This is a genomic window from Chloroflexus sp. (genome assembly GCF_049970315.1).
Taxonomy (GTDB): domain Bacteria; phylum Chloroflexota; class Chloroflexia; order Chloroflexales; family Chloroflexaceae; genus Chloroflexus.
In genome coordinates this window covers 7,925-65,595 of sequence record NZ_JBMFNE010000005.1, presented here as the reverse complement: position 1 = coordinate 65,595, position 57,671 = coordinate 7,925, and the positions used below count along the sequence as shown (strand labels likewise).

Genomic DNA, 57,671 nt, shown 5'->3' with positions numbered 1-57,671 from the left:
GTATCATTACCGGTGCGCTGACGTTGGCCTTATTGGTCGTACCAATTATTATCGTTGCTTCCCGTGAGTCGATACGTGCAGTACCGTTAAGTTTGCGTCAGGCTAGTTATGCGCTTGGCGCAACGCGCTGGCAGACAGTGTGGCATGTGGTATTGCCGCAGTCAATTGGTGGGATTCTGACCGGCAGTATTCTTGCTGTATCACGCGCGATTGGCGAGACGGCGCCGCTGATTACGATCGGCGCTTTGACCTTCGTGCCCTTCCTGCCGCGTAATATCTTTGATATCTTTACCGTGCTGCCCATCCAGATCTTTAACTGGACGTCGCGCCCGAACGATGATTTCCGCGCGCTCGCGGCAGCCGGTATTTTGGTGTTGCTGACCATTTTGTTGGCGATCAACGCGCTCGCGATTTATCTACGTAATCGGTATCAGAAACGCTACTAATGTTGTGAAGGTATCCAATGACAGTCGTTCATGATATGGACCGAAACAATCCAAATGCACTTGAAGCACGGAATATGAACGTCTATTACGGTTCATTTCGTGCGGTCAAGAACGTCAATTTAGCGATTGAAAAGAACCGCATTACCGCTCTGATCGGGCCTTCGGGCTGCGGAAAGAGTACGGTATTGCGCTCGTTCAATCGGATGAACGATTTGGTGCCCTCGGCTCGGGTCGAGGGTGAGATCCTCTTCCACGGCGAAAATATCTACGCTCCGGGTGTTGACCCGGTGAACGTTCGTCGTCGGATTGGTATGGTTTTCCAAAAACCGAATCCCTTCCCCAAGAGTATCTACGATAATGTGGCGTATGGTCCACGTATCAACGGCTGGAAACTGTCTAAGCGTGAGATGGACGAACTTGTTGAACGAGCGCTGCGCGGCGCTGCACTGTGGGATGAAGTGAAGGACAAGCTTCACCAGAATGGCTTGTCACTTTCCGGTGGTCAGCAGCAGCGCCTTTGCATTGCCCGAGCGCTGGCGGTCGAGCCGGAAGTGATTTTGATGGACGAGCCGTGTTCGGCACTTGATCCTATCTCAACTCTCAAGATCGAAGAGTTGATGTTTGAGCTGCGCCAGAACTATACGATTATTATCGTGACGCACAATATGCAGCAGGCGTCACGCGCCTCTGATTACACGGCGTTTTTCTTGATGGATAGCGACCGTGCTGGCCAGCTTATCGAGTATGGGCCGACAGCGCAGATTTTCCAAAACCCGAAGGACGAACGCACCGAGCAGTATATTTCGGGCCGGTTCGGATGATGGCTGTCTAGATGGGAGCTGTATCGCCGGAAGGACTGCCTATCCGGCGATATTGTTTTGATCTACAATTGGGCAAGTAGGACGACGGATACGGTTATTCACGTCGCCTGATCCATCTTACCCGAAACCTGATGTACCTCCCGTGCTGTTTGCTCAACTTTGGACTTGTCCTTTGGGCTGATTGTTTGCGTATCGTCCTGGTCTGGGCTATAATGAGCGAAAGCGCAGAGGCCAGCGTCCCTGCCGGACACTGGCCTCTCCTAATGGATACGTGCGCATACTGTCCTAGCGCGTCTTCGCGAGTGTGCGCATGCATTGGGTACAGATGCGTACTTGTACCGGCTTACCACCGGGTGCCATTAACGTCGTCTTCTGAATATTGGGCTGCCAGACCCGATTGGTCCGGCGTTTGGAGAAGCTGACATTGTGACCAAACGAAGGTTTTTTACCGCAGAGTTCACATTTTGCCATAGGACTACACTCCGAATAGATACACCTTAATAGTCGCACTTTGCGAGACTATACCATATTGTATTCGCTTTGGCAAACCGCTCTGTATTGTAGGGCACACCATGGCACTGATGAAAGTTGTTACCGACGGCGCTGGCGATATTCCGTTTGACGTAGCGCGTGAGCTAGACATTGAAGTTGTTCCGCTGTCGGCGCGGATCGACGATCGGTTGTACCGCATTGGAATTGATATCAGTGAGGATCAGGTTTACGATCTCCTGTTCAACGACCACGACCGCGTCGAGATCGTCAAACCGACAGCGACCACTTTCGAGCAACTCTACCGTAGCTTGTTAGGTCGCTACGATTACGTGTATTCGATCCACCTCAGCCAGCGGTTAGGAACAATCCTAAACGAAGCACGGGCTGGGAGGTCACGCTTGCCGGCATCGAATACTCGGATCGAAATTATCGATAGTAAACTGGCTGGCATGGGGCTGGGGTCAATCGCCATTGCTGCGGCCCGTGCGATTCGCGATGGTCGTGCTCCGGCTGAGGTAAGTGAGGTAATTGGGCAGACGATTCGTCACACGCATACTGCCTTTTTCGTTGATACGATGGAGTATCTCGAACAAAGCGGCTTGCTCACCTTTAGCAGTTCGCTGATCGGGTCAATGCAGCGTATTAAGCCACTAATGATCCTCGATGAGGGAGAAATTGTACCCTACGAGCGCACACGTACACGCGCTAAGGCCATCGAGGGTCTCTTTACCTTTGTCGAAGATTTTCCGCATGTAGAAGATGTGATTATCCATTACGCCACTACTCCAGAAGATGTTGAAAAATTGCTCGAGAAGCTCGATCCAATTTTCCCACGTGATCGGGTGCAAGTCTCTCGGATGGGGCCAGCAATTGCCTCCCGTCTTGGCCCCGGTGCGATGGCCGTAACCGTCTTTGAAGGCTTTGATGAGGAATGACCGAGTCTGAGCGACAGCAGGTGACGGTGCTCGGTAAGACGTTGTCTGCCGAGCGCCGTGATGGATGCGCCGATCGCGTAGCTGACAGTGGTTTGAGTGCGTTTATTCGGCAGTGGTCGGCCACTGCCGGCAGTGCGGCGACCTTGCCGGCTGTGCAACGCGCAATTGGCTTGCTCGTTGGCTACGAACGTATGACGCATGCCGAACGTGATCAGGCGCTTGCCGCAGCCATCGAAGAGTTACGCTCACTGTTTCGTACCAACCACCACACTCCTGCGCTTGCCACCGCTGCACCGGTTACGCCACCGTCGCTTGCCCTTCGCCGAACTTCTTCGCGGCAGGGGCGTCAACGATTGGCGTCCGATAAGCATCCCTTAACCGATCTTGATCTCGATGCTAAACTCGACCAAATCGCCGGTATCGATTCACGCACAGTAGCCGGTTTTCGCCGGATCGGTGTCGTAACGATTCGCGATCTCCTGTACCACTTTCCCCGTCGCTACGATGATGTCAGCAGTCGTCGCGCGATTGATGAGTTGCAGGCAGGGGCTGAAGAGACAGTGATTGGCGAAGTGACCGACGTATGCACCATCGGCACTGGCTCCAAATTGCGCGTGCGGGTGGAAGTGAGTGATAAGACCGGCTCGATTGAAGCGATTTTCTTTAACCAGCGTTGGATTGCGCAGCAGATTCGGATTGGTCAGACGATTGTGCTCAGCGGTAAGGTGACGGTCTTCGGTGGGAAGCGGCAATTCACCAGCCCGCGTTGGGAACGTTATACTCCCGACCCCAACGCACTGTTGCACACCGGGCGGTTAGTACCTATTCATCCGCTGACACAGGGGTTGCACGAGAATCAGGCTCGCCGCTTGATCAAACAGGTGGTTGATACTGTAGCACCGCGTGTACCCGATCATCTACCGCCGGAGCGGTGTGCGCAGGCGGGCTTACTCCCACTCGGTGAAGCACTGGCTCAAATCCATTTTCCTACCAATCACGAATCATTGGCGGCTGCCCGTCGTCGGCTCGGTTTCGATGAGTTTCTCTTTATTCAGCTCGGCGTTTTGCAACGCAAGCGGCTCTGGCAACAAGAAATGGGTTTGCCATTTACAATTGATCCGCAGGTGCATGCCGAATTACTACGGCTGCTCCCGTTTCGATTGACGGCAGCCCAGCAGCGGGCGATCAACGAGATTTTTGCCGATGTGCAGCGCCCGTCGCCGATGGCGCGTCTGTTGCAAGGTGATGTCGGCAGTGGCAAGACGGTGGTAGCAGCAGCGGCACTGTTGCAAGCAGTGGCTAACGGTTTTCAAGGGGCGTTGATGGCGCCAACCGAGATTTTGGCCGAACAACACGCCAAAAATCTCAAGCAGTTGCTGAGCCGGGTGCCGGTGCCGCGTCGGTCAAGCGAGGCAATGAACGGTGAACAGTATCGGCAGATCGATTGGCGGGCGCAACTTGATCCTGAAGAGGCGGCACGACTGAACGAGATTGTCCAGATCATCGGTATGACGCCGGAAGAGGATATGGGTGGGCACGGTGTGCGCGTCGCCTTACTCACCGGTAGCCTGGGTACGCGCGAGCGACGGCGAGTACTGGATGGGATTGCCCGTGGCGAGATCGATGTCGTGGTCGGAACGCATGCCCTTATCACCGAGACCGTCCAATTTGCTCGGCTAGGACTGGTTGTGGTTGATGAACAGCATCGCTTTGGGGTCGAACAGCGATTGCGGCTGAAGGACAAAGGGTGTAACCCACACATGCTGGTAATGACGGCAACCCCTATCCCGCGCACGCTAACCCTTACCATCTACGGTGATCTCGATGTTTCAGTGCTCGATGAGCGGCCACCGGGACGGCAAGAGATTCGTACCCGTCGAATTAGCCGTTTTGAACGCGAAAAGGCTTATCGCCACATTCGTAAACAGGTCGCCGAGGGACGACAGGTGTACGTGATTTGTCCACTGGTTGAAGAGAGTGAGAAACTCGACCTGCCTTCCGCTGAAGAGATGTACGAAAAACTGCAACACGAGGTCTTTCCCGACTTGCGGGTAGCATTGTTACACGGTAAGATGTCGGCTCGCGAGAAAGATGAGGTGATGCGTGCATTCCGCGATCATCAGCATGATATCTTGGTCTCGACGGCAGTCATCGAAGTTGGGATTGATGTCCCTAATGCGACAACTATCGTGATCGAGGGGGCAGAACGGTTTGGGTTAGCCCAGTTGCACCAGTTTCGTGGTCGGGTTGGGCGTGGTAGTCATCAGAGTTACTGCATCTTGATCAGCGATAGTGATAATCAGCAGTCAAAAGAACGGTTGGCTGCTCTCGAACAGACCAACGATGGTTTTCAGCTCGCCGAGATCGATCTACAATTGCGTGGACCGGGTGAGTTTTTCGGTACACGCCAAAGTGGGACGCCCGATCTGAAAATGGCTCGACAGGGTGATACCCGCTTACTGAGCGAAGCACGGCGCATGGCCGAAGCCATTCTGTCTGATGATCCGGCCTTGGAACGCCCAGAACATGCGTTGTTGCGCCAGCGTGTCGATGCGTTTTGGACGGAGGCTATGCGCGCAGGGTAGACCGGAGAGAACATCGTTTCCTTTGTAGGTAAGCAATGAGGCTTAGCGATGCAAACCCAGACCATCACGTTGCCCGCTGCCCTCGGTGAGGCGACTTTACTGGAATGGTTGGCAACTGTTGGTGAGACGGTAACACCCACAACACCGCTAGTACGAGTGTTAACCGCCGATGCCGAATGGGCCGTCCCGGCACAGGTGGCCGGAGTGCTGGTTGAGCAGTTGGCGTCAGCAGGTGCGCGATTGTCTGGTGGTGCAGCTCTCGCCCACTACGCCCCGCCACGTCAAGTACGAGCAACGCCACTGGCTCGCCGGATCGCAGGTGCTTTGGGGATAGACCTTGCAACGTTGAACGGTAGTGGACCGGGTGGTCGTATCGGTCGAGCTGACGTGCTCGCCGCAGCTGGTATGCTCGTGGAGACGGCAGCAGCTCCTGCGGTTAACGTCTCTACCCTGACAGTTGCATCGGCGCCGGTTGTGCAGCCTGTTGCGTCTGACAACGGATCGGTGCAGATGCCGCCGATGCCAACGGAGACGGTAGCTACCTTATCGCAGGTGGTTATGTCAGACGGTGTGCCGCTTGCTAGCGTCACCATTGCTGTCAATCTTCAACCACTCATGCAACGTTGTGCAGCGCAGACGGCAGAGTTCGCCACGCGCGGTCTTCAAGCGACGCCGCTTAGCGCACTGGTCGCCGCCACAGCCGCTCTCTTTCCGCTACATCCTTTGCTCAATGCAGCGTGGGCTGAGACGGCCATTATGCTGCGACATCGCTATCACACTGCCGTCGGTTTATCCGATGGCCGATGGGTTCTGATCCGTGACGCCGGTGATCTGACCGAACGCGGTATCGCACGGATGTTAGCCCGCACCGATACTACCAACGATCTTGCCGAGGCCACGTTCAGTATCGTGGCAACAACCGGTTGGTGGCGGTTTGCATCACCGTTACCGGGAACGGCAGCGGCCCTGACGTTGAGTGAAGCGCAACGACAACCAATTGCCTTCAATGCGACGACATTGGTCGTTGGAGCAGTGGCTCAGCTTAGCCTGTGTTACGATGCCCGCATCCTCGACCATCTAGCCGCGATGGCCTTTTTACGCGATCTGTGTCGCCAGCTCGGTGTCGAGGCGCTGGCTGTAGCATCTTCATGCACCGATCCCAATCGTTGATTCAACACCACGAATATCTGCCATACATTCTCCGCCATGCTATAGTTGCGAGTAGTATAATTTGATTGTCTAGCCGGTAACTGTCTTAATCGCAATACACCCGAGGGAGTTAGCCATGGCGAGTAAGAAGCAGCGGATTGGCGTGCTCACGAGCGGTGGTGATGCGCCAGGACTTAATGCTGTCATCCGTGCGGTCGTCAAGTCGGCATCCAGTCTCGGTTGGGAAGTAATCGGGATCCACGACGGGTTTGAGGGATTGTTGGGGACGAAGAGCTATCGTGTGCTGACCAACGCTGATGTTCAGGGGTTGTTACCGCGCGGTGGTACGATTTTGCGTACCACGAATAAAGGTCATTTCGGCCCACGCCGCAGTGATGAGTTGTCAGAAGCCGATCCGTATGTTCGCGCCGTCAAAGCCATTGAAGAGATGGGGTTGCGTGCGCTGATTACCATTGGCGGTGAAGGTACGCAGCGGATTGCCTTGGAACTCCACAAGTTAGGCGCACCGGTCATTGGGGTACCGAAAACGATTGACAACGATCTCGCCGGTACCGATCGTACCTTCGGGTTTGATACTGCCTTACAAGTAGCGACCGATGCAATTGATCGTCTGCACACGACGGCAGCCAGTCACAATCGGGTGATGGTGCTTGAGGTGATGGGTCGGCATACCGGCTGGATTGCGTTGCACGCCGGTTTGGCCGGAGGGGCCGATGTAATCCTCATCCCTGAGATTCCGTTTACAATTGAACGGGTCACGGACAAGGTTCATGCCCGTGATGCCCAAGGCAGTGCCTTCAGTATTATTGTTGTCGCCGAAGGTGCGCGTCCACGCGGTGGAAGCGAAATGTACATTGCCGAGGGGCGTCTTGGTGGGATCGGGCATTGGGTTGGTGAGCAACTTGAGCGTCTAACCGGCAAAGATGTCCGGGTCGTTGTCTTGGGGCACTTGCAACGTGGCGGTTCGCCGTCACCATACGACCGCTTGCTCTCGACGCGCTACGGTGCTGCTGCCGTGCAAGCTGCGGCTCGTGGCATCTACGGTGAAATGGTGGCGTTGCGCGGGCAAGATATTGTGACCGTGCCGCTCGCCGAGGCGTGTGGCTATCTCAACCGGGTGCGTCCGCATAGCGATCTGGTGCTCTGCGCGCGTAGTTTGGGAATTGTGTTTGGTGATGAACTCTGATACCGCCCTCGTTGCCGGTGTCGGGGCAGAGGTGATGAAACGATGATCCGTTATGAGATTGCGGCGACGACGGTGACTACCGCGCCGCCAGAGCGGGTGTTTGCCGTTCTTGACGATTTTAGTAACTGGCCGCGTTGGATGCCTTCGCTCGAACGAGTACGGATTGAGTTGCCGCCGAACGACCATCCGCGCCAAGGCTATCGTTTCAAACTGCATGGGATGTTTGTCCATGCCGAGATGGAAGTGATCGACTATACGCCACTGAGTCGTGCAACACGCTTTCGGATCAGTTTTCCACCGTTTCAAGGAATTAACCGCTGTCGGTTGATCCCACTCGATGATGGACGTTACCGGATCGAGCGACTCGATCAGCTCGAGTTGCCCGATCTGGTAGCGCACGTAATCGATGCAACGCAACGCAAACGTTTTGAACAGCTTGCTCTAGAATTTCTGCATGCTCTTCGTCGGGTCGTTGAGCAGACACCACATGGAACCATCACCTCCGCTTCACCAACTGGCCGATCAGATTGAGCATGCCGGCGTTAGTGTGCCGGTGGCGATTGTGTTGCAGATTATTGCACCGCTCGATGTGATATGTAGTCAAGGCGCACAGGCTCTGCTGCCACTGGTGCGCGGTACCCGCTGGGCAGGTGTTGTTGAGCCGTTGACCATCCCCGAACATTGGCCGGCGCTGCGTGATCTCTTGTTAGCGCGCTTACAGGAACGAGGTTAATTGGGACTGTTTCCGGAAAGATGCTGAGAGTACGTGGGGAAGTGCGGCAGATACTGTGCCTCAGAAGTTTACTATTCAATATCGTTTTACCGCGTCCTAAACCGTTATTTCAGTTCAAACAATTGACAAAGCCGATCTGGTGGGTTACACTCAATATGATTGTAAGATTGTTCATCTCGAAGAAGGTTGCTTGTCGCGGGAAGAAAGGGAATACGTTATGACCCTGCCGGCAATCTTTTTGCTAGTTGCGCTTGGGATTGTCGTAGCATTTGTTTGGCTTCATCACGCGCGCGTTCTCGCCGGTCGTTTGCCGGTGAGTCGGTCGTTGCCGGCGCTAGATGTATTGCGGATGGCGCTCGCCCGTAGTGCCGAAACCGGTCGTGCGGTTCATCTTTCGCCCGGTGCAAGTACAATCGGTGCTGGTGAAGGTCAACGGGCGAGTACGTCAGAGCTGCTTGCCGGTTTACAGGTGGTTCGACAGGCCGGCGAACAGGCTGCGGCAAGTGGATCGGCTGCTGTGATTAGCTCGGCCGACGCCGTTGCCCATTTGTCTTTGCGTGGTGCAATACGACAAGTGTACCGTGGAGTTGGTCAGCCACAGGCGTTCGATCCGCGTCGGATCGAACTGTGGGCGCATGCCGATCCGTTGGCGTATGCGGCGGCTGTGGCAGTACAGTATCATCGTGAACCGTTGGAAGCGAGTATGATGGTTGGGGCATTCGGACCTGAGGTCTTACTGGCCGCTGAGATTGGCGCCCAACAGCAGATTCCGCAAGTATTAGGGAGTACCAATCCGGCATCGTTAGGTGTGATGTCTGTGGTTACGCCCCATGTGCTGATCGGCGAAGAGATCTTCGTCACGGAGGCCTATTTGACAACTGCGTCTGCACCACAGGCGCGTTTACTTACGCATGATACGTTGCGTGTAACGGTGATCGGGTTGATGGTGCTGGCGTTTGGTTATGGTGTGATCCGAGCTGTGTTCGGCTTGCCGGCTTTGCCGGGGTGGTAAGCGTATGGTATCGCTCTTGCGCAATCCCCGTCAGTTAATTGCAGTATTAATTGCCGGGGTGAGTGGATTAATTGTACTCCTTGATTTTGTCGGTGCTGGCCCGGTCGTGAACGCACTGGCGATGGTGCTGGTGCAGTGGGCGGCACTCATTACGGCCCTTGCGGTTGTTATTGGGGCGGTAAGCGTCTTCAGTTCTCACCTCCGTCGTCTGCATGCGCGTGCACCCGAAGCCGGTTATAGCCTTGTCTTGATCATCGGTATGGTGATCGTGATCGTGGCCGGTATCTTTTATCCAACTCGTACTGCCATGGGGTTGACCCTTCCGATGACGTTAGCCGCTCCGCCGATCCGTACCGTCTTTCGTCTGATCTATGAACCGCTGGCTGCCAGTTTGCTGGCATTACTCGCTTTTTTTGCCCTTAGTGCTATGTTACGTGCTCTGCGCAGTGGGCAGACTGAAGCGATTGTCGTTGTTAGCATAGCGTTGTTGGCTTTGGTGATCCAGTTGCCACCATTGACCTTCATTCCCATTATTGGCCAGATGGTACAGTGGCTGAATGACTATCTTGTAGCTGCCGGCGCACGTGGTCTGCTGTTGGGCTCGGCAATTGGTGCACTGATAGCCGGTGTGCGTCTGTTGATTGGCTTTGATATGCCGTATGCCGATCGTTAAGGGGATCGGCACCGGCGTTTGATGTGCCACTATGGAACACTTACCACCATGGCTTCGTAACGTACCGTTGCCACCAGCGCCGGATGAAGATGACGTAACTCCGGCATGGTTGCGTGGTATCGATAGCTTGACTCCCCCACCACCGCCGGCAGTGGCAGTACCACCGGATTGGCTGACCGCCGATGAACCGATGGCCGAAGCGACGAGTGTGCCGGACTGGTTGGCGGAGTTGCAGGCAGAGGTAAGCGATCCGCTAGCCGATGCTCAATCGGCGGCATGGCTTCGTGATGCCGATTCAGGTCCATCGGGAGAGGCTGTGCCACCGGTAGAGCCACCGCCGACAACGAGTTCGCGCCTCCGTATGCCGATGGGTCCAACCGATCTGCTGCGCAGTATCGGATACGAAGAAGCACTCGAACCGGCATCAGAACCATCGTTAGAGTCAGAAGTACCGGCAGATGTTGATACCGGTGTGCCTGATTGGTTGCGTGAATTGAGCAATGAAGAGATTACTGAGGCGTTTGCTACTGCGCCGTCTGAACCTTCCTTGCCGACAAGTGAGCCAGCAGCGAAAGCAGAGTCGATTTCTGAGCCGGCCCTTGATGACTGGCTGAAAGAGTTGGATCGGATCGTCCCTGAAACTAGCTCGACCGATTGGTCTGCCAATGTAGCTCCCGGTGACGAGACAGTCTTTGCCCCCGATGCACCGGCGTGGTTGGACCCGGATCAATCCGCAGCGAGTGACACATCTGCGTTTGATCTACCGCCATGGTTGCAAAATGTTGCCGGCGATGAGCCACCGGTTGCTGCCGGCTCGGTACGGCTCGATCTACCGACATGGCTACTCGATGACAATATTATTACTTCCGCTCCATCCACGACCACTCCACCAGTGGCACCGGATGCGCCTACCTTGTTTGCTGACAGCAATGCCGCATCACTTGATACTGGCGCCGCTGATGGCGGTAGTGCCTCGTGGTCGCCGGATGAAGGTGTAGCCGGTGCTGATGCTGTACCAGAGTGGTTGCTAGAAACCGAACGTCAATTAGGTGCCGCCGGTGAAGAGATGGTACTACCATCTGCCAATACTGACGAGGCACCGGCGTGGCTGCAAGCCGAGGAACCGCTCAGCGACGTGCCGGCCTGGTTGCGGGCCGAAGAGCCAACCGCACCGACCGACGACGTGCCGGCCTGGTTGCGGGCCGAAGAGCCAACCGCGCCGACCGACGACGTGCCGGCGTGGTTGCGGGCGGAGGAGCCAACCGCACCGACCGACGACGTGCCGGCGTGGTTACAAGAATCTGCCGCGAGCACTGCTGATACACCTGATTGGCTCATCGGGGTTAAGCAAACTGAAGACCTGCCGTGGTTACAGGCTGAACCGTCCGGGCTATCGGTTACTGCCGAACCGTCAACAACGACTAGTTCAAGCAGTGACGAATTCTTTAGTGGGGCCGAGTTACCGCCATGGCTACGTGCTTCTACGGAGCACATTGTAGAGCCGGTGGCTACTCCATCCCTAAGTTGGTTACAACGTTTGAGCAGTCGTGAAGCGGAGCTAGAAGAAGAAGCGAGTGCTCCTGAGGTTGTGGTGGTTAAACCACCGCTGCCGATGCCGGCTCTACGCACTCCTGATCAGGTAGCGGCAACGGCACTCCTCGAACGTTTGATCCAGTCGCCATTGCCACAAGCGGTATCGGTCGCGCAACCGACGGTTGTTCGTCGCCGATTGCCGAAACTCGAGCATTGGTTGGCGTGGGTCTTGTTGGTTGCCGTGCTCGTTAGTTTGCTGATCCCAAGCCTACCCAATCCGCTAATGGGTCAAGTGCAGCCTTCTCCGGCAGCAATTGCGTTGAGCGAGCGATTAACCGCGTTGGGTAGCGATGATGTGGTGTTGGTGGCCTACGAGTGGGGTGCCCAGCGAGTTGCTGAGTTGCGACCTCTTGAACAGGCGCTCTTCGAGCAACTAATGGTTGATCGTACAAAACTGATCATCGTTAGTACCGATCTTCAAGGAGCATTACTCGCCTTCGACCAAATTGGACCGTTGCGCGCTGCTGGCTATAACAACGAAAATGGTGTTACCTTTGGTGGACGCGATTACGTGCTTCTCGGCTATCGTCCCGGTGGTGAACTGGCGCTGCGCAGTATTGCCGGTGACTTGCGCGCCCAGTTGCGTCGTGATTATACCGGTCAAGATGCTACCGCCGGTCTATTGGCGACACGCCCCGATGGTTCGCCGCGGGTCGAGACCCTCGCCGACTTGGCAATGATCGTTGTTATGGCCGATCAAGTGCAAGATGTACAGGCGTGGATGGAGCAGATTCACAGTGCTGCTCCTCGAGTACCGATTGCCTTCTTGCTTCCTCAAGAGGTCTATCCTCAAGTGTTGCCCTATCTGCGCTTACCTAATGTGTATGCGGTGGCCGGCCAGCGTGGTGCGGTTGAGTTGCGTGCTGCGAGTGGAACTGATGGAGTGGTCGCCACGATGGTAGCTAATCAGACGTGGGCTACGATCATGTTCGTGATCGTGATGATGGTTGGTGGTGTGATTGTCATTATTGAGCGGTTGCGGCGCCCAGCCCGCGGGAGCGCGTGATGGATTTGGCAATCAATCTGATCCCGGTGTTGCTGACGCTGCTCGTGTTTAGCCGTCTGTTCGGCGATACACCGGCATTCCGGCTCGTACAGTATCTGTTTGTTGGTGTAGCGTTAGGTTACGCGGTGGTTGTCATCTACCATCAGGTGCTGCGCCCGGCAGTCGTTGAGCTTTGGTTAGCTAGTGGGCAGCCTGGTTTGGTGACGTTGCGCCTCGTCCCTTTTGTATTGGCCGCTCTCTTGCTTACGCGCGTCAGTGACCAACAAACGAACTCGTGGCTGGCTAATCTGCCGCTGGCGTTGGTTTTTGGGGTTGGAGCGGCGCTGGTGGTGGGTGGCGCATTGATTGGTACGATCATGCCACAAGTCCTCGATGCCACTCGGCTTGATCTGAGTGCTCCGTCTGCGATATTGGGTAGTCTTGTTCTGTTTGTCGGTTCTATCGTGACTCTGCTCTCGTTTTCCTTTACTCGGTCGGCCGATCCGCGTCGCCAACGCTGGCTCGATAGCACCGCACGAGTAGGTCGTTGGTTCCTCCTGATTGCATTTGGTTTCTTTTTGGCTGGGAATGTGAGTTCTTATCTTGCTGCATTGAACGAACGGTTATTGTTCGTTGTTGAGTGGGTTCGGGCGGTGCTGGGGGCGTAAGGGAGAGGTATGTCTACAGTGCGTGCTGTATTGGTAGTTGAGATCGGGAGTGTTACGACCCGTGTGTCGCTGATCGATCAGGTCGATGGCGAAAGCCGTTTGATCGGTCAAGCCGAGACACTTACAAGCTGTGAGTTGCCGTACCAAAACATCTTCTTCGCTATTCAAGAAGCAACAGCGCAGATTGCCGATCTCACCAGCCGTCAGCTCCTGCATGATGGCCGTTTATTGATGCCCCAGACGATTGCCGGTGATGGGATTGATGCTGTTGTGGTTGTTACATCAGCTCTTGAACCATTACGGGTGGTAGTGGCAGCGATTGCGGCTGATGTATCGGCCCGCAGCGCGTTGCACGCGGTACAGGGTGTGCCCAGCGTCGTGTTGGCGGTGACAACCCTCGATGATAGGTTGGGGCATCCACCGGCTGTCGAAGATCGGTCGTGGCTCGAACGCCAACTCGAGACGCTCTTGCCACTCTCACCTGATGTGATTGTCGTGACCGGGGGTGTGGAAGGTGGTGCGACGGATTCGGTCATACGGTTGGTGCAATTGGTGAATTTGGTATTGGCGTTCAAGCAGACGACCGATGAACCGTTGCCCACTATCGTTTATGCCGGGAATACTGCAGCCCAAGCGCAAGTGCAAGTGGCACTTGCCGAGTACAAGAACGATGTTCTAATGGTTGCCAATGTGCGCCCGGAACTTGAACGCGAAGTGCTCACGCCGCTCCGTCAAGCATTGCTTGCCCGCTATGCTCGTCAGTTAACCGATTTGCCCGGTCTGAACGCATTGCCTGCGGAGCATACGACGTTGCGTACCGTGGTTGAGGCTCAGTATCTGATGACCCGTTTCTGGGCTGAGCGACAACAGCAACCGGTGTTGTATGTGGATGTGGGGGCAACGACCACCACTCTGATCGCCGCAGCTCCCGATCAAGTTCATGCGGCGATCCACGGTGTGCGTGGTACAGCCTATGGCGCAGCTCACGTGCTCAGTGAAACAGGCCCTGCCGCCCTGGCGCGTTGGTTGCCATTCGCAATGACCGAACAGGAACTGACTGAGCGCGTGCTCAATCGAGTGCTGCGACCGCAGACGATACCTGCTACACGCGAAGAATGTTATCTTGATCTCGCGCTCACCCGTGCGGTGCTGTCGCTCGGAATGGCTGCTTTGCGTGATGAGGTACCGACGTTGGAGTATAGCCACGTGATCGCGAGTGGTGGGGCACTTATCCACGCACCGCATCCCGGTATGGCACTGTTGGCTTTGCTCGATGGGTTGCAGCCGGCTAATGAACTACCCGATTTGCTCTTGCACGTTCACCTCGATACGTTTGGTTTAATGTCGGTCTGCGGTGGTCTAGCCACGTTACATCCTGAAGCGGCCCTTTCCGTCTTCGATCACGATTTGCTGTTGAATACCCCGTTGGCGACGTGTATCGTGTTGCAAGGGAGTGGCCGGCCTGGTGAACTGGTCGCCGAGGTCGAACTAATTGCAGTAGGTGGTGACACCGAGTACGCACAGGTACGTTTGGGTGAGCTGGTTCGTTTGCCGCTACCGATTGGCCGGTATGCGCAAGTCAAAGTCAAACCGACTCGCGGTGTGCGGGTAGGCCGTGATGTTTCCGGTGAGCCGGTGGCGAGTGATCCGGCAGAAGTGCCCGGTAGCCTCCTCGGACTGATTATTGATGCCCGTGGCCGTCCGTTATCACTCCCCGAAGATGGTGCTGAGCGGCGACGGTTGCTGTGGTCGTGGTTACGAGCGTTGGACGCGGAACGGAGCGATAGTCCTTACCCTGAACCGGAAATAGCCTTGCCCGAACATCGAGGCGTTGGAGTATAAGTTTAGATTAGTGTGCCCCATGCCTATCCGCTGTATATTTTTGGTCAGAACACGGATAGAAGGGAATGCGACGGATAACCACGGAGGTGAAGCGTGGCGCGATCGGTGACCATCTGTCAGGTCCGTCTTAATCCGTGTATTCTTGGTCAGAACACGGATAGAAGGGAATGCGACGGATAATCACAGATGGTTCTTAGTGTCCCACTCGTCTCACTCCGTGTACCTTTACCTTTCGCCCATAAGATCTGCCATCACAGCGGCGAACGCCTCTCGGGTTGGACGTAGACGATCTTCTGGAAATGCCGCGATTGGTGTCGGGCCGATGCCTAACGTCTCGGCCAATGTCGGGCGTTGTTCATTTAGATAGATCAAACCGGTCACAAACTCGCCAGAAGCACGGGCCTGTTCCAGCAATTGTAGTGCCGCCATCCGATTGCTCGGATCGTGGTCGTGATTCAGTTTGCGCAATCGAATAACCGGGCCACCGTGGAGTTGGACATCGCGCACCTCGCCCGGTTCATAATCCACCGTCACCTCTTCGTAGTGCGGGATAAAGCTGATGTCGTGCAATGGCGACTCGTGCGTCTTCCCATAGGTATAACTCTTGGTCGAACGGTCGTGGTTGTTAAAGGTAACGCACGGACTAATGACATCGATCACGGCGGCACCGTGAAAATTGAAGGCAGCCTTGATCAATTCTCGTACCTGTTTGGCATCGCCGGCAAACGAGCGGGCAACGAAGCCACAGCCGGCCAAAATTGCTTCGGCACAGACATCAATCGGCGGTAAGTGATTAACACCGGCATGCTTCAGCTCTTGCCCCTCATCGGCTGTGGCCGAAAATTGACCTTTCGTGAGACCATACACCCCGTTATTTTCCACGATATACACAATCGGCACGTTACGCCGTAACAGATGGATAAACTGCCCCAAGCCAATACTGGCCGTATCGCCATCACCACTCACGGCGAGCGGACGTAAGGTATGGTTGGCGAGATGTGCGCCGGTGGTTACCGATGGCATCCGGCCATGGAGTGAATTAAAACCGTGTGAACGACCCAAGAAGTAAGCAGCCGACTTACTCGAACAACCAATGCCGCTCATGCGAATGACGGTATGCGGTTGGAGCGAAAGTTCAAACGCCGCGGTAATAATCTGGTTAGCAACGGAGTCGTGTCCGCATCCGGCACAGAGTGTCGATGGTGCGCCACGGTAATCTGCCTTGGTCAGACCAATTGCATTTATCGTTTGCTGGGTCATAACAGGTATCCTTATGGTAATATAGGTTCTATCTATACCGGTTTGTCGTTGCATACCCTTGGTGGCAATCATCTCCGCATCGACTGCAACTCTACATAATAAGTGTAGTTGCATGCATCTGCTCGAGCACATTCAATACCTGATCGCGCACAAATGGTGCGGTAAGTGGCAAGCCATCGCACCACGCTACCGAACCTAGCCTTGTCGCGTATGCCGGGCAGTGGAGTTGCAGTAATTGACGTAACTGACCATCGTGATTCTGTTCGATCACAACACAATACCGGTGATGGGCGATAAAATCGGTAACTTCCTGGCCGAGCGGTAAGGCCCGCACGCGCATACTACTGGTCACAATACCAGCAGCCGCCAACAAATCGCGGGCCTCAGCGATGGCCGGCGCCGTTGAACCAAATCCGATCAAACCGATGGTAGCCTCTGGATGCGCATCGATCACCGGGTGGGGTACGAGACGGCGAGCTGTCTCGTGTTTCCGCCAGAGTCGTGCCATATTACGCTGCCAGTCTTCAGGACGTTCACTATAGACATTACGCTCATTGTGCCCGGTACCACGGCTGAGCGTCGCCGCCAACGGGTGAGGATTACCGGGCAATGTGCGGTAGCCAATCCCATCACCATCAACATCAGCGAAGCGTGCATACGTAGTAAGCTTCGCTAAATCTTCAGCACTGAGCACCTTCCCGCGTTGCAGCGGTTGCTCAGGGTACGTAAAGGGTCGGCTCATCCAAATATTCATCCCCAGATCAAGATCGCTGAGAACAAAGACCGGGGTCTGGAGATACTCGGCCAGATCAAACGCCAGTTGGGCATCACTGTAACATTCTTCCATCGTGCCCGGCAGCAACACCACATGACGAGTATCGCCGTGGCCGAGGTAATAGACCGACAGAAGATCGCCTTGGGCGGTGCGGGTGGGCAAGCCGGTTGAAGGGCCAACCCGCTGCACATCCCAAATGACGGCAGGGATTTCAGCGAAAAAGCCTAATCCGGCGAACTCAGTCATGAGCGAGATACCCGGCCCCGAGGTCGCGGTCATTGCCCGCGCACCGGCCCAACCGGCTCCGATCACAATCCCCAACGCCGCGATTTCGTCTTCGGCTTGCACAATCGCGCAGGTCGCCCCTTGGTTATGTTCGCGTAAACGGGGCAAATAGCTCTCGAGCGACTCGATCAGGCTGGTTGACGGCGTAATCGGATACCACGCTACCACTCCAACCCCACCGGTAATCGCACCGATTGCAGCAGCAGTATTACCGTCGATCAACATCAGCTCGGTGGTGGCCGTAAGTGGCTCGACGCGAAACCGCCCATGCGCGGGCGTGTCGGTGTTGCTCATCCATTCCTTTGCTGCCCGAATTACAGCTAGATTCAGCTCGATAGTGGTTGCTTTACCACGAAACTGGTGCTGTACCGCCTTGACCAATGCGGTATCGGTAATTCCCAGGAGTGCAGCCAATGCCCCGACGTACACCATATTGGCCGCGTAGGTTCGTAAGCGCTGGCTAACACCGGTTTGTTCGAGAAGCTGGCGCACCGGTAGCGCGACCGAGATAATATCGGAACGTTGCGGTTGCCATGGGCCATCGGCGGGGTAGAGGCAGATGCCACTGGTAACGAGATTGGCGAGGTCGTCGTTAGCCGTGCGCGGATTAAACGCTACCAATAGCTGCGATTGGGCAGGTCGAGCTGTGTAACCGGCTTGGCTGACGCGCAAGGTATACCACGTCGGTTCACCTTGAATGTTCGAGGGGAAGAGGTTCTTACCTGAGACGGGAATACCCATCAAGAAAATGGCTCGCATCAGCACCATGTTTGCCGTTTGGCTGCCGGAGCCGTTGATGGTGGCCGCAGTAATCGCGAATTCATTGACGGTCGATTTGGGGAATTGCATAGCCTCCTCGCAATGCAAAGCTCGACACTGAGCAACATACCCGTCATTATACGCGACCAAAACCGATTATTGCAATGCAACATCCACAGCGTGGGTTACAGAGCTTGCCGCGCCGTGGCGATGTACCGGTGCGCAGCAACACCGGTCTTATCTTTTACCTATTCTTCGCTAATCGTAATGCCCAGAATCGTCTCACCTGGTGTTGCCAAATCGGCAGGATTGCTCGGATCGCGCAGCGGAATCCCATCCACAATCTCTTGTCCTTTGATCACGCGCCCAAAGATGGTGTACTGCTCGTTAAGCCACGGGGCCGGAGCAGTCGTGATGAAGAATTGTGAACCAGCGCTGTTGGGGTCGGTAGAGCGTGCCATTGCCACGATTCCGGGCTGGTCGAACAGAATTTTGTCGGTGAACTCGGCAGGGATGGTATAGCCCGGCCCACCGGTGCCATCGCCGTTCGGATCACCGCCTTGTGCCATAAAATTCGGCAGGACACGGTGCCATGTTAGCCCGTTGTAGAAATTCTGGCGGGCGAGAAAGACGAAGTTATTCACCGTTTGCGGCGCAATATCGGGCAACAGCTCAATCACAATCTCGCCGCGGGGCGTGTAGATAGTCGCTGTGTACTTCTTCGCCGGATCAATTGTCATTGGTGGTGGGCTGTTGTACCGGTAAGTCGTTGCGGTCGGCATGACCGGCATCGTACTCGCCGCCGGTGTTGAAGTAGCAACCGGTGCTGCCGTCGGTGGGGCCGGTGGAGTGGTAGGCGCCGGTGTTGCGGTTGGCGGTGCTGCGCGGCTAATCAGCAGGCCGGCAACAAGTCCAAGAATGAGGAGCAGAATAGCAATGGCTATCAGGCCAGTCATTGGATTAGGTGTGGAAGATGGACGTTGTGTACTCACATGACACCTCGATAATAACGCTGTACCGCAGGCATTATACCGGTGAGGATGCGATGGTGACAAGTGGATTAGTCGTACATTATTGCACACACGCTACCCACTCCGGTGCGTAGCGATGGAGGTCATGGCGTAAGCGGAGGAGAGCCAGATCACCGGCTTTAGCTTCGAGCATAAGATCGAACGGCGGTAAGCCACGACTTGCCGCGAGTAAGGCAAGCGCGTCTTGGGCAACGATAAAATCGGCGTGTTGGCCGGCGCGCGGTGGTAGAACGCGGGTCGTACCGTTGCGACCCGGCAGCAGATGGGCCTCGCTTCGCTGACTACTTAGATGTACTTCAGGTCGCACGTCGCGCGGCCACGTTGCCAGACTCAACCCGAGGGCAAGTGGCAAACTCCATCGTTCGGGATTGTGTAAATGAAAATGGAGGTAGTCGAAGACAATCGGTACCCCGATACGAGCGGTCAGCGTCAGCAGCATACGTAGTGATGGTCCACTACTGGTATGTTCGATGGCGGTGCGTCGGCGAGCGGGTACCGACAATGCCGACCAGCGTCTCGCGAGGCGGAGGAGCGCTTCGGCGTTGCCGGCTGCCGCATGGATGACCAGCGTGTGGGTGATCGTGTTTGGTTGATCGAGTGCGACGAGCAGATGAGTCGCCATTTCGATGGTGCTTATTGTTTCGGCGGCGACTCGATCATCAGGGTGACTCAAGTTGAGGTGTGGATCGAGATGGAGACCGAGGCGGATTTGCTGTGTGCTGAGGCGTTGGCGGAGTAGTGCGAGCTGGGTAGCGCAATCGGCCAGATCTGCCGGCGTCATGTGGCGGGGGGCGGCAAAACGGTAAAACCGAATTGCCCGCCGTTCAAGGTATGAAAGGAGATCACTGAGTTGCGTGAGTAAGACGCTTAGATGGGGTGATGCACCACCGGCAAGGCCGGGTTGTTGCACGGTGCGAACAGAAAAGCCTAGACGGATCATGCCCGTGCCACCTCTTCAGATATAGTCAAGTGAGCAGTGGATCGGTTTTATCATTCCACTGCTGTTGCTATAGATTGTAGTACATATGTTCGATTTTGTCAAAAGAAGCGGTCAAGTCTGCGTTTCAGAGCCGTGGTTTTGTCGTGAGTAGTAGACTGTTGATCGCCAACCGACGATGGCGGCGGGTATAGTAGCGAATCTGGCGAGGTAGATTCTCTTCAGCGGGTAAGTCTTGTACTTGGGCGATCAGCCGATCGGCGATACGCTGGATCACCGTCATCTGTTCGGCTGAAGACAGGCCGCGTAGTTCATCTCCCCACGGCACGGTACATACACCTTCGACCACCACACCTACCACTTCGGGCCACAAAGGACTGTATTTCATCCAATTAACGGCAAGGCAGAAGCCGGGACTGGATATGGGTAATCGTTCTCGGGCAATGGTGAAGAGGTCGGCTAAGTGACCAACCGCGATGACGAGCAAGATCGGCGCCGTGATGTTCGGGAGATGGTGTAAGTTCAACAGCGGTAGCTCGAGTAGCTGAGCCAGCGCAGCAGCGAGTGGTTTGCTGGTTAGATCAGGCGCAACAATCCCGCCTAACTGCCATTTGCTGCTGCGAGCAAGTGCGACAAAGCGTTGGATGGTACGCACGATATCGTGTTCACGCAGGTGATAATCGTGTAGCGGATGGATGGTGATGCCGTCATCCATCGCCGAACCGAGGCAGATGACACCTTCGTGTACGTAGAGGTCATCTTTGAGACCGGTGCATGTGTGGAACTCACGCCGCCGCTCAATACTCTGCAAACATGCCAGCAGCTCAAATTGGTCTTCTGCGTGGGGGGCGAGTGCCAAAGCGTGCTGCCAGGCTTGTTGTGCTTCATCAAACCGCTGCAATTGAAAAAGACAACGACCCAGGAGATGAAAGACCGCCCAGTCATCGTAGTAACGTTGGCGCGGCCCTTCGAGCATCGTCACCGCTTTGGCGTACTCACCACGTGCTGCGTAGATGTAGGCTAATTCGAGTTGCGCAGCCGTATCATTCGGATCAAGCTCAAGACAACGTTGGAACTCTCGTTCCGCTTCGTCGTACCGTTCAAGTTCGACCAAGACGAAGCCGAGGTTGAAACGGGCAAAGTAGTCGTCGGCGAGAGCAGCGACCGCAGCAAAGGCGTCGGCTGCTTTTGCCAACAAGCCTTGCTGCTGATAATGGAAGGCCAGCGCGTTATGGGCGTCACGCATTGTTGGGTCGGCGGCAATCGCTCGGCGAAACTGGTCGAGGGCCTCTAGCGGGCGTTGGGTGCGTTCGAAGGCCAAACCGTACCGTAAATGGCGACGACTGGCGACGCGCTTCATCTCATCGGTCATCCTAAGCCTCCTCGCCCAACCGGTGTGGGCGATGGTTGCGCGTTTTGTCGTAGGGGAGGACGCGCAACCGTAGTCACGGTGAAGCTGCGCTGCTCATGGCGTTGTTGGGCAAAACGGTGGCGAGCGCTGCAGCTTGGGTTGCTAGAATCTGTTGAATACCTCGTGCAGCAAGATCTAACAGCGCATCAAGTTGGGCACGTGCTACCGGTGTTCGTTCGGCTGTTGCCTGTACCTCGATAAACGCACCGTTGATGTTCATCACGACATTACAATCGAGATCGGCCTGACTATCTTCTTCATAGCAAAGATCAAGCAGGAGTGCGTCTCGAATCATACCTACACTGACTGCGGCCAGCGGGGTGAGGGTTGGGTATGTTTCAACTGCACCACTACGTACCAAATGATCGACGGCGAGTGCTAACGCGACGTACCCGCCGCTGATCGACGCGGTACGGGTGCCACCGTCAGCCTGTAGCACGTCGCAGTCGATGGTGATGGTTCGCTCACCGATCGCATGTAAATCTATCGCTGCTCGCAATGAACGCCCGATCAGGCGTTGAATCTCTTGGGTTCGCCCACTTGGGCCGTTACGTTCACGACGAGACCGTTGTAATGTCGCCCGCGGCAGCATCGCATATTCTGCCGTAACCCAACCACCCTGTTGACCGCGCATCCACGCCGGTACACCGTCTTCAATCGTTGCCGTACACAGGACGCGCGTATTGCCACACGCAATGAGTGCCGATCCTTCCGCGTAAGGAGCAGCACCGATCTCGATAGTGATAGGACGCAATTGATCTGGTGCCCGGCCATCACGTCGTACCATACCGATTTCTCACTCCTTCCTTTTGAATATCATACCATGTGTAACTACACCCAACAACGCACATTTACTCAACTTTTCGACATAATGTGCCGAATTTGCCAAAGATACCAGCAAGCGATACTACGGTACGGTCGCCAACGTTCACCTAAAGCACGTAGTTCACGCGGCGACGGTATCTGTGGTAATTGATAGACAAGGCGAGCGCCATCCCGCAGTCCAAGATCGTCGGCAGGTAACATGTCAAGCCGGTCGAGTGCAAACATGAGATAGATTTCAGCCGTCCATCGTCCAATCCCGCGCACGTTGGTTAGCGTTGCGATTGCCGTTTCATCGTCGAGCGTCGGGAGCAGTTCGAGGTTGAGCTGTCCATACACGATGCGCTCGGCTAGATCGCGTAGGTAACCGCTTTTCTGCATCGAGAGGCCGGCAGCGCGCAGCGCCGTCGTGTCGGCAGCCAGTATCCGTTCCGGAGTCAGTTCACCGAGGAGGGTCGTTAGACGATCACGGATTGCACGCGCGGCAGTCAAGGTGAGTTGTTGGCTGATAATCGCATAGGCGAGGGTGGCAAAGCTGTGCGGTTGGCGTTGGAGTTCGAACGGACCAATCTGGTCAATCCACGGTGCCAGCACCGGATCGACGGTGCGGAGATGGTTGAGAGCTTGTTCCATAGGAATACCAAATGATAGTCCACGACGATTATTGCGTAGCAGTGCCACAATAGTGTGATCATTGTACTCGACGTTCAGATGAAAGTGGCTATTGTGGTGATTGCTCGGGGGGATGAGTCGCTGATGCTGTAGACCCGCGAGCTATTGGCAATTCGCTATGGGATGCTGATACCAAGCAAAACCGATCTCGCTTAGCGCGATTGGCTCGTGCTGGGGCGTGATGCGATCCAGGTGTTGGGCAACGATGGAGTGATCGGGAGCTACCGGTTGCGCTAATCTGTATGCAACTTTAACTGCACTGTTGGCGTCGTACCATTACCGTTTTCCACTCCGGTAAGGGAGGCCGCGTGAGGAGATTCAGTAACGACTGGTTGGCGGGGAGAATTGGGCACGGCTAGGTAACAATGACACTGACGGAAAGTTTGCCGTGTGGTGATGGGATGACAGCACATTGGAATGTACCGTACCTACCATCGAAACGCAAGAGTTCATCACTGTCGTCCAACCGCACGACTGTTTCGGCCTCTCACAGCGTTGTTCGTCGCACTTCTAGCTTGGCACATTATGCACCGACAAGGTGACGTTCGTGTTCTAGTGTGATAGGTGCGACAATCCTACCGCGCGGTTGGACAAGCGTAGATCAACCATGCTAGACTGTGCAGAGGATGGCCAACATACGGAAAGGAGATAACCTTGGCCGGTAATCAGAATGAACTACGTCGCTTCGGCGCCGCTCTGTTGATCGGAATAGCGGCCGGTTTAGCGGCGCGCTACTATTTCGACTCTCGTGCTCGCAATGAAAGTCGGGTTCCCAGCGGCTTGATCGACTGGGAGCAGGCCCGTCAGGCGGCATTACGTTTGTCGCAGTGGGAACAAGCTCCGGTTGACGATCGCCATGTTCGCCGCCAACAGTACGCCCAGATGGTGGCGCAAAGTGAACCTCTCATCGCCGAGTATCTTGGCGTGCAATTACCCGAACCGGTCAATCGAATTTTTGTTTTCGACCGGCGGGAATGGCTCGAAGCGAATATTGTTTCATTTAGCCAGCTCTTCCGCCCCCTCGAAGAGGTGTATGAAAAGAATGGTGGCGGGCGTGGTGCGTTGGGGGTGATGGTCAACGGTGTCAGCAGTAAGTTGCTGGGGATGCAGATTGGTGGTCTCCTTGGGTATCTGGCTCAGCGTGTGCTCGGCCAGTACGACTTAAGCCTCCTCTCGGCAGAAGCGACCGGTGGTTCGCTGTACTTTGTCGAACCGAATATTGCCCGTGTCCAGCAGCAACTCGGCCTGAACGATACCGATTTTCGGCTCTGGATTACGCTGCACGAGATGACCCATGCCTTTGAGTTTGAAGCGTATCCGTGGGTGCGTCGCTATTTCCGTGAACTGATCGAGCAGAACTTTACGCTCATCAGCAGCCAAATGTTGGGTAACGGCAATAATCTGATCGATACCATGATGCGGCTGGTACAGGGGGTTGGGAGTGGCCAACATTGGATCGAATCGGTATTGACACCTGAGCAGCGGGTGGTGTTTGATCGGATTCAGGCACTGATGTCAATTATTGAAGGTTACGGCAACCATGTGATGAACGCGGTTGGTCGGCGATTGTTGCCGAGTTTCAGCCAGATCGAACATCAGATCGCGCAGCGGCAGCGGCAGCGAACGTTACTCGATCAGATGGTCTTTCGCTTGACCGGCCTCGATCTCAAGCTAGCCCAATATCAGCAAGGTGAAGCGTTTGTCAATGCGGTAGTGGCCGCGCGTGGGATCAGATTTGCCGGTCGCGTCTGGGAGCGGCCAGAACATCTGCCATCGATGGAAGAGATCCGCAATCCAGCGATGTGGATTGCCCGCATAGAACGTATGTAGGAACGTTCGCGGCGATAGGTTGGCACACTGCGATGACCGGCGTGCCAACCGCAGCTATCGTTCACCGCTCACCGATGAGCGCCAACAGAGCGGCTTCATCAAGCACCGGAATACCAAGTTGCTGGGCCTTCGCTAACTTGCTACCGGCATTTACCCCCGCTACGACATAATCCGTCTTCTTACTGACGCTATCGGTTACTTTACCACCGTGTGCGATGATCAGAGCGCTGGCCTGCTCGCGGGTCAGCGAAGGTAACGTACCGGTAAGGACAAACGTCTTTCCGGCGAGCACATCACTCTTCCGTTCACGCTGGGGGCCGGCGTTCATCTGTACTCCTGCCGCGCGCAACTTTTCGATCAACTGCCGATTTTCGGGGCGGGCAAAGAAATCAACAATACTTGCCGCAACCACCGGCCCAATTCCGGGAATCTGCTCGAGCTCTTCTTGGCGAGCATTCATTATCGCGTCGAGTGATCCTAAGGCGTTGACCAATGCTTGGGCTGCAACGGTACCAACATAGCGAATCCCTAAGCCAACGATCAAGCGGTCGAGTGGTCGTTGGCGCGCAGCGTCGATTGCGTTTAGCAAGTTCGCGATCCGCTTCGGACCAAACCCTTCTAACCCGGCAAGATCCTCTGCTTTCAGGTAGAACAGATCGGCTACATCACGCACCAAACCGCGTTGTACAAACAACTCAGCCTGTCGTTCACCCATTCCAACAATATCGAGTGCGGCACGGCTAGCAAAGTGTTCTAGCCGACGGACCAACTGCGCCGGACAAATTCCAAAATTGTTACAACGCCAGGCCGCCTCACCGGGTTCGCGTTCAAGTGGTGAACCGCAGGCCGGACAGTGTGTTGGAAACTGCCACGGTCGCTCGCTGCCATCACGGCGGGCCACAACCGGCCCAACTACATACGGAATCACGTCACCGGCCCGTTTCACAATAACGTAATCGCCGATCCGAATATCACGCTGAGCGATATAGTCGGCGTTATGCAGGCTCGCATTACGCACGATGACTCCACCGATCTGTACCGGCTCTAACTCGGCATTCGGCGTAACGACACCGGTTCGTCCGACATTTACCGTGATGTTGAGCAAACGAGTGATAGCCTCACGCGGTGGAAATTTAAAGGCAATGGCCCAACGCGGATCACGCCCAACCACGCCAAGTTCACGCTGCTGGGCAAAATCGTCAATCTTGATGACCATCCCGTCAGCTTCGTAGGGTAATTCATCGCGACGGGCCATCCATTGTTCGCAGTAGGCCAGTACCTCATTGAAATCGGTAAAACGACGGACATCTTGGTTGACCGGAAAACCGAGCATCCGTAGGTAACGTAATGTCTGCCATTGACCGGTCAGCTCGACCCCTTCGACCGGACCGACACCGTAGGCAAAAAAGCGCAGCGGACGAGCGGCAGTAATCGCCGGATCCTTTTGGCGAAGTGAACCGGCGGCGGCATTGCGTGGGTTGGCGAAGATCTTCTCACCGGTAACGGCCAGACGATCATTCAGCGCCTCGAAGTCAGCGGTACGCATATAGACCTCACCGCGCACCTCGATCAGTGAGGGTAACGCAGTGGGTAGATCTCGGTCGTGGCCGCCATCTGGTGGGTGCAACAGTAGTGGAATGCTACTAATCGTGCGCAGATTCGCGGTCACATCTTCACCGACCTCACCATCACCGCGCGTTGCACCTTGCACGAATTGGCCGTCACGGTATGTCAATGCTACTGCCAGCCCGTCGATCTTGGGTTCGACCACATAGGCTACCGCTGTATCCTGACCGAGTAAGCGCAGCACTCGATCACGCCAGGCCAGCAGATCGGTTGTGGTGAAAGCATTGCCAAGCGAGAGCATCGGCTGCAGATGTTGCACTTTCGCAAACTGACTGGCCGGTATGCCGCTGACCCGCTGGGTTGGTGAGTCGGGGGTGATCAATTCTGGATGCGCCGCTTCTAGTGCGCGTAGTTCGTTCATTAAGGCATCGTATTCGGCATCGCTCACAATGGGATCGTCGAGGACGTAGTAGTGGTAATCATAGCGACGAATAAGCGTCCGCAGCTCATTGATGCGTTGGGTCACGTCGATTTGATTCATGTGCAACTCCAATGTCAGGTAGAACTCCACCAAAGGTACTATCTAAAACCTTCTGAAAGTAGTACTGTTGGGGGGTTGCGAAGAGGTAAAGAAAACGTTACCATAGAAATACCCCCCCCACACGAGACCCGCTGGCAGTTGCCAGAGGGTTTCGTGTTTCTAATAACGAGATACTCGAACATTCGTGCATATTGTACCATAGGCTATGCCGATGAAATCTCTCGGCACATGCCGTCCTCTCCTCAGACTTCTTCCTTTCGGGATGAGATAGTGACATAGCTACCGCTATTGTATGCCGATACATAATCCATCGTTGTGGCAGAGATACGGGATTTTTGTATTCACGTCAAGTCATCAGACATACCTTCCTCGCATCATAGTGCAGCTTGTGATTACAGCCTGTAGAGGAGCAGTACGTAATCAATAGTTAATAGATCTCAACCGTAAATACTGCATTCCAACGCTGTAAAGTCTCGTTCGGTGTTGAAACGTCTATTGTTGGGCAACAGAGGTGCATGGTATAATTCCGTCAACATTAATTTTAGTGAAAGAATCCACGAACTATTGAGGGTAACCGATGGCTGCATGGTTCATCTTTTGGGTAGCGGCGATCATCGCGATTGGTGGTCAAATCCCGTTGATTGTTGCGGCGTGGCGGCTGTACCGTCAACCACCGACGGTGCCGGCTCATATACCGCGGAGTAATGGTCAGGCCGATCTCGCTTGGACACTGGTTACGGCGTTGGCGACGGTCGTGTTATTTGGATTCGCGTATCTGGCACTACCTTAGGCGCACCCTATCAGGATAGTTGCCGATGAGTTTTGCGGTACGTGCTGCACCTCGCTAGCGTTACCACAACGCATTGATTGTACGAAGTCGGAGATGCATATGGCCGTGCGCACTGTTGTTCGATTGCTCATCGTTGGATTGCTGTTAACGTTAGCAACCATCATCTCTGGTGCGCTGGTGACGGTATCGGCCAGCGCAACAGCTTGTTCGTCGTGGCCGTTATGTCTTGAAATCGTGAGCGACGGTGGTAATCCCCTCGTTTGGATTGCAATGTCTCACCGTCTGATTGTTGCTCTGGCGCTGTTGGTCGTCCTTGCCGGTACGTGGGCGGTATGGCGATCCACCGAAATAGAAGCTCCTCCGCGTTGGACGGCACTGGTTGCCGTGTTTCTCTTCTTATCGCAAGCATTAGCCGGAGCTTTACTCGTTTGGGGTGTACCGGCAATGGTGGCCGATATCTGGCACCTTTCGGGGGCACTGATGGCGTTCGGAGCACAGGTATTAACCTTATTACTTATTGTTGTTCCCGTTCCATCTGCGAACGAACGTTTGTCAGGGCGTACTGCACAAACGCAGCGCCGTTTACGCGGGTTAGCGGCATGGACAGCGGCGGCTGCCGGCGTGGCCGCTCTGGCGATTGGGGCGCGCAGTGTGGCTCCGGCAGTTGAAATGGCTGTTGGGTTGCCGGCAAACAGTGTTGGTGCATTGAGTTTTGCCGCATTGTTGTCGGGATTAATGGCAGTTGAGATTCGACGGCGATTGCCGGTAGCAGCGCAATCTTCGGTAGTAGCGATGGCGTTGCCGCGCTATAGCCCGCTCTTGCCGATCTTAGCTCTCATCGCTCTCGCCGGTCTGTGGCTTCCTGGCGGACATCTGCTCAGCCTATCGGCAGCGTCGTTGCTCTGGGCCGGTGCCTTAGCCGCCGCAGTCATCATCCACCGTACACCGCTCCACTTTATGACGGCGATAGCTCCGTCGCGGCCGGCATCTAAGTGGCGCACTGTGATCGCCGATTACATCAGTCTGACGAAGCCCAAAGTGATTTCACTGTTGTTGGTGACAACGTTGACCACGATGTTCATCACCGAGGCTGGCTTGCCATCGTGGTGGTTGGTCTTATGGACGATGATCGGTGGCTATTTGGCAGCCGGTGGCGCTGGCGCGATCAATTGCGCGTTTGATAGCGATCTTGACGTCAACATGGGGCGCACCAGTCGGCGACCGGTACCGAGTGGGCGCATCTCAGCTCGCGCGGCGTTCATCTTCGGCGTGATCCTGAGCGTGTTGTCGATCATTGTGCTTTGGGTCTTTACCACGCCATTAGCCGCCTTCTTTGCCTTCCTCGGCATTATCTACTACGCCTATTTCTACACGAGTCTGCTTAAGCGCAGCACATGGCAGAACATTATCATCGGGGGTGGTGCAGGGGCGATTCCGCCGCTCGTGGGATGGACGGCGGTGACCGGTTCGATCAGCCTGATGGCAGTGGTGCTGTTTGCGATTATCTTCTATTGGACGCCACCCCACTTTTGGGCTTTGGCGTTGGTCAAGCAGAAGGACTATGCCCGTGCCGGGGTACCGATGTTGCCGGTAGTGGCCGGCGAAGGTGAAACGCGCTGGCAGATTCTCGTCTACTCGGCTATCATGGTTGCGGTATCGCTGCTGCCGGTAGCAATCGGTGCGATGAGTTGGATCTATCTCGCCGGTGCGCTACTGTTTGGCCTGCGCTTCATGCGTGATGCCTGGGCAGTGTGGAAAATTGGCGATCAGGCGGCGATCTGGGGCCTGTATAAATATTCTCTGCTCTATCTGGCCCTGGTGTTTGCCGCCATGGTGGCCGATCGGTTGATCCTTGGATAACGGTTTGTTGATTTACGAAAGCTCCGACTAGCAATTTGGGTTGAGTTGGTGTATACTTCATCTATCGAAGCAGATAGCTACGCTGGTGGCTATGTAGTACCGGTAAGGAGTTTGTCCATGACGATGATCGGTGTCGACCAGATTGGTGTGCAATCAACAAACCCACAACCACTGCTGATGATTAGCGAAACGGCTGTTAACCGGTTGCTGAAGATGATGCAGGAGAAGCAACTGGAAGGATATGCCCTGCGCGTCTTTGTCGCCGGTGGTGGCTGTTCGGGTCTCCAATATGGCATGACCTTCGATGATGAAGTGCGCGAGGGGGATAACGAGTTTTACGCCGGTAACCTGCGCGTATTGGTTGATCCGATTAGCGCCAATTACTTGATCGGCGCGTCGATCGATTTCGTTGATACACTGATGGGTGGCGGCTTCAAGATTGATAATCCGAATGCCGTTTCGTCGTGTGGTTGTGGTCATTCATTCCGCGCCCGCGATACCGATTACAGCGAAGATGATGATGATGCGCCGGTTGGTGGTGGGTGCGGTACCTGCGGATATTGATGAACAGGTGACTGGTTGAAACGCACGGCCAACCGCTACGGTTGGTCGTGCGATCATTATTCCATGATCGTTTGATCGTCACGTATAATACCGCTCACCGGCACAAGTGCGGCATAACGTTTGTCCGTCGCGTAATATCTCGCGGGCGTTGATAATCTCTTCCCCACAACGATCACACATCGCGCGAATTCCGTTACGGCTAATGATCGCCTTCAGATCGACGGTTAACGTTACCGGTTGGGCAATCAGCAGATCCGTCACCGGCATCAGTTGGTACGCGATCAAGTAGGCGTGCCAACGACTACGGGCATCGGGTGCGTATTGACGGGCCAAGGTTCGCGTGTTCGGATGAGGGGCAATTCGCACGGCGTTGCCGGTCTGAGTATCGACAAACGTTGCGGCAACTTTGCCCTCATCGATGAGCCGCATCGTTCGCCGGCCGAGCCAACAGCCGGTAGCAACACCGATTCCGTCGGCAAAGCAGCCATCAGTTTCAACGAAGACATAGAGACGCTTGTTGGTCTGGGGTAACGGTAGATTGAGTAATTCACCCGCATACATCCCCATCCGTGCCCCTAGTACCTGTCGTGGACAGAGGTGACGGTGCATCGCCGATGAGCGGCGCAAGAACTCGGCGAGAGGTTCAGGGGCGACAAGCCATTGTAACGAAGCGGAATCGATGAGTTCGTCAATCGACACAATCCTTTCTCCTTTCTGGGGATGCAGTGCTTCGGTAGTGATATGATACCAGAACATTATGCTTCCTGACAACTAAAGCAAGCGGGAGGACGGGTCACGTCCTCCCGCAGTCGCTATAGCCGCACCGGTCTACGCTATCCAACTCGCTCTAGCTTCACCTTCGAGTCGTAGAAGACGGCACTCCCACCTACCAAGTCACTCAGCGTAACGTTGCCGAGTACCGGATCGACGCGCATTGCGGCATTGGCATGGACGCCGGCTGCACGCCGTGGGTCGGCGGGAATAGTGATGCCGTCGATCACGATCTCACATGCTCCACTCGCGAAGTGTCCCCAACCGAGCGGGAAGGCGATCACACCGGGACGAATGCCTTCGATCACCTTCACCTTCCCGATCATCGGCTTCCGTATCCCGTTTCGCAGATCCCATACCCCGTCGGGATTACTCGCCGAACTAATCCGTACTTGGTCGCCATCGCGTAGCCCCAGTCGTTCGGCATCGACTCGATTGATTAAGATGCGGTTTTCCGGCATCAACGCTAGCAGCCAGTAATTGGCAATCCCGCGCGCCTTAGCCATCATCACCTCTTTATAGGTAATCAGGTGGAGATCATAGCCCTCGTCGACGATGGGCGTTCCATCGACTGCCAGCCCAGGCGGGACATAGGTCGGGTAGCCGATCAGATGTTCACCGGTCATTGAGTTGATCGTACTCGCGGTTTTTTCTTGATAGAGGTTGATCTGTTTGGCGTAAGGATTGCCGGCCAGATCTCCTTTCCATCCCTGTTCATACGCCTGATAGCGACCACCGCGGTTAAGCACATAGACGGTCTGCCGCCAGAGTTGTTCATCGTTGCCGACGGCAGCCCGCCACTTTGCTTCGTCAAAGACACTCGATGGTAAGAAGCGTCGGGCTTGACGGAAGACCGCGAGTTCGGTATCGTCAGCCGGTGGTACTCCATCGCTACCATCTTCCTTTTCGCCAAACGCAATATTGGCCACCAACTTCAAGTAAAGGTGCTCTGGTCGCGTAAACGGTATCCCTTCACCAAAACCGTTGGGGCCAAAACCGGGTAAGTTGAGTCGTTCGGCGATGGCGAGGACGAGCGCCTCAAAGCTAAGCGGAATCTCTTCGCCGAAGACCTTGACGGTCGGCCAGTGAGGCAGACTCATTGCCGGCTGGCGAATGTTTTCTACCTTCCACGGCACGCTCGGATGCGATCCGTGGAATTCCCAGCGTTCGAGGAAGCTCAGGTCGGGAAAGATGTAATCGGCGTAGGTGCTGGTTTCACCGACCATAATATCACTCGTGATAATGAGCGGGATCTTCTTGGGATCGGCCAATATCTCGATCACCGTTTGTGCTGCCGGCAGTGCATAGTTGATCGCCGACATATAGAACATTGCGACCTTAATCTGGTATGGGTATGCGTCACCCATCGAGGGCACATCTTCCTGATAGACATCGGTTGCGAGCGGGAACCATGGCCGTCGTGCCGGATAACCGTTAAACAGCGTCGATTTCTCGTAAGCGGTGTTGGTGCGCAGCAGGTCAATGCCGAATGGCGCGTTGGCGCCATTGTTCATCTTTTCGATTAGGAATGGGCCTTTTGCCTTGCTCCCCAGTCGGTCATAGGTGGTAGGCTTGATCAGACCACCACGATGGTCAAAATTACCGATGAGTGCATTCAAGGTGTAGAAGGCGAAATTGGTGTAGAAGCCGTTGGTATGTTGCGATGCGCCGCGGTGGATATCGGCGACGGCACGGGTGCCGTGGCTAGTGAATTCACGCGCGACAATGATAATATCTTCCTCTGTTACATCGGCGATCGCTGCCCACTCTGCGATCGTATGCATGCTGGCCGCTTCATAGATAATCTGCAAGCCACTCTTGACCTGAATACCGTTGATCTCGGTATTCACCAGCAGATCACCCATCACCGGTGTAGCTTCGGGGTTGTTCGGGTCGATCGGGGTTGGAGCACCGTTGACTAGTGCGACGAAAGGATCAAAGGCGAAGTTGGTACCATCGGTAGTGACGTACTGTTTCGTCTTCTTCCCTTCGGCATCGGTCGTTTCGACGACGGTTGTCAAACCGATGTCACTCGCGCGGAGGAATTTGCCCGGTGTACCGTCTTTGATCTTGACCAACCACGTTGCGTTCGTCCAGCTCGGCTCGCCGATGGCAGCAGCGGCAGCTTTGTTAGCAGCGGCGAGAAAAGTGGCGTTATAGCGTTGTTGCTCGATGATCCAGCGGATCATCCCCATCGCGAAGGCTACGTCAGTACCCGGCTTGATCGGGATCCACTTCCACGCTTTGCTCGCCAACTTGCTCAGGCGTGGGTCAAGGACGACGTACCGCATGCGGTTGCTAATCACGCCTTGAGTAATACGGGGTGATTGCGGCGTCGGGCCATAATTGGCTTCAAAGTGATTCGTTCCGGCAAAGAGCACAAACTCAGCGTTCCCCAAATCGGCTTGCCAGTAGAACTTTTGACCACCGGTGAATTTACCGGTTGCCGGATCAAACTGTTCGCTCATGGCCTTACCGGTGAAGTAGAGCGAACCTTGGCAGATGGTAGTATGGCCGTTGGCATTGACCGAGCCAAAGCCACTCTTGACGAACCGCTGCACCAAGTCACCACGTCCGTTCTTCAAGCGTCCCCAAATGAAGGCAAATTGGTTATTCTTTGGCCCTAAATCAGGATGATCGGGGTCGATCAATACATCGAGATGCTCGGCAAAGTCACGCTTGAACTGCTCGACCAGTGCGGGCTTCTCTTCGGGCTTCGCGGCGAGAATATTGTTCACTGCGGCGGCCATCGCTTTGGCCAGATTTGCATCTTTGAGCGCATACAGTGCGCGTAACCCTTCGACCGGCCCTTCGCCAAACAGATCGCCGCCTTCGACGATCTCGGTGATTGCCTGCTCAAAGTCAATCGTAATCCATTGACCGGCTCCGCGTGGTGTTCCCGGTTTGCGCTTGAGAACGCGGGTCAACCGGTACGGATCGTAGGCGGTCTGGATACCGGCCTGTCCTTTCGGGCAGAGTGCGCCATCAACTGGCCCGATAGAGCTAATTGGGGTCGTGTAGGGCAAGGGCGGTTCCATTGTCCAAGGGCTATAGGGGTTACCTTCAAGTTTGGCGGCCACGCCATCGAGCAACTTGACCTTGAGGCCACAGCCGGTATTGCACTGCAAACAAACGGTTTGGATCGAGTTAGCGGCATCGACCAGTGGCAGATCGATCGGTTCGCCGCGTGAGAGGCTAGCGAGCGGACCACAGCCGGCCAAAGCTGCGCTGCCGCCGAGCAACGCCGAAACTTTGAGGAAATCGCGCCGGCTGATACCAGAGCCGGTAGGCGTTGGGGTGTCGTGTTGTCGTTTCATATCAACACTCCTGTCGTAGTCGCAGGTGTTCTACTGCAATGACCTAATCGGCTGTGCCGACAGATTCGACCGGACGGCTAAAGAGCGGTAAGCGATCGGCGCCTATAACGAAGCCAATAGTAGCGGCGCCGACAATGCCAGCGGTCACTGCCCATTCCATCAGGCTTGGGCTGTAGGTAAAGCTCAGGTGTGGGCCGTGGAAGGATTCACCTAGACCTCGTAGTTCGGGCAAGGTAAGTGCTGGGAAAATAATATTGGCGCGGGCGACGGCCAAGCCGAGCAAGACACAGACACCCATCAATCCGGCAGCAAAGCCGTTGTTCCTTATCGGTGTCGTAAGAACGATCAGTGGCAATAGCATACCAAGGCCAATTTGCAGCAACCAGAAGGCCCAACCATAGGGGCCAAACAGCACCAGATTGATTGCCTCGGCACCGTGACTGCTATTCTGGTAAAGCGCCTGCGAGACGTCAGTCCACAGATAGTACCCTTTAACCAGCAGCAGTATCACCAGCCCTAACCCCAAGACATGCAACTGTTGCGAACGGCGTGGATCGCGTACCGGGCCAAACCAGCCGATGGCGATCAGCATCAGGGCAACGCCAGAGGTGAGATTAAAGACAGGAAATTGGGCCGGCAAGTTGCTGACGTGCCAGCTTACCCGGTTCTGGTTGACACCAAGCAATGCTCCGATACCACCGCTGAGAAAAATTGCTAACACGAGACCAACGATCATGATCGGCTTCAGCCAGCGTGAGGGTTGGGGGCGGAAGCTGAGCCAGAGGCTGACGATTACGATGATGAGAAAGATGGTATACCCCCAGACCAGTTGCGCCATCACTGCCCCAAAGTTGGGCTGGAGGTAGACTTTCCAAATCCGTGTCATATGACCAAGATCGAGACCGATAGCAGCCAAGCCGGCCGGTAGCGTGACCAATGATCCCCACAGGGCCATCCGGCCACTACCACGGAACAATGGCAGTTCAAACAACAGATCGAGGGTTGCCAGCATAAAGCCGCCGGTGGCAATGCCGGCAAAAAACATATAGAGTGCCACCCACAGCCCCCATACCACATACGAGCCGTAGTTGGCGTTCATATGCCCGTAGACAAACCGGTCGTACAATCCCCACATGCCAATGAGCAGGCCAAGAAAGCCAGCTACATAGAGGAGCCGTTTTAGCATAGGTCTGCTCCTCATTGCAAATAATACACACGCGGCTCAGTACCAAGTTCCTCTTTCAATCGCATCACATTCGGCTTCGCGATCAATTCGCTAACAAGGCTTTCAGGATCGTTCGCGTCGCCAAAGAAGGTTGCCCGTCCAATGCAGGTCGTCACACAGGCCGGCAATTCGCCATTTAGCACGCGATGCATGCAGAAGTGGCATTTACGCACATTGCCAACCGGCGAGTCATGGGCGTCGTGACGAGGGTGCGATTTCCCATATTCAAACGTGCTCGCTTGCTCATAGCTCACTGCTTGCTCTGCCCCAAACATCACACCGGTGGTGGTCGTATTGGCAGTGTAGGTATAGCCAAAGTCGAAGGTACGAGCACCGTAGGGGCAAGCGGCGATACAGGCGCGACAGCCGATGCACTGCTCATAATCAACCGCAACGACGCCATGCTCGTTGGTGTATGTGGCCGAAACAGGGCAAACGCTCGTGCAGGGTGGATTATCACACTGCATGCATGGTCGAGGGACAAAACGGCGGCTTACATTAGGATACCGTCCGATCTCTTCTTCTAACACCGGACGATAGACCACACCGGGCGGCAGTTTGTTTTCAGCGACGCAGGCAATCGTGCAGCCGTGACAGCCAACGCAGGCGCGCAGGTCAATCACCATCACCCAGCGTCGTTCGTTGACCGGCTTGGTTAAGGCGCGCAACAGATCGGTGCGCATCCGTTCGAGGAGATCGACCGGCGTCCCGCTGAGGTTCGCAGCCCGTAAGCGGGCAATTTCGGCTTCATACGCCGCCAATGCCTCTTCAGGGGTTAAAATGTCGATCGATTCGTTCGATTTCCCGGTCGCGGCTGGTAAGCTCGCTTGCACCGAAGCCGCCGCAAGAGCGCCGGCGCCGGCCACTAGCGCGCCAAGCAAGCCACGCCGACTGACCGGGGTGAGCGGAATGGTGGGTTGTCGAGACATAGGCTACACTCCTCGTCACTCGCAGATTACCGCTAAGCGTACTGTACGGCGTTTCTTGTGCTGGCGATAGCAGGAAAAATGTGGTACTGTCGGTACCGTTGTCGGGATTTTCCTGACAAAGATGAGACATTGCGATTCGGCGTCAGCAGCACGCTTTAAAACATACCTATGCGCTCCGGATACTAATGCTTGTCGCACGTAGCCCTCGTCGTCTAGTACGAACTGTACCTACATTCTTTGTGACAAAAGGATCGTACCATGCGAGGTTGGGGCGCATTAAAAAGGTTTCGCAACTGATAGTGAAAGTTAGGATATGCCGCACGGTAAATCGCTCACATGCAGTTGCATCGTTGTCTACCCTGAAGCGTGGAGTATGCCATCGTGACAGTCTCTCGTCTTGAACGCTATCAAGCTACTATCTACCTCATTGCCATCGCCGCTGGGCTTGCTATTTGTCAACGTTGGCCTATCTTAGCTCCCATCGCAGACCAAGCCCTCTGGTCGTTGCTGGCTCTGTTGCTCACCGTCACCTTCCTCCAGATTCCGCTGCTGCATCTGCGCGAAGCGTTGGTTGACCGGCGATTGGTGATCCTATTATTTGTTGGCAATTTTGTGCTCATTCCGGGCATCGTCTGGTTACTCCTCCACTGGTTGCCACCTGATGCAGCATTACGGTTAGGAGTAGCGCTCGTCTTGTTAGTGCCCTGTACCGACTGGTTTATCGCCTTTTGCCATCTTGGCGGTGGTGATACCGCGCGGGCATTGGCGGTCACACCGCTGTTGCTGATTGGGCAAGGGGTTCTTTTACCGTTGTATCTCTGGCTCATGCTTGATCTGACGACACTCGATGTGATTGCCGGCTTAAATATTTGGCCGGCACTACTGATTATCTTGGTTCCGCTACTCGTTGCGATCAGTGATGAGCGCTGGCTCGAAGCCCGGCCAGAGCGATAGGTGTGGCGGCAAGAAGTGCTGGGCTGACTGTGCCCCTGCTAACATTGGTTGTGGGTGCAATTGCGGTATCGCAGGCTCAAGCGGCAATGGCGGCGCTCGCGGTTGTCCCGGTGGTGACACCGGTATTCGTTGTCTTTCTATGCATCGCGACGCTGCTAGCCTCCCTATTGCACCGGCTAGGCCGCTTACCGACCCGGTCAGGACGGGTGCTGCTATTCAGTTTCAGCACCCGCAACTCGTTTGTGGTGCTGCCGCTGGCGCTTAACTTACCGCCGGGGTGGGAGGAGCCGGCGCTGGTGATTGTGATGCAGTCGTTGGTCGAGTTGATCGGGATGGCGGTGATGGTGTGGGTCGGGTCACGATGGTGGTACTCCCACCGTAGGAGGCACAGTGCTGCTGTGCCCCTACCCACGACCAACAACCACGCTTGCTGCAACGCCAACACAATCAGTACCGCAGCAAAGATACGGGTCAACGTCAGGCTTTTGACCCGCTGTGCCATAAATGCAGCACCAGCTTGTGCTCCGAGTACAGCCGAGATTGAGGTCAGGATCAATAAAATAACAACCAGTCGAAGCGAGCGTCAAGCAGATGGCTTGCAAACGTCGAAAAGGAGGGTAGCGTGACAATCACCGCGTTGGTTGCCGCAGCAATGCGGGCAGTGTAGCCTAGTAGCACCAATGTTGGCATCAGCAGAAAACCGGGGCCGACCCCTAAGAAGCCGGCAAAAACACCAATGGCAGCACTGGCGAAGCCGGCCTTGACCCGTGTTGCGTCACTGATAACGGTGGGTTGGCTGTCGTCTTATGTCGGTGGAAAGGCCATGCGGTAGGCGAGGAACATTAGTACCCCGACATAGATCCACCAGATGGTGGTTGTCGGGACAAATTGTAAAAGCCATACCCCGATTGGTGCAACGATGGTGGTAATGATCAGTAACGGAAGAGCGGTGCGCCAATCGACCATCCCTTTGCGTGCCAAGGTAACTGCGCTGGCAATGGCAGTGATGCTGTTGAGCCACAGTGAGAGCGGCATAATCTCGTGCTTGAGTTCGAGACCAAAGAGGCCAAGTACCGGTATGGTAACAAATGCAACACCGAGACCCATCATTCCTGATAGAAACGACAATCCAAACAACAGTATGGTCAGGATGAGCATAGAACATCGCCAGCCTCACTATGCTATACAAGTGGCTCAGGGATCGTTGTAACATCTTATCGGAGATAGCACCTCGTCGCTGTCCGTAGCTGAGTGCTCATTGTGCGAGTCGGGGCAATACCCATCACTGCACCTTTCTTCGCCTTCTTCAGCGTAGTGTCTAAGAGCCAGATCGTTGCGTGCGAGTCGTTAAGCGCACTGTACGTATCATTCCGTGACAAGCAGATGCCCTTCCCCGTAAGGAGAAGGGCAATAGTACTGCTAGTTCGCCATCACCACATTAAACAAATACCCTACCACTACAATCCCGCTCGCCACAATGCCGACAAACACGGCAATCAATTGCGGCTTCAGCACGCGCCGTAAAATAATCATTTCCGGCAAGCTGAGCGCTACCACCGCCATCATAAACGCAAGCACCGTCCCTAGAGCGGCCCCTTTTGCCATCAGAGCCTGTACTACCGGAATGATACCGGCAGCGTTCGAGTACAGCGGTACACCTAAGATTACACCTGCCGGTACCGACCACCACGCATCGCGGCCTAGAATACCGGCCAATGCGTCTTCAGGCACGTAACCGTGAATTCCGGCACCGATGGCAATGCCAATGACCACATAGAGCCATACCTTGCCGACAATATCGCGTGTATTCTCCCAAGCGAGCCTGAACCGTTCAGTCCACGTCGGGTTTTCGATGGCAATCTCACCGGTACCACCACGAATCTGCCAGACAAAATCTTCTACGAATCGCTCCATTCTCAGCCGTCCGATCACTAGACCGGCCACGATCGCTACAGTCATTCCGGCTACGAGATAGAGCATTGCTATTTGCCACCCGAACATCCCGAATAGCATGATCAGTGCTACTTCGTTGACCATTGGCGCAGCGATCAAGAACGAAAAGGTTACACCAAGCGGAATGCCCGCTTCGACAAAGCCGATGAAGAGGGGTACTGCCGAACACGAACAGAAAGGGGTAAGTACGCCTAGTCCGGCAGCCAGCAGATTGCCGATCCCTTCGCGTTTTCCGCCCAACCACGCCCGTGTGCGTTCAGGACTAAAAAACGAACGCAGGGTACTAATGACGAAGATCATCCCACTCAAAAGTAAGAGAATCTTCGGGACATCGTAGAGAAAAAAGGCCACCGACTCACCCAAATGTGAGCCTTCTGCTAAACCGAATAGATGATACGTTAGCCAGTTGGCTAAAGGCTGGATCACGTTGTACGCGATGAGCCACATGACTGCTGCCCCAACGACGATCAGCCACGCGCGGCTGTCAGATTGACGAGAAGGTTTGGTAAGAGTCTGTTCCATTGCTGTTGTCCTCATCGGTAGGGTCTAACCGGATATGCAATTTTTTGCATATCCGGTCGAAAGAAATTGGGCGTAACCGCCCACTCGTTGTACCTGCAAAGCCAATCCTAACTGCGGATACTACTGCTTCAACCAGTCGGCAATCTCCTCTTCTGAGGGGATGCGTCCTGATGCAACCAATACGTTATTCACCACCAACCCCGGAGTACGCATCACATTCCAGCGCATAATTTGCGCGTAGTCGGTAACCTTCTCGACAGAAGCTTCCAGTTGGTAGCGCTGGATCACGTTGCGAACACGCGCTTCCAGCTTTTGGCAGTTGGGACAACCGGGACCAAGTACCTTCACATCGACCATGGTTTCACTCCTTGTTCTAAGATGATAGAATGAGATATACATTGCGGACACGAACACACCGCCGAATTTGGTTGCCACGGCTCGGCTTCGCCGACGAGGTTGCGCGCCATATCGAGGAGTTCGAGCACCTCACGGTGGATGATCCGATAGTAGATATGCGGTCCATCGCGCCGGTCGCTGATCAGGCCGGCTTTACGTAAGACGGCTAACTGCTGCGATACATACGCTTGGCGTAGGCCGAGCACTGCTTCGATATGGCATACGCACGCCTCACCCTGCCGGAGGATCTCGAGGATCTGTATCCGAACGGGATGCATCAGCGCTTTGAACAGGTGAGCCTGTTTGGCGGCGATTGTGTTCTTCATAGTTGCTATGATATGCGATTTTCTGAATATGTTCGTTAAGAGATCATAACAGTAATCGTTGCGATGTGATAACGCTTTGGGGTTGTGATAAAATGAGCTAATTAGAACGGTGAGGTTGTTTTCGTGAAGTCCTTACATGGACGATAAGGAATATGGTATGCATATTCGTGATCTAGCTCGTCAGACTGGCGTATCGCCTAAGACCATCCGTTACTATGAGCAGATCGGTTTGCTACCACCACCGCAGCGCGCTGAAAATAACTACCGTTGCTATACCCACGCTGATGTCGAACGGCTGCGCTTTATCGTTGGTGCACGTAGCCTTGATCTCTCATTACGTGAAATTGCCGCCATCCTCGCTCTCAGCGATCACGGTGAAGCACCTTGTACCGAGATGATAGATACGCTCGATCAACATATCACCGCGATTGATCAACGTATCGCCAATTTGCACGCATTACGCAATTTGCTGATCACGCTTCGTCAACAGGGTGACCGGAGTGCAACGCTGTGGGAAGATTGTGTCTGTGCGCTGGTGCGTGATCGGGTGCTTACCACCGGGCATAACACCGGCTCAGGCAGAGGATAAAACCCTCTGTATCGCTGTATGCTCGTTCGTCATATTTCCACCAAACCTACACCCTCTCAACGCCTACCTATTCACCTGCAACCTTCCACTCACCGGTCACAACGCGCACCGGTGCTGGCAACCGGATCGAAAGTAGGCCGGCCATCAGCACAAACCCTGCTGAAGCCCAGAGACACGCTATGAGACCGCCGTACAGACCGTTCTGCATCCCCCATTGGTACAGCGCACCCGACAAGACAGTACCGACCAGCCGCCCTAGTGCATTCGCCATATAGTAGAAACCGACATTCATCGCCACTTTCGTATCATCGGCGTAGGCCAAAATGAGATAACTATGCACTGCCGAATTGAGTGCAAAGATGACACCAAATGCGAGCAACCCGATCACCACCGCAGCAGTCGGCGCAAAACCAACGCCAAGCGCCAGAGCAATTGCCGCTGGAAATGCAGCCAGGGCAAATGCCAACCACATTGCAGTGCGTCCATCAGGCGCACGCGCATCAGTTACACGCCGTCGGATAAGTGCTGGCGTGGAGGCTTGTATAAAGCCGTAGCCAATCGTCCATGCTGCCATAAACCCACCGGCCAGCCAAAAGTCCCAACCGAGCACGGTGATAAAAAAGACCGGTAACCCGACCACAAACCAGACATCGCGCGCACCGAATAGAAAGATCCGTGCTGCGGCAAGGAGATTAACCGCTCGGTTGGGTGAAAACATCTGCTTAAACTTGGCCTTTTTATCGGTGCTGCCTAGATCGCCGCTGATCGCACCGACCGCACCGATCAGTGCTACCAACACCAACGCCGCTAACAGCAGCAACGCGGTCTGAAAGCCAAACAGCGTCAGCAAGAGCGCACCGACAAAGAAGCCTAGTCCCTTAATCGCGTTCTTCGAGCCGGTGAGCACACTCACCCAGCGGTAAAGTTGACCCTCACCCTCACCGGCCACCAGCTTTACCGCACTCTTCGATGACATCTTGGTCAAATCTTTGGCAATACCCGACAACGCTTGCGCAGCCATCACGTAGGGAACCACTAATAACGATGGTGGAGCAAAGGCAAGCATGCTGAGCGCAACCAGTTGTACGGTGAGACCGGCAAATAAGGTTATCTTCAGACCGAATCGCGCACCAAGATAACCACCAAACAGATTAGTGATCACACCAAAAATCTCGTAGAACAAGAAGAGCGAAGCCACAGCAAATGGCGAATACCCGAGCTGAGCAAAATAAAAGAGGACTAACATCCGAATCGCGCCATCGGTGAGCGTATCCGCCCAATACGCGACCGTAACCAAGAGGTAATTCCGGCGATCGGCTTGTCGCTGGGTAGACGTTGTCGTTGTACCGGTCGATTGGAGTGGTTTCATCGCGCCATTGCCACCTTTCGCGCTAATTCTACATACCGGTTTGCGTAGCCCCACTCGTTATCGTACCACGCATAAATTTTCACCTGTGTGCCATCGGTGACCATGGTACACAATGAGTCGATAATCGCAGAGTGCGGATTTGTCAGAAAATCGATTGATACCAGCGGGCGCGTCTCGTAGGCTAAAATACCCTTCAGCGAGCCTTCGGCAGCCACCCGCAACAATTCATTCACTTCGGTGACGGTGGTTGGTCGTGTGACTTCAAACACACAGTCGGTCAGCGAAGCGTTAAGTAGGGGTACCCGCACCGCTTGCCCATCGAGCTTTCCTTGCAATTCTGGGAAGATAAGACCAATTGCCGTTGCCGAGCCGGTAGTTGTGGGTATAAGCGACAAGCTCGACGCCCGTGCCCGTCGCAAATCTTTGTGCGGTTGGTCATGCACACTCTGGGTGTTGGTTGAGCTGTGGATGGTGGTGATCATACCGTGGCGAATGCCAATACCTTCGTGAATGACTTTCACAATCGGCGCCAGACAGTTGGTCGTACAAGAGGCAGCAGTCAGCAGATGATGGCGTGTCGGATCATACTGGTGATCATTCACCCCCATCACTACATTAAGCGCCTCGCCCTTCACCGGTGCAGCCACAATCACCTTCTTCACACCGACAGCGAAGTAAGCTGCTAACTGTTCAGAGGTGCGAAACTTCCCCGTCGCCTCCAGCACGATCTCAACTCCGACGGCTGCCCACGGTACCACTGCCGGGTCCTTGATCTGGCTATAGCCAATTGCATGACCATCGATAACCAACCGATCACCCTCATCGTGAACCTCATGCGGCCAGCGTCCATGCGCCGAGTCAAACGTCAAGAGATGCGCCGCCACCGATGCATCGCCACCGATCTCGTTGATGTGGGCAAACTCGAGTTCTGGCCAGCCCCACGCGGCCCGGAGCGCCAACCGCCCGATCCGACCAAAGCCGTTGATCCCAACCCGCACCACTATTGTGCCCTCCTACTTTATATCATTTCGTATTGATACAATTTTATGAGATACACGGTGTTTTGGCAAGCGGAAAACCGTGCGTGGTTCAGCCGGGGCGGTACCGGCTAGTCAAGATGAGTCGGTGCGATAATCCGATACACCGAATGACCGGCACGTTTCTTGATCTCTTTGAGGCGTAACTGATGGCGTGGACCAAGGCGAGGTATCAGATGGTTAAGACCGCTCACCACAACGAACCAGTACTCACCACCGGGGCGCAGATGGCGGAGTGGTGCAAGGATGAATTCATGCTCAATCGCGTAGTCACCAATCTTAGCCGGAATATTGGAGACGATCAGGTCATAGGGGCCGGGAGGTGCATCACTCAGCCCAACACTGCCGAGCACGGTCACATTCGGGGTAGCGTTGAGGATGGCATTATGGCGGGCATAACGCACGGCAAGCAAATCTTTATCGACGAGGGTTACATTGGCGTTAGGGAAGCGGCGGGCGAGACAAATACCGATCACCCCACAACCACAGCCAAGATCGAGGATATGCTGTGGTGTGGTCATTGCCGGTTCGATCAATCGCAAGAGCAGATCGGTACCTTCGTCGATTTGAAATGACGAAAAGATTGTATGCCCAACATCAAAAGCGAATTGCTGACCGCGCAACGTATAGGTAATCCGCTTTTTGTAGTAGGGATCGAAAGGAATGTTCTCACTGTTCATCATCGATGCGCGGAGGATTTACCATCCGTTCGTGCTGAATTTGGCGAATAACGTCATTAATATGCAGGCTATAATCAATCGATGTATCTTCGATCAAGTGCAATTCTGGAATAAAGCGCATATGACGCATCTCTTCTGCGACTCGTTTGCGCAGAAAGCCGCGTGCTCGTTGCAAAGCCGCCATCGTTGTTGCCCGTTCTTCTGGAGTACCCATGATCGAAATATACACTTTGGCGTGTTGTAGATCGGCGCTCACCTCGACATTCGTGACCGAAGCGAACCCAACCCGTGGATCCTTCAACTCTGTCTGGATCACTTCGCCGAGAATCCGCTGCATCGTATCAGCGACTTGTTGTAATCGTTGTTTAGCCATAGTTTGCACCCTTCGCGCAGTGGACAGAAACACTCTCGAACCAGATCGGTCTACCGAACAATGGGAAGGTAAATGGTTGTGTATGATGATCTGGTTTCATGACATAGCCGGCAGAAGCGTTAGCGTGTGCGCTTCTGCCGGTAGATAGATCATCGAATGGCGATCACAGGGTGGCTGCTACCTGCTCTTGGCGATAGAACTCGAGCGCATCACCGATTTCAATATCGTTAAAGCCCTCGACGATCAAACCGCACTCATAACCGGCCGTCACCTCGCGCACATCATCTTTAAATCGCTTGAGCGACGAGATCTTGCCGTCGTGGATCACCACGCCGCGCCGCAACACGCGGACATTTTGGCCGGTGCGTGTAATCTTACCGTCGGTGACATACACACCGGCGACTACCTCACGGGTAGGTAAGCGGAAGATATTGCGGACCTCGGCATAGCCCTCGACCACCTCTTTGAAGGTTGGCGCGAGCATACCGGCCATTGCCTTCTTCAAATCATCTTGCAACTGATAGATGATGTTGTAGAAGCGAATATCAATCCCGTGCTGTTCGGCGTGACGGCGGGCTGCCGGGTCTGGCCGAGCGTTAAAGCCGATAATAATCGCATGGCTGGCGAGGGCAAGGTTCACATCACCTTCGGTAATGGCACCGACACCACGGTGAATGATGCGGGTTTGCACCTCGCTCTGCGATTGGTTCAACTGCTCGATCAGATGGGCAATTGCATCGAGTGAGCCTTGGACATCGGCTTTCAAGATCAGGTTCAACTCCTTCACCTGACCCTGTTTCACCTTGCCAAACAGCTCTTCGAGGCTGGTACCGCGCGCGCTCGCTGCCATCGCTTCGGCCCGCTGCTGGCGTTGGCGTTGCAATGCAATCTCGCGTGCCACAACCAGATCGTCCATCACCTGCAAGATGTCACCGGCCTGGGGCACACCTTCCAACCCGATAATTTCCACCGGGGTTGACGGCTCGGCGTGGCGAAGGCGCTTCCCGCTGTCGCTAAACATTGATTTGATCTTGCCGGCGACACAGCCGACCAACACGTTATCTTCGAGGTGGAGGGTACCATTTTGGATCAACACCGTTGCTACTGGGCCACGACTCTTATCGAGTTTGGCCTCGATAATCGTACCAACGGCCGGTGCATTGGGATTTGCGCGCAGATCCTCAAGGTCGGCCACCAACAAGATCATTTCCAGCAACCCGTCAATATTAATTTTCTGTCGAGCTGAAACATGCACACACGGTACGTTACCACCGTACTCTTCGACAATCACGTCCAGTGCGGCCAACTGCTGCTTGATCCGATCGGGATTTGCCGTTGGCAAATCAATCTTATTAATTGCCACGATCATCGGCACACCGGCCGCTTTGACGTGAGCAATGGCTTCTTCGGTTTGCGGCTTGACACCATCATCGGCGGCGACCACCAAGACAACAATATCGGTAACTTGGGCACCGCGCGCGCGCATGGCGGTAAACGCCTCGTGGCCGGGTGTATCGAGGAAGGTAATCTTCCGGTGATTCACCTCGACCTGATACGCACCGATATGCTGGGTGATCCCACCGGCCTCGCCTTCTGCTACCCGTGTCGAGCGAATTGCATCGAGCAACTTTGTCTTTCCGTGGTCAACGTGACCCATAATCGTAACGACGGGTGGACGAGGGCGCATCTCTTCCGGTGGTTGGGATCGGAGCACCTCTTTAATGTCTTCGACGATCCCAACCATTTGTTCAGGCATATTTTCGACCGTTTCAATCCCGAAATCGGTCATGATAAGGGCAGCCGTCTCATAATCGATTTGCTGATTGATATTGGCAATCATGCCCGCTTTGAGCATGGTCTTCAAAATATCGGCAGCGCCAATACCGGTCGCTTCCGACAACTCGCGCACCGTCATGACCGGGGGTAATGCAACCGGTCCGCGCGGACGCACCACCGGGCGGGTAGTCGTCGGGGTGGGCGGACGGCGCAACACGGCTTCGCGTTCGCGTTCACGTTCTTCAGGTTGAGGACGGCCACGGGATTGTTGTGAGCGAGCATTACGGGTATTCGTGCCGCGAGCCGGGGCCGGTGTAGCACCACCGCCGCGCACCGGAGCCGGCGTACTGCCGCCACTTCGCGACGCAGCCGGCGCATTATTACCACGAGCTGGTTGGCCGCCACTCCGGGCATTTGCCGGTGCTGCCGGTCGCGCATTTCCTTGGTTGGTCGGTGTATTGCGTCCACCGGTGGACGACGAACGTCCACCACCGGTTGATTGATTGGCCGGCTGCCGATGAGCACCGGTAGCAGTTGAAGTACGCCCCGTTCCTGTCTGTTGATTGCTTGTGCGATTCGTCGATTGGCCGGTGCTACGCCCGCTACCCGTTCCCGTACCGCCTGTATCTCGTCGTGGCTTGTCACTCATCTTCATCTTCCTTTCTGGAGAGCAGCCCGGCTCAGGGAAGCTCTCGCGTTATCAGGCGCACATACGTCAACGGTGCGTTGCGTAGAATCCACCGGAATCGGCTATTCAGATACCGCTGACGTTGTCGCCTGCAACAATTGTCGAGCCATTTGTTCTATTGCCGCCCGATCATCGAGATGCAGCGTTGAAATCTTCAAAGCCCGTTCAATCGTATGGCGGCGTAAGGCTTGTGTCCAACATTCCGGGTTGTGGCATAAGTAAGCGCCACGGCCGGATCGTTTGCCGGTTGGATCAATCGTTACGCGCCCGTGTGCATCGCGTACCAATCGGATCAGCGCACGTTTCGCATCACTGTGTCGGCACACGATACACGTGCGTTGTGGGATGTGCCGTGGTCGCGGCGTACCGGTTTGAGCTTTGGCCGCCATCGCCTTACTCCTCATCAGGCGCAGTCTGCCCGCCTTCCAACAAGATATAGGAGGCGAACAGGCGGTTATTATAGTAAATAAAGATCTTTTGCGATGTTGCCCGTACCTGTACCATCTGCCCAACCAGATCGTTACCGAGTGGGCCGTAGCGATGACCGCGGTAGCGGATAGTGCCGTCAGCCTGTACGATGCGCTGTTCAACCGGGGCATTGGCCAATTCGGCGGCAATCGCCATCTGTTCGGCCTCGGCTTCAGCGCGGGCCTCAGCCGCGGCCCGTTCCTCTTCGAGCAACGCCGACGCACTCTTAATATCGATCCGCCAACCGGTGAGCTTCGCTGCCAGCCGGACGTTCTGCCCTTCCTTACCGATTGCCAGCGAAAGTTGCTTGTCGGGGACAATCACCAGCGCGGTATGGTCGTGATCGTGGAGATGCACCTCAACCACTTGTGCCGGCGAGAGGGCATTGGCAATGTACTCACGTGGATCCGACGACCACTGCACCACATCGATCTTCTCGCCGTTTAGCTCATTAACAATATTCTGAATGCGGATACCACGCATTCCGACGCACGACCCGACTGGATCGATCCCCTCTTGGCGGGCCGCAACAGCGACTTTCGTGCGCAGGCCAGGTTCACGGGCCACCGACTTAATCTCAACCGACCCGTTGTAGATTTCGGGAACTTCCATCTCGAACAGGCGGTTGATCAGATTCTTGTGCGCGCGCGACGCAATCAGGCGAGGGCCGCGATCATCCTTCTTGACCTCGAGCAGCAATACCTTGAGCCGCTGGCCGTGGTAATAGCGATCGTTTGCTACTTGCTCTTTTGGCGGGATAATGGCCTCGGCCTTACCTATCTCAAGGATCACGTTGCCGCGTGGCCCGTTGTTACGCTGTACCGTCGCCGTCACCAACTCGCCTTCGCGATCTTCAAATTCGTTATAGATATAGCTACGTTCGATCTCTTTAATCCCTTGCAACACCACTTGCTTCGCAGTTTGGGCGGCGATCCGGCCAAAATCACGCGGTGTGCTCTCGACCAGCACCGTCTCGCCGATCTGAACGTCGGGCTTGATTTGGCGCGCACTGTTGAGATCGATCTCAAACCGCTCGTCGTACACTTCATCGACCACTTGCTTCTCAGCGTAGACCCGCGCCATACCGCTGACGGGATCGAGCTTGACCGTCACTTCTACCGCCGGTGGATTGGGGCCGAGTAAGCGCTTGTATGCGCTCACCAATGCCCGTTCCATCACGTCAATGATGGCCTCTTTTGGAATACCGCGTTCGGACGCAATCTGAGTAATTGCCGCGTAAAAATCGCTTTTCATTGCTGTAACTCGCCTGACAATAAGAAAAGTGGGTTTGACCCACTTTCCACCCGAACCACGCAGACTGCTGCGCTAGACCACTGCTCTGGCAGCGGAAGCGGCTTGCTAGCGGTACTCACAGACGGTTCATCGCGCTTCCCTGAACGGCCTGATGAGACTGTCGCCTATTTCGACAGCAGCGAGTGTCAAGCAGGTGGTTGCACCTTCCCACTAGTTGTGCAACCTTACGCCACACGTCAAGTATATCACCTCCAACCGGCTTTTGCAAACCGTTTTTGAACGGATTTTCGAGAAGCCATTCGTTTATCGGTAGTTGTCTATCCGAGCCATCGTTTCATCGTTGCTGATGGTGGGGCGGTGGGTTGAGCCTTGTTGAGTTTCTCGAACATGTGTGCAAAGATTGGCAATGGAGGGCGTTGATCTGTGGTATAATACAGGCTGATGAAACGAGCAAACGAGTGGGCAAAACGCATGCGCCAACCGGTATCGCCGATCGATGCGCTGACGGACGGATTTGCGACTATCCACCGTCAGCCGTTTATTCTGCTGTTCTCGATAGGGTTGAGCGCGTATGTATGGCTAGGTAGCGCGATTACTCTCGCTCTGCCGCCGTACACGGATCAAGGTCTGATCGGTTCGTTCCTTGGGACCTTACACGCCATTGATGCTCGCACATTCTTGGTGCCGACCAACCTGATCCCGATCCTCACGCCTGGCGTTGAGACGATCATACCACCACCGTTGGTGTTATCTGTCGAACAGTATATACTTGCGTTGATCGGCCTGAATCTAGTGGCGCTGGTTGTGAGTAGTGTATTTTTGGCGAGCTTGTATCGTCTGATCCTGATGCGGCCAAGGCCGGTGGCGCAACCGACACTTTTTCATCACAGCCTCGCGATTGCCGTCCGGCTCGCCGGGGTTCTTGGCCTGATCGGGAGTGTGGTCGTACCCCTGCTGATCTGTTCTGGTGTCATTATCTGGTTGATGCCAAGTACATTCTCGCTTGTATATACTGTCTGGATCGGGTTAGGGCTGCTTGGGTTGGTTGTGTTTGGCTTTGCGCCGGAAATGATCGTCTTCCATAATTACGGGCCACTGATGGCGTTACAGGCGAGTTGGCGCTTTGCTCGCCAACGGTGGTTCTCGATTGCAACATTTCTTGCGCTCTGTGCCATTATTGAAATTGGCTTCGCCGGTCTCTGGCACGCCGTTGCCGCTCAACCGGGCTGGCTGGCTCCGGCAATTGTCGGTCAGGCTTACATCGGTAGCGGCCTACGCACTGCACGCCTACAGTTCTATCGGCGATATGCCAACGTGACGGTTAGCTAAACTGGCATACTTTTTGCGTTGCCGATAAAGGAATAGTCCTCATGACAAACGAAACACCGACAACCTACGACGAAAGTCAGATTCAAGTGCTGGAAGGCATGGAAGCCGTCCGCAAGCGCCCCGGTATGTATATTGGTCCTACCGATATTAACGGCCTCCACACGATGGTGCGCGAGGTGGTTGATAACTCGGTCGATGAGGTGATGGCCGGACGGGCGACGAGTGTCAGTGTGACTATTCACCGCGACGGTTCGGTGACGGTGAGTGATGATGGTTCCGGGATTCCGGTTGGTATCCATCCGAAAGAGGGTATCAGCACCCTCACACTAGTCATGACGCGCTTGCACGCCGGCGGTAAATTCGGTAGCGGCGGCTATAAGGTCTCTTCCGGCCTGCACGGCGTTGGTGTTTCGGCAGTCAATGCGCTTTCGTCGTATATGCGGGTCGATGTATATCGTAATGGTCGTCATTACTACCAGGAGTATCGGGCCGGTGTGCCGGTGACGGATGTGATTGATCTGGAACCAACCGATCGCCACGGTACGACGACGCGCTTTTTACCCGATACCTCGATTATTCAGACGCTCGACTACAATTTCGATACGCTCGCCCAACGTTTCCGCGAGATGAGCTATCTCAACAAGGGGTTGCGGTTTAAGTTTGTTGATGAGCGTACCAATCGCGAACTGAACTTTTACTTCGAGGGCGGGATTGTGTCGTATGTCCGCCATCTCAATAAAGATAAGGTTGTGCTCCATCGCCAGCCCTTCTATGTCGAGCGGGTGGTTGATGAGGTGATGGTGGAAGTGGCGTTACAGTATACTGATACGTTTGATACGGATAATGTTTATACTTTTGCAAATAATATCAATAACTCTGACGGTGGTTCGCATTTGTCAGGGTTTCGCACTGCACTAACCCGCGTGATCAATAGTTATGCGCGAGCCAAAGGGCTGTTGAAGGAGAATGAGAGTAATCTTACCGGCGATGATGTGCGTGAGGGATTGACGGCGGTGATCAGTGTGAAGCTGAAAGACCCGCAGTTTTCCTCACAGACCAAAGAGAAGTTGGTTAGCCCGGAAGCAGCCAGTGCAGTGGCGACGGTGTTTGGCGATGCGTTTAGTGCCTGGCTCGATGAGAACCCGGCTGATGCGCGGCGGATTATCGAGAAGGCGATCGCGGCGGCGCGCACTCGTCTCGCCGTACAGAAAGTACGTGAGACGGCGCGCAAGAGCGCGATGGAAGGTTTTTCACTGCCCGGCAAGTTGGCCGATTGTTCAGACCCTAACCCAGCTCGTTGCGAGCTGTATATTGTCGAGGGTGATAGCGCCGGTGGAACGGCTAAGCAGGGTCGTGACCGCCGTTTTCAAGCCATTCTGCCGCTGCGCGGTAAGATTCTGAATGTCGAGAAAAGCCGGCTTGACCGTATGCTGTCAAACGCCGAAGTGCGTGCGCTGATTACTGCTATCGGTACCTCCATCGGTGACCAGTTTGATCTGAGTAAGCTGCGCTATCACCGCATCTTTCTCATGACCGACGCTGATGTTGATGGGAGCCATATTCGTACCCTGTTACTTACCTTTTTCTTCCGCCACATGCGGCCTCTGATTACCAATGGTCATCTCTTTATCGCGCAACCCCCGCTCTATCGGATTAAACACGGGCGTGAGCAGGTCTACACCTATTCCGACGCCGAGCGTGATGCGTATCTCAGCAAATTGCCACCCGGAACCAAAGTTGAGATTCAGCGCTACAAAGGGTTAGGTGAAATGAATGCCGAACAACTGTGGGAGACAACCATGAACCCACAGAACCGAGTGATCTTGCAGGTGACGCTGGAAGATGCCGCGCGCGCTGATGAGACGTTCACGATGTTGATGGGTGATTTGGTGCCACCACGCCGCCGGTTTATCCAGACCCACGCGAATGAGGTGGTGGAGTTGGATATTTAACGGTAGCGTGTAATTCGCAAGGAGTGAGAAGGGGCAGAACCAACGATCTGCCCCTTGTTGTGTGCTATGAGCTATTTCTCCTCTGGCGTTACCGGTGTTGTGATGGGTTGCCGGCTGGAGATACCTTTTCCTTGATGCGCGCCATATAGGGCTGGATGCCATCTTCGCCAGAGCCAGATGAGCAGCCCGACCGGAATGATCCACACTGGTGACCAAATAGCGAGGATCAGCACGATGGTCAAGATGCTCTCGCCAAATGCGCGCAGCAGACCGAACTGTTCAATGACTATCTTCCACGGATCCCAGGTTGGTGTCGGCTCCGGCTTTTCTTCGACCACCGGTACTGGTCTCATGATCACGCTAATTGTTGAGAAATTCGTGTTCTGTTCAAGATAGCGCATGCGACCTTTGATCTGTTCGATCTGCCCTTGAATCTCGGCGAGGCGCTGGTAGAGGAGAAGCGTATCCTCAAGATTTTGTGCGGTTGCGAGGAGCGCTTTGATGCGGTCATGGGTAGCTTCGAGATTGCGAAGTCGTGATTGGAGATCGACGTATTGTTCGGTAACATCTTCACCGTCAACGGTCCGGCTCACAATCTCTTTCGCTAAACCTTCGATCTCGGTGAGTGCCCGTTCAAAGTTCTCAAACGGGACGCGAAACGTGATGTACGACTCACGGGTTTGCTCGCGCCCTTGCGCACGGACGTGCAGGATATATCCGCCAAGGCGATCGGCGATGTCACGCACACGATCCTCTGCTTGATCAACCGATTCGACACGGATATCCAAGGTGGCATTGAGAATAACCATTCTCGAGGCATACAGCAGCGGATTAGTCTCGCCGGTAGGGTTGTCTCTCTCACCAGAAGTACTGTCTGCCACGATCGATCCTGCTTCACCTACTGGCATGCCCGCCACGGCCGATGTTGCTTCACCTGCTGGTACGCCTGCCATTGCTGGTGCGACTCTACCTGCTTGCGCGCTCACTACCTCTTCACTCGTTCGCTGCGTATTGCCGTTAAAGTCAGCCTTCCGCGGCGGCTCCGGACTGCACCCCACCAGTAACAGCATAGCTGTCACCACAACGGTGAATAACCGAACCATACGATGACCTCCTGTAAACCTGAGAATCTGATGAAACAGTGTTATGCACTTGATAAACGCCAGCGGTAAGGAATGAGTTCCCGGTCTGTGGATGCAACTTTCCACGAGAGTGAATGTACATTCTTTTGTCTTGGTAATGGGCCGGATGCATGCCGACGTCTATGAATGTAACTTTTCACGACAGTGAACGTATATAACAACGACAGCATCGGTTGTATGTTGTGATACGTGGAAGGGACACTACATGACAACACCCGATCCGTTCTCGTTACCACCTGTTTCGTCTGCCGAATCACGACGCAGTCCATTGCTCCTGATCATCGGTGGTTTAGTCATTGGTGGACTACTGATCATCATCGGTAGTAGTGTGTTGGTATGGAGTGTGATCAACCAGCGTGGTAGTGCCATTCCTGAACTATTACCGGCTGAAACCCAAATCTACGCTGCGATCACGCCCAACCTGAGCGATCTGCCGAATATTGACCGGATACGACGAGCCTTTCCCGAAACCTTCGACTACCAGAACACCGACCAAACGACCGATTTTTTGCAAGAGCGCTTTGGCGTAACGTTTGCCGATGATATCGCGCCATGGATCGGGGCTGAAGCGGCAATCGCCGTCTATGGCTTGCCCATCGAACGGATCGGCGCAGTAGCCGCTGAGACGGCCAACCCGCTCAATCCGCTAGCTACCCTTAATCCGTTTGAGGACGTCGACTTACGCGACGCCAGTGTACTGTTGATCGCGACAGTTCGTGATGAGCGAGCCGCCCAGGCGTTTCTCGACAAACAGCGCATGTTTCGAGAGGCGCAAGGTGAGCGTTTTACGAACAGCACAACGAATGGGGTGACGATCTACGAAAGTGAGCGTGATGAAACGGCGTTTGCTGCCTTCGCACTGGCCCGCAATATGGTCGTCTTTGCCAACAATGCCACGAGCATCTCGACGCTGATCGAGCAACGTAGCGAGTCTGCTCTGGCCCGTAGCGCACAATTTCAAGCCGTGATCCAGAATTTGCCGACTGACCGGATTGGCACGATCTATCTTGCCGGAGATGGATTGGCTCGTTTTATTGACAGCCTCTTTACATCAGGCTCACTCGATGAGAGTGTGCCAACACTGGCCGATATGCGATCGGCAGCCCAAGCTATGCAAGGGGTCGGCTTCACAATGGCCGTTATCGAGAGCGGGCTGCGCTTCGATGCAGTGACCGTCTTCGATCGCAACCGGCTGAGTGATGCACTGCGCGAGCAACTCGGCAGCCTGCGTCCAACCGTCTCGCCCGAACGAGCCGGTGATGTCAGCAGCACCGCGATCGGTGTATTCAGTTTTGGCATACCGGCTGATTGGGGGCAGCGTCTCCGTAAGCAATTGGAGGCCGAACCTGGAACTGCCAATGCGCTGCGTGATCTCGAAGACAGTCTCAACATCAATCTCGACCGCGACTTGTTTAGCTGGTTTCACGGTGAAGGGGTGATCGCGCTGTTGCCTATCGATAGTGTCGAATTGCCGGTAGGAGGCTACTTCGCGCTGAAGGTTGCCGATCAGTCGGCTGCCAAGCGAGGTATGCAACGGCTTATGGAATTAGCCGAAGATCTTACCGGTATCCGTCTAGGTGCAACCTCGCTGGGGCGCACGCAAGTGCAAGCGTTTGAAGAGGGCGATCTCTTCTTTGGGTACGGCTTTAACGGCAACGATCTGGTGATTGCAGTGGGTCGACCGGCGATGGAAGCTGCCTTTAACGCCGAACAAAAACTGACGAGTGTGACGACCTATGCGAATGGTTTGAAGGCGATGCCCTCTCCCAATGGTGGTGTCCTGTACATTAACCTTACCGCCGCCCGCAGGTGGTTTAACCAGATGCGTAATGTTCCGATTGATTTCGAACTTGAGCAGCGGTTGGCTCCATTCACTGCTATCACGAGCAGTGGCACGGTCGGGATCGATGATCGTGGGTTAATACGTGGTACACTGCTGTTAAGTATTGAACCGCAGTGAGGCAGACAGCGTAAGCGCATGCGCGCTTGTGCTCACGCTGCCTGCTTGTAGACCCCATACCACCGAGTCGGGATAAATCCACATGATCGGTAGAGCCGGTATGCCGGCATGTTACCCTCTTCGACCTCAATCTGAATGCGCTGGTATCCGGCCTCACACAGACGATGAAGTGTAGTCAGCAAGAGTAGCCGACCGTACCCTTGCCCTTGGAGCGCACGGCGCACGCCAAAAGTGGTGATCATAATCCCCTGCTCGCTCCGCAGCAGACGCAGCACTGCTACCGGTGTCCCGGCGACTTCGCCAATGACAAAGCGATGCATCGGATTAGCGATGCGGTCGGTGACAAACGCTGCTACCTCTTCAGCGGGGTCACCGAAAGCATCGGCGATGATCGTAGTGATCGCATTGGAATCACTGGGTTCGGCGAGGCGAGTCTGCCACGTCGCTGGCAGTGGCGGCAATGGCGGAAGCTGGGCGGGGTCGAGTTCGAGTAAGGTTTCGACCAGCACCCGGCGCAACTGTAACGCAGTGGCAAACGGTGCAACCGCTGGCCCGGCTTCATCGGCGATCATCTGCCAACTCCCGTTACGTGCATTAGCCCAGTGCGCAATTTGTGTAACCAGTTGGCGACCGATACCGCGCCGACGCCATGCCGGGTCGACTGCGATGACCGCCTCGATAGCGAAGTAGCCGTACATAACTGCACCGCCAACCACCGTCTCCCCGATCCGCGCTGCGACCAAAGTCGGCGGTGGATCGCCATCGAGCCACACCGGTAAGACAATGCCGTCACTCTGGTTACAACGGTCAAACACGGCAAGGACGGTGGGCCATTCAGTGGCAGTGATGATGGTGATGGTAGCGGTCATGGTGGTTACAGGTGACCCTTTCAGTGGTGGCAATATTTCCTTCCCGATGTAGAACAGCGTGCGTCGGTTGTGATCACAGAGTATACGCTATCTCGGCCCGCATGTAGTCAATGTGCGGCCAACATCTGCAACCGACGAGCGAGCTGCCGATCGGTATGGTACGCGGCGCAATGGGCCAACCACGTCGGTAGTAGGTCGCGCTCGATCCACGAATATCAAGAACGCTAACGCAAAGGCGCAAAAACGCAAAGGCGCAAAGAATATCAAGAACGCTAACGCAAAGGCGCAAAAACGCAAAGGCGCAAAAACGCAAAGGCGCAAAGAATATCAAGAACGCTAACGCAAAGGCGCAAAAACGCAAAGGAACGCAAAGGATGGTTAGATTACGATATCCCCTCAGCTTCCTTCGCGCCTTTGCGTGAGAACCCTCAGCGCCTCTGCGCCTTTGCGTTAAACACTTTCACACTACCAACTGCACCGCTCGTGGTAACACTTCGACCTCAACCCGCTGCGCTGCCGTCGCAATCACCTCACCGTCGGTCGCAACCGGGATCGGCGTTGGGCAGGTCACCTCGATCCGGCGGGCGCGGGCCATCGTGACTTCTGGCTCGTTGGTATGAACGCCACGCATCAAGAGCGGAATTTTACGCAGCGCACGTGAGATCGGCATTGTGTCGACGATACACAGATCGAGCAAACCATCGTCCAATTTCGCGTCCGGTGTCATCCAAAAACCACCGCCCTGACACCGGCCATTGCCAACACTGGCAAAGAAAAGCTGACGACTTACCCGTTGCCCATCGAAGCGCACGGTCATTGGACCTGGTCGATAGGTAGCGAGCGCCTTGAAAACCGAGATCAGGTAAACGGCAAACCCACGCAGCCATTTGATCTTCAAGCTCTCGACAGCTACTGCTGCGTCGAGGCCCATCCCAAGACCGTTGATGAAACAGCGCTGCAACGTCAAGCGACCGGCCGTAACTCGAATCCGGCCTACATCAATCGCCTGTGTGTGATTGTTGGCCAGCCGTTGCACTGCACCGGCAATGTCTCTCGGATGAACGCCGGGCAGTGATTTGACGAAATCACTGCCGGTACCGAGCGGAATAATCCCGAGTGCGACCTTGTTGCCGGTGCGGCTATCGATGATGCCGTTGACGACTTCATTGATCGTGCCGTCACCGCCCACTGCAACGACCCGCTCGGTGCCGCGCTGAATGGCTTGAATCGCCAATTCAGTTGCGCCACCGCGGGCGTGGGTAGTCACGATCTCGTACTCAATGGCGTGATCGCGTAAGGCTGCTTCAATGGCGTTCCGTCGTCGTCCGGCTAGACCGCGACCCGCCGCCGGATTCAGAATGACAGTTGTTGTCATACGTATCTAAACGCAAAGACGCAAAGAGCGCAGGGTACGCAAAGATTATTTTGAGCATCCTTCACGCCTTTGCGTTACCCACCTTCGCGCCTTTGCGCCTTTGCGTTACCCACCTTCGCGCCTTTGCGCCTTTGCGTTACCCACCTTCGCGCCTTTGCGCCTTTGCGTTACCC

49 protein-coding genes and 1 pseudogene (1 of these 50 cut by a window edge) are annotated in these 57,671 nt (G+C 55.1%); 22 read left to right on the top strand and 28 right to left on the bottom strand.

Annotated features, from left to right (window positions below):
- Both pstA and pstB read left to right on the top strand, forming a co-directional pair.
- A protein-coding gene (gene pstA, locus ACP5OT_RS05250) for a phosphate ABC transporter permease PstA (RefSeq protein WP_428131538.1) crosses the window boundary here: on the top strand, positions 1-446 show its 3' portion. The gene continues 490 nt to the left of window position 1, outside the view; only the last 446 of its 936 coding nucleotides appear in the window; its start codon lies beyond the left edge, outside the window; the stop codon is at positions 444-446.
- Positions 447-463: 17 nt separating this feature from the next.
- On the top strand, positions 464-1,267 hold the full coding sequence (pstB, locus tag ACP5OT_RS05245; RefSeq protein ID WP_424674413.1) for a phosphate ABC transporter ATP-binding protein PstB: 804 nt from the start codon (positions 464-466) through the stop codon (positions 1,265-1,267).
- Between the two features lie 285 nt (positions 1,268-1,552).
- On the opposite strand, the gene rpmB is transcribed toward pstB, so the two are convergent.
- The gene (gene rpmB, locus ACP5OT_RS05240) at positions 1,553-1,738 is read right to left on the bottom strand and encodes a 50S ribosomal protein L28 (RefSeq protein WP_015942320.1); all 186 of its coding nucleotides are present in this window, start codon (positions 1,736-1,738) and stop codon (positions 1,553-1,555) included.
- A 101-nt stretch (positions 1,739-1,839) separates the two neighbouring features.
- Between rpmB and ACP5OT_RS05235 the strand changes: the two genes are divergently transcribed.
- The 11 genes from ACP5OT_RS05235 to ACP5OT_RS05185 all read left to right on the top strand — a co-directional run bounded on the left by ACP5OT_RS05235 (position 1,840) and on the right by ACP5OT_RS05185 (position 15,141).
- Positions 1,840-2,694 (top strand): DegV family protein, encoded by an 855-nt coding sequence (locus tag ACP5OT_RS05235; protein WP_424674412.1) that lies wholly within the window; start codon positions 1,840-1,842, stop codon positions 2,692-2,694.
- Complete coding sequence (gene recG, locus ACP5OT_RS05230; protein ID WP_424674411.1) at positions 2,691-5,279, top strand: ATP-dependent DNA helicase RecG; 2,589 nt, start codon at positions 2,691-2,693, stop codon at positions 5,277-5,279. Before ACP5OT_RS05235 ends, recG begins: the two co-directional genes overlap by 4 nt.
- A 48-nt stretch (positions 5,280-5,327) precedes the next feature.
- A complete protein-coding gene (locus tag ACP5OT_RS05225; RefSeq protein ID WP_428131535.1) occupies positions 5,328-6,449 on the top strand; it encodes an E3 binding domain-containing protein in 1,122 nt (373 codons plus the stop codon).
- A 115-nt stretch (positions 6,450-6,564) separates the two neighbouring features.
- On the top strand, positions 6,565-7,635 hold the full coding sequence (locus ACP5OT_RS05220) for a 6-phosphofructokinase (protein WP_424674409.1): 1,071 nt from the start codon (positions 6,565-6,567) through the stop codon (positions 7,633-7,635).
- A 42-nt stretch (positions 7,636-7,677) separates the two neighbouring features.
- Positions 7,678-8,166 carry an SRPBCC family protein gene (locus ACP5OT_RS05215; protein WP_424674408.1) on the top strand — a complete coding sequence of 163 codons (489 nt, stop codon included), beginning with the start codon at positions 7,678-7,680 and terminating at the stop codon, positions 8,164-8,166.
- Entirely contained in the window at positions 8,123-8,368 is a 246-nt protein-coding gene (locus ACP5OT_RS05210; protein WP_424674407.1) for a hypothetical protein, read from the top strand. Before ACP5OT_RS05215 ends, ACP5OT_RS05210 begins: the two co-directional genes overlap by 44 nt.
- Positions 8,369-8,585: 217 nt before the next feature.
- Positions 8,586-9,380 (top strand): DUF6754 domain-containing protein, encoded by a 795-nt coding sequence (locus ACP5OT_RS05205; RefSeq protein ID WP_424674406.1) that lies wholly within the window; start codon positions 8,586-8,588, stop codon positions 9,378-9,380.
- 4 nt (positions 9,381-9,384) lie between these two features.
- Entirely contained in the window at positions 9,385-10,053 is a 669-nt protein-coding gene (locus ACP5OT_RS05200) for a hypothetical protein (protein ID WP_424674405.1), read from the top strand.
- Between the two features lie 31 nt (positions 10,054-10,084).
- The gene (locus ACP5OT_RS05195) at positions 10,085-12,652 is read left to right on the top strand and encodes a hypothetical protein (protein WP_428131532.1); all 2,568 of its coding nucleotides are present in this window, start codon (positions 10,085-10,087) and stop codon (positions 12,650-12,652) included.
- Complete coding sequence (locus tag ACP5OT_RS05190) at positions 12,652-13,299, top strand: hypothetical protein (protein ID WP_424674404.1); 648 nt, start codon at positions 12,652-12,654, stop codon at positions 13,297-13,299. Before ACP5OT_RS05195 ends, ACP5OT_RS05190 begins: the two co-directional genes overlap by 1 nt.
- Positions 13,300-13,308: 9 nt before the next feature.
- The gene (locus ACP5OT_RS05185; RefSeq protein ID WP_428131530.1) at positions 13,309-15,141 is read left to right on the top strand and encodes a glutamate mutase L; all 1,833 of its coding nucleotides are present in this window, start codon (positions 13,309-13,311) and stop codon (positions 15,139-15,141) included.
- A 225-nt stretch (positions 15,142-15,366) separates the two neighbouring features.
- Here the strand turns inward: ACP5OT_RS05185 and ACP5OT_RS05180 are convergent, their stop codons facing one another.
- The 7 genes from ACP5OT_RS05180 to ACP5OT_RS05150 form a co-directional block, all read right to left on the bottom strand.
- A complete protein-coding gene (locus tag ACP5OT_RS05180; RefSeq protein ID WP_424674402.1) occupies positions 15,367-16,401 on the bottom strand; it encodes a 2-oxoacid:ferredoxin oxidoreductase subunit beta in 1,035 nt (344 codons plus the stop codon).
- Positions 16,402-16,492: 91 nt separating this feature from the next.
- A complete protein-coding gene (locus ACP5OT_RS05175) occupies positions 16,493-18,310 on the bottom strand; it encodes a 2-oxoacid:acceptor oxidoreductase subunit alpha (protein ID WP_424674401.1) in 1,818 nt (605 codons plus the stop codon).
- Between the two features lie 158 nt (positions 18,311-18,468).
- A complete protein-coding gene (locus ACP5OT_RS05170) occupies positions 18,469-19,212 on the bottom strand; it encodes a peptidylprolyl isomerase (protein WP_424674400.1) in 744 nt (247 codons plus the stop codon).
- Positions 19,213-19,291: 79 nt separating this feature from the next.
- Positions 19,292-20,191: a UV damage endonuclease UvsE gene (locus tag ACP5OT_RS05165; RefSeq protein WP_428131526.1), complete on the bottom strand. Its 900-nt coding sequence runs from the start codon at positions 20,189-20,191 to the stop codon at positions 19,292-19,294.
- Positions 20,192-20,315: 124 nt separating this feature from the next.
- A complete protein-coding gene (locus ACP5OT_RS05160; protein ID WP_424674398.1) occupies positions 20,316-21,560 on the bottom strand; it encodes a tetratricopeptide repeat protein in 1,245 nt (414 codons plus the stop codon).
- A gap of 73 nt (positions 21,561-21,633) precedes the next feature.
- Positions 21,634-22,386, bottom strand: a complete 753-nt coding sequence (gene rph / locus ACP5OT_RS05155) for a ribonuclease PH (protein WP_424674397.1) — start codon at positions 22,384-22,386, stop codon at positions 21,634-21,636.
- A 68-nt stretch (positions 22,387-22,454) separates the two neighbouring features.
- Positions 22,455-23,102: a DNA-3-methyladenine glycosylase family protein gene (locus tag ACP5OT_RS05150; protein WP_428131524.1), complete on the bottom strand. Its 648-nt coding sequence runs from the start codon at positions 23,100-23,102 to the stop codon at positions 22,455-22,457.
- A 645-nt stretch (positions 23,103-23,747) separates the two neighbouring features.
- Between ACP5OT_RS05150 and ACP5OT_RS05145 the strand changes: the two genes are divergently transcribed.
- The gene (locus ACP5OT_RS05145) at positions 23,748-24,923 is read left to right on the top strand and encodes a zinc-dependent metalloprotease (protein ID WP_428131522.1); all 1,176 of its coding nucleotides are present in this window, start codon (positions 23,748-23,750) and stop codon (positions 24,921-24,923) included.
- Positions 24,924-24,984: 61 nt separating this feature from the next.
- Here the strand turns inward: ACP5OT_RS05145 and ligA are convergent, their stop codons facing one another.
- Complete coding sequence (gene ligA / locus ACP5OT_RS05140; protein ID WP_424674394.1) at positions 24,985-27,030, bottom strand: NAD-dependent DNA ligase LigA; 2,046 nt, start codon at positions 27,028-27,030, stop codon at positions 24,985-24,987.
- A gap of 577 nt (positions 27,031-27,607) precedes the next feature.
- Here ligA and ACP5OT_RS05135 point away from each other — a divergent pair.
- The 3 genes from ACP5OT_RS05135 to erpA all read left to right on the top strand — a co-directional run bounded on the left by ACP5OT_RS05135 (position 27,608) and on the right by erpA (position 30,244).
- Positions 27,608-27,820, top strand: a complete 213-nt coding sequence (locus ACP5OT_RS05135) for a hypothetical protein (protein WP_424674393.1) — start codon at positions 27,608-27,610, stop codon at positions 27,818-27,820.
- 93 nt (positions 27,821-27,913) lie between these two features.
- Complete coding sequence (locus ACP5OT_RS05130; protein WP_424674392.1) at positions 27,914-29,680, top strand: heme o synthase; 1,767 nt, start codon at positions 27,914-27,916, stop codon at positions 29,678-29,680.
- Between the two features lie 117 nt (positions 29,681-29,797).
- On the top strand, positions 29,798-30,244 hold the full coding sequence (gene erpA, locus ACP5OT_RS05125; RefSeq protein WP_424674391.1) for an iron-sulfur cluster insertion protein ErpA: 447 nt from the start codon (positions 29,798-29,800) through the stop codon (positions 30,242-30,244).
- Positions 30,245-30,322: 78 nt separating this feature from the next.
- Here erpA and ACP5OT_RS05120 read toward each other — a convergent pair whose 3' ends face one another.
- From ACP5OT_RS05120 to ACP5OT_RS05105, 4 genes are all read right to left on the bottom strand, one after another.
- Positions 30,323-30,943 carry an FmdE family protein gene (locus tag ACP5OT_RS05120; protein ID WP_424674390.1) on the bottom strand — a complete coding sequence of 207 codons (621 nt, stop codon included), beginning with the start codon at positions 30,941-30,943 and terminating at the stop codon, positions 30,323-30,325.
- A 134-nt stretch (positions 30,944-31,077) separates the two neighbouring features.
- Positions 31,078-34,332 (bottom strand): molybdopterin-dependent oxidoreductase, encoded by a 3,255-nt coding sequence (locus ACP5OT_RS05115; RefSeq protein WP_424674389.1) that lies wholly within the window; start codon positions 34,330-34,332, stop codon positions 31,078-31,080.
- 43 nt (positions 34,333-34,375) lie between these two features.
- Complete coding sequence (nrfD, locus tag ACP5OT_RS05110; RefSeq protein WP_424674388.1) at positions 34,376-35,518, bottom strand: NrfD/PsrC family molybdoenzyme membrane anchor subunit; 1,143 nt, start codon at positions 35,516-35,518, stop codon at positions 34,376-34,378.
- 11 nt (positions 35,519-35,529) lie between these two features.
- Complete coding sequence (locus ACP5OT_RS05105; RefSeq protein WP_428112849.1) at positions 35,530-36,486, bottom strand: 4Fe-4S dicluster domain-containing protein; 957 nt, start codon at positions 36,484-36,486, stop codon at positions 35,530-35,532.
- Between the two features lie 381 nt (positions 36,487-36,867).
- Between ACP5OT_RS05105 and ACP5OT_RS05100 the strand changes: the two genes are divergently transcribed.
- The gene (locus ACP5OT_RS05100; RefSeq protein ID WP_424674387.1) at positions 36,868-37,440 is read left to right on the top strand and encodes a hypothetical protein; all 573 of its coding nucleotides are present in this window, start codon (positions 36,868-36,870) and stop codon (positions 37,438-37,440) included.
- A 76-nt stretch (positions 37,441-37,516) separates the two neighbouring features.
- On the opposite strand, the gene ACP5OT_RS05095 is transcribed toward ACP5OT_RS05100, so the two are convergent.
- The 5 genes and pseudogenes from ACP5OT_RS05095 to ACP5OT_RS05075 all read right to left on the bottom strand — a co-directional run bounded on the left by ACP5OT_RS05095 (position 37,517) and on the right by ACP5OT_RS05075 (position 40,637).
- Entirely contained in the window at positions 37,517-37,942 is a 426-nt protein-coding gene (locus tag ACP5OT_RS05095; protein WP_424674386.1) for a hypothetical protein, read from the bottom strand.
- A 50-nt stretch (positions 37,943-37,992) separates the two neighbouring features.
- A pseudogene (locus ACP5OT_RS05090) lies at positions 37,993-38,547 on the bottom strand (sulfite exporter TauE/SafE family protein).
- Positions 38,548-38,859: 312 nt separating this feature from the next.
- A complete protein-coding gene (locus ACP5OT_RS05085) occupies positions 38,860-39,915 on the bottom strand; it encodes a permease (RefSeq protein WP_424674385.1) in 1,056 nt (351 codons plus the stop codon).
- A 120-nt stretch (positions 39,916-40,035) separates the two neighbouring features.
- The gene (locus ACP5OT_RS05080; protein ID WP_424674384.1) at positions 40,036-40,272 is read right to left on the bottom strand and encodes a thioredoxin family protein; all 237 of its coding nucleotides are present in this window, start codon (positions 40,270-40,272) and stop codon (positions 40,036-40,038) included.
- Positions 40,260-40,637: an ArsR/SmtB family transcription factor gene (locus tag ACP5OT_RS05075; protein ID WP_424674383.1), complete on the bottom strand. Its 378-nt coding sequence runs from the start codon at positions 40,635-40,637 to the stop codon at positions 40,260-40,262. The genes ACP5OT_RS05080 and ACP5OT_RS05075 overlap by 13 nt, the downstream gene beginning before the upstream one ends.
- 157 nt (positions 40,638-40,794) lie before the next feature.
- Between ACP5OT_RS05075 and ACP5OT_RS05070 the strand changes: the two genes are divergently transcribed.
- A complete protein-coding gene (locus ACP5OT_RS05070) occupies positions 40,795-41,226 on the top strand; it encodes a MerR family transcriptional regulator (protein WP_424674382.1) in 432 nt (143 codons plus the stop codon).
- Between the two features lie 67 nt (positions 41,227-41,293).
- Here ACP5OT_RS05070 and arsJ read toward each other — a convergent pair whose 3' ends face one another.
- The 7 genes from arsJ to nusA all read right to left on the bottom strand — a co-directional run bounded on the left by arsJ (position 41,294) and on the right by nusA (position 48,871).
- A complete protein-coding gene (gene arsJ / locus ACP5OT_RS05065; protein ID WP_428112846.1) occupies positions 41,294-42,595 on the bottom strand; it encodes an organoarsenical effux MFS transporter ArsJ in 1,302 nt (433 codons plus the stop codon).
- The gene (locus tag ACP5OT_RS05060) at positions 42,592-43,599 is read right to left on the bottom strand and encodes an ArsJ-associated glyceraldehyde-3-phosphate dehydrogenase (RefSeq protein WP_424674426.1); all 1,008 of its coding nucleotides are present in this window, start codon (positions 43,597-43,599) and stop codon (positions 42,592-42,594) included. The genes arsJ and ACP5OT_RS05060 overlap by 4 nt, the downstream gene beginning before the upstream one ends.
- A gap of 104 nt (positions 43,600-43,703) precedes the next feature.
- Positions 43,704-44,312 (bottom strand): class I SAM-dependent methyltransferase, encoded by a 609-nt coding sequence (locus ACP5OT_RS05055; RefSeq protein WP_308446228.1) that lies wholly within the window; start codon positions 44,310-44,312, stop codon positions 43,704-43,706.
- Entirely contained in the window at positions 44,302-44,685 is a 384-nt protein-coding gene (gene rbfA / locus ACP5OT_RS05050; protein ID WP_424674380.1) for a 30S ribosome-binding factor RbfA, read from the bottom strand. Before rbfA ends, ACP5OT_RS05055 begins: the two co-directional genes overlap by 11 nt.
- 163 nt (positions 44,686-44,848) lie before the next feature.
- A complete protein-coding gene (gene infB, locus ACP5OT_RS05045) occupies positions 44,849-47,110 on the bottom strand; it encodes a translation initiation factor IF-2 (protein WP_424674379.1) in 2,262 nt (753 codons plus the stop codon).
- A 101-nt stretch (positions 47,111-47,211) separates the two neighbouring features.
- On the bottom strand, positions 47,212-47,538 hold the full coding sequence (gene rnpM / locus ACP5OT_RS05040) for an RNase P modulator RnpM (RefSeq protein ID WP_424674378.1): 327 nt from the start codon (positions 47,536-47,538) through the stop codon (positions 47,212-47,214).
- A gap of 4 nt (positions 47,539-47,542) precedes the next feature.
- Positions 47,543-48,871 carry a transcription termination factor NusA gene (gene nusA / locus ACP5OT_RS05035; protein ID WP_424674377.1) on the bottom strand — a complete coding sequence of 443 codons (1,329 nt, stop codon included), beginning with the start codon at positions 48,869-48,871 and terminating at the stop codon, positions 47,543-47,545.
- Between the two features lie 441 nt (positions 48,872-49,312).
- On the opposite strand from nusA, the gene ACP5OT_RS05030 reads away from it, so the two are divergent.
- Positions 49,313-50,200: a hypothetical protein gene (locus tag ACP5OT_RS05030; RefSeq protein ID WP_428131519.1), complete on the top strand. Its 888-nt coding sequence runs from the start codon at positions 49,313-49,315 to the stop codon at positions 50,198-50,200.
- 41 nt (positions 50,201-50,241) lie between these two features.
- Positions 50,242-52,152 carry a DNA topoisomerase (ATP-hydrolyzing) subunit B gene (gene gyrB / locus ACP5OT_RS05025; RefSeq protein WP_424674375.1) on the top strand — a complete coding sequence of 637 codons (1,911 nt, stop codon included), beginning with the start codon at positions 50,242-50,244 and terminating at the stop codon, positions 52,150-52,152.
- Positions 52,153-52,223: 71 nt separating this feature from the next.
- Here the strand turns inward: gyrB and ACP5OT_RS05020 are convergent, their stop codons facing one another.
- Positions 52,224-53,255 carry a DUF4349 domain-containing protein gene (locus ACP5OT_RS05020; protein ID WP_424674374.1) on the bottom strand — a complete coding sequence of 344 codons (1,032 nt, stop codon included), beginning with the start codon at positions 53,253-53,255 and terminating at the stop codon, positions 52,224-52,226.
- Positions 53,256-53,499: 244 nt separating this feature from the next.
- On the opposite strand from ACP5OT_RS05020, the gene ACP5OT_RS05015 reads away from it, so the two are divergent.
- Complete coding sequence (locus ACP5OT_RS05015; protein WP_424674373.1) at positions 53,500-55,254, top strand: DUF3352 domain-containing protein; 1,755 nt, start codon at positions 53,500-53,502, stop codon at positions 55,252-55,254.
- 32 nt (positions 55,255-55,286) lie between these two features.
- Here ACP5OT_RS05015 and ACP5OT_RS05010 read toward each other — a convergent pair whose 3' ends face one another.
- Entirely contained in the window at positions 55,287-56,123 is an 837-nt protein-coding gene (locus ACP5OT_RS05010; protein ID WP_424674372.1) for a GNAT family N-acetyltransferase, read from the bottom strand.
- A gap of 460 nt (positions 56,124-56,583) precedes the next feature.
- Entirely contained in the window at positions 56,584-57,498 is a 915-nt protein-coding gene (locus ACP5OT_RS05005) for a diacylglycerol/lipid kinase family protein (RefSeq protein ID WP_424674371.1), read from the bottom strand.
- Positions 57,499-57,671 lie beyond the last annotated feature (173 nt).

What these genes read in the sequence shown, in the direction of transcription:
- erpA (WP_424674391.1), top strand. Translation starts at nt 29,798, where the DNA reads ATGACGATGATCGGTGTCGACCAGATTGGTGTGCAATCAACAAACCCA.
- arsJ (WP_428112846.1), bottom strand. Translation starts at nt 42,595, where the DNA reads ATGAAACCACTCCAATCGACCGGTACAACGACAACGTCTACCCAGCGA.
- ACP5OT_RS05105 (WP_428112849.1), bottom strand. Translation starts at nt 36,486, where the DNA reads ATGTCTCGACAACCCACCATTCCGCTCACCCCGGTCAGTCGGCGTGGC.
- ACP5OT_RS05160 (WP_424674398.1), bottom strand. Translation starts at nt 21,560, where the DNA reads ATGACCGATGAGATGAAGCGCGTCGCCAGTCGTCGCCATTTACGGTAC.
- ACP5OT_RS05180 (WP_424674402.1), bottom strand. Translation starts at nt 16,401, where the DNA reads ATGACCCAGCAAACGATAAATGCAATTGGTCTGACCAAGGCAGATTAC.
- ACP5OT_RS05210 (WP_424674407.1), top strand. Translation starts at nt 8,123, where the DNA reads ATGGAACCATCACCTCCGCTTCACCAACTGGCCGATCAGATTGAGCAT.
- ACP5OT_RS05020 (WP_424674374.1), bottom strand. Translation starts at nt 53,255, where the DNA reads ATGGTTCGGTTATTCACCGTTGTGGTGACAGCTATGCTGTTACTGGTG.
- ACP5OT_RS05200 (WP_424674405.1), top strand. Translation starts at nt 9,385, where the DNA reads ATGGTATCGCTCTTGCGCAATCCCCGTCAGTTAATTGCAGTATTAATT.
- rnpM (WP_424674378.1), bottom strand. Translation starts at nt 47,538, where the DNA reads ATGGCGGCCAAAGCTCAAACCGGTACGCCGCGACCACGGCACATCCCA.
- ACP5OT_RS05115 (WP_424674389.1), bottom strand. Translation starts at nt 34,332, where the DNA reads ATGAAACGACAACACGACACCCCAACGCCTACCGGCTCTGGTATCAGC.
- infB (WP_424674379.1), bottom strand. Translation starts at nt 47,110, where the DNA reads ATGAGTGACAAGCCACGACGAGATACAGGCGGTACGGGAACGGGTAGC.
- ACP5OT_RS05175 (WP_424674401.1), bottom strand. Translation starts at nt 18,310, where the DNA reads ATGCAATTCCCCAAATCGACCGTCAATGAATTCGCGATTACTGCGGCC.
- ACP5OT_RS05190 (WP_424674404.1), top strand. Translation starts at nt 12,652, where the DNA reads ATGGATTTGGCAATCAATCTGATCCCGGTGTTGCTGACGCTGCTCGTG.
- ACP5OT_RS05215 (WP_424674408.1), top strand. Translation starts at nt 7,678, where the DNA reads ATGATCCGTTATGAGATTGCGGCGACGACGGTGACTACCGCGCCGCCA.
- ACP5OT_RS05185 (WP_428131530.1), top strand. Translation starts at nt 13,309, where the DNA reads ATGTCTACAGTGCGTGCTGTATTGGTAGTTGAGATCGGGAGTGTTACG.
- ACP5OT_RS05080 (WP_424674384.1), bottom strand. Translation starts at nt 40,272, where the DNA reads ATGGTCGATGTGAAGGTACTTGGTCCCGGTTGTCCCAACTGCCAAAAG.
- ACP5OT_RS05135 (WP_424674393.1), top strand. Translation starts at nt 27,608, where the DNA reads ATGGCTGCATGGTTCATCTTTTGGGTAGCGGCGATCATCGCGATTGGT.
- nusA (WP_424674377.1), bottom strand. Translation starts at nt 48,871, where the DNA reads ATGAAAAGCGATTTTTACGCGGCAATTACTCAGATTGCGTCCGAACGC.
- ACP5OT_RS05030 (WP_428131519.1), top strand. Translation starts at nt 49,313, where the DNA reads ATGAAACGAGCAAACGAGTGGGCAAAACGCATGCGCCAACCGGTATCG.
- ACP5OT_RS05130 (WP_424674392.1), top strand. Translation starts at nt 27,914, where the DNA reads ATGCATATGGCCGTGCGCACTGTTGTTCGATTGCTCATCGTTGGATTG.
- ACP5OT_RS05165 (WP_428131526.1), bottom strand. Translation starts at nt 20,191, where the DNA reads ATGATCCGTCTAGGCTTTTCTGTTCGCACCGTGCAACAACCCGGCCTT.
- ACP5OT_RS05010 (WP_424674372.1), bottom strand. Translation starts at nt 56,123, where the DNA reads ATGACCGCTACCATCACCATCATCACTGCCACTGAATGGCCCACCGTC.
- ACP5OT_RS05055 (WP_308446228.1), bottom strand. Translation starts at nt 44,312, where the DNA reads ATGAACAGTGAGAACATTCCTTTCGATCCCTACTACAAAAAGCGGATT.
- ACP5OT_RS05220 (WP_424674409.1), top strand. Translation starts at nt 6,565, where the DNA reads ATGGCGAGTAAGAAGCAGCGGATTGGCGTGCTCACGAGCGGTGGTGAT.
- recG (WP_424674411.1), top strand. Translation starts at nt 2,691, where the DNA reads ATGACCGAGTCTGAGCGACAGCAGGTGACGGTGCTCGGTAAGACGTTG.
- nrfD (WP_424674388.1), bottom strand. Translation starts at nt 35,518, where the DNA reads ATGCTAAAACGGCTCCTCTATGTAGCTGGCTTTCTTGGCCTGCTCATT.
- ligA (WP_424674394.1), bottom strand. Translation starts at nt 27,030, where the DNA reads ATGAATCAAATCGACGTGACCCAACGCATCAATGAGCTGCGGACGCTT.
- rph (WP_424674397.1), bottom strand. Translation starts at nt 22,386, where the DNA reads ATGGTACGACGTGATGGCCGGGCACCAGATCAATTGCGTCCTATCACT.
- ACP5OT_RS05095 (WP_424674386.1), bottom strand. Translation starts at nt 37,942, where the DNA reads ATGGCACAGCGGGTCAAAAGCCTGACGTTGACCCGTATCTTTGCTGCG.
- ACP5OT_RS05225 (WP_428131535.1), top strand. Translation starts at nt 5,328, where the DNA reads ATGCAAACCCAGACCATCACGTTGCCCGCTGCCCTCGGTGAGGCGACT.
- ACP5OT_RS05015 (WP_424674373.1), top strand. Translation starts at nt 53,500, where the DNA reads ATGACAACACCCGATCCGTTCTCGTTACCACCTGTTTCGTCTGCCGAA.
- ACP5OT_RS05205 (WP_424674406.1), top strand. Translation starts at nt 8,586, where the DNA reads ATGACCCTGCCGGCAATCTTTTTGCTAGTTGCGCTTGGGATTGTCGTA.
- ACP5OT_RS05070 (WP_424674382.1), top strand. Translation starts at nt 40,795, where the DNA reads ATGCATATTCGTGATCTAGCTCGTCAGACTGGCGTATCGCCTAAGACC.
- ACP5OT_RS05195 (WP_428131532.1), top strand. Translation starts at nt 10,085, where the DNA reads ATGGAACACTTACCACCATGGCTTCGTAACGTACCGTTGCCACCAGCG.
- ACP5OT_RS05235 (WP_424674412.1), top strand. Translation starts at nt 1,840, where the DNA reads ATGGCACTGATGAAAGTTGTTACCGACGGCGCTGGCGATATTCCGTTT.
- gyrB (WP_424674375.1), top strand. Translation starts at nt 50,242, where the DNA reads ATGACAAACGAAACACCGACAACCTACGACGAAAGTCAGATTCAAGTG.
- pstB (WP_424674413.1), top strand. Translation starts at nt 464, where the DNA reads ATGACAGTCGTTCATGATATGGACCGAAACAATCCAAATGCACTTGAA.
- ACP5OT_RS05005 (WP_424674371.1), bottom strand. Translation starts at nt 57,498, where the DNA reads ATGACAACAACTGTCATTCTGAATCCGGCGGCGGGTCGCGGTCTAGCC.
- ACP5OT_RS05085 (WP_424674385.1), bottom strand. Translation starts at nt 39,915, where the DNA reads ATGGAACAGACTCTTACCAAACCTTCTCGTCAATCTGACAGCCGCGCG.
- rpmB (WP_015942320.1), bottom strand. Translation starts at nt 1,738, where the DNA reads ATGGCAAAATGTGAACTCTGCGGTAAAAAACCTTCGTTTGGTCACAAT.
- ACP5OT_RS05075 (WP_424674383.1), bottom strand. Translation starts at nt 40,637, where the DNA reads ATGAAGAACACAATCGCCGCCAAACAGGCTCACCTGTTCAAAGCGCTG.
- rbfA (WP_424674380.1), bottom strand. Translation starts at nt 44,685, where the DNA reads ATGGCTAAACAACGATTACAACAAGTCGCTGATACGATGCAGCGGATT.